Genomic DNA, 56688 nt, shown 5'->3' on the forward strand with positions numbered 1-56688 from the left:
ATCGTCGATGCCGACACCGGCTTTGGCAACGCGCTCAACACCCAGCGCACCGTGCGCGGCTTTGAGCGTGCGGGCGCGGCCATGGTGCAGATCGAAGACCAGGGCTTTCCCAAGCGCTGCGGGCATCTGGATGGCAAGACGGTGGTGCCGGTGGGCGAGATGTGCGGCAAGCTCAAGGCCGCGCTGGACGCACGCCGCAGCGCCCACACCCTGATTCTGGCCCGCACCGACGCGCTGGCCGTGGAGGGCATCGACGCCGCATTCGACCGCGCCGAGGCGTACCTGGAATGTGGTGTGGATGCGCTTTTCATCGAAGCCTTGCGCACCCCCGAGCAGATGGACGCGGCCTGCCAGCGCTTTGCCCACCGCATCCCGCTGCTGGCCAACATGGTCGAAGGCGGCAAGACACCGATCCAGAGCGCGGCCGAGCTGCAGCAGCGCGGCTTTCGCATCGTGATCTTCCCCGGCGGCACCGCCCGCGCCGTGGCGCACACGCTGCAGGGCTACTACGCCAGCCTGCACACGCACCAGACCACGGCGCCCTTCAAGGACCGGATGATGGACTTTGACGGCCTGAATGCGCTGATTGGCACGCCCGAGCTGATGGCGCAGGGTCGCCAGTACGAGTAGCCTGACCCGACGTGTGCCCGGTAAATCCCCTGCCCGGGCTGCGCCGGGCAATGCCGCGTACCATGTCGTGGATCTTTTCGTCTGACTTCACCGCATGGAGACCCACATGGCCCACAACCAACAAACCGTCACCCTGGGCGGCGGCTGCTTCTGGTGCACCGAAGCCGTATTCGACCGCGTGCGCGGCATCACCGATGTGGAAAGCGGCTACACCAACGGCCACACCATCAACCCCACGTACGAGCAGATCTGCCAAGGCGACACCGGCCACGCCGAGGTGGTGCGACTGACCTTCGATGCCGACGAGATCAGCCTGGAAGAGATCCTGGAAATCTTCTTCCACACCCACGATCCGACCACGCTCAACCGCCAGGGCAATGATGTGGGCACGCAATACCGCAGCGGTATTTACTACGACAACCCCGAACACGGCGAAATCGCCAACACCATGATCCGCCAGATGTCGCAAGACAAGCTGTTTGGCGCGCCCATCACCACCGAGGTGAAGCCGCTAACGAACTACAGCACGGCCGAGGCCTACCACCAGGACTACTTTGCCAACCACCCCAACGCGGGCTACTGCGCGTTTGTGGTGGGGCCGAAGGTGGAGAAGTTCAGGAAGACGTTTGCGCGGTATTTGAAGGGCTGACGCTGACGCGCTGGTGGCTGCCAAAGGGGCGGGATCCGGGTCTTGCGCTTCGGGTTCAATGCTTGGAGGGAGCAAATTCGTTCAGAGCGAGGCTGCAGGCAGGCATAATGCAACCCGATTGCGTTATGCGCAGTTCATCCGCACCACCCATGTCTTCCCCGTCCCCTCAACGTCTCCAGCCTTGGTCGCTTCCCCCCGGCATGCGTGCCACCCGTGCCACACGGGCTTTGGCGGCGGTGTACGAAGCCCGGCCGGACGCAGCCCTGTCAGAGCCCGAGGTCGAGGCGGCCCTAGCTGCAGCGGGTGTTGCGGTCAACAAGGTCACGGTCTACCGCATGCTCGACCGTTTTGCCGCCGCCGGCCTGCTGCACAAGCAAGTCGATGCCGCCCGCGTGACGCGGTATGCGCTGGCCCCACAAGGGGAAGAGGGTGCCGCACCGCGCTTTGAATGCGACGACTGCCACCGCCAGTTCCGCCTGTCACAGGGTTCGGCCAAGGTGCAGACCGCCCTCAAGCAGGTGCTGCGGGCGCTGGCCACCGCAGGACACGAGAGCCTGGCGGTGGACATTGCAGTGCACGGGCGCTGTGCCGACTGCGCGCACCCGGCAGAGGGCGCTGCCGCATGATCCGCACCCGGGGGCTTTCCTACACCTATGCCACGGGTGGCGCCGCGCCGCTGCGCTTTCCGGATGTGGACCTGCGCCAGGGCGGCACGCTGCTGCTGCGCGGGCGCTCGGGCACCGGCAAGTCCACCTGGCTGGCGCTGATGGCCGGCCTGCGCGGTGCCAGTGGCGGCGACCTATTTGTGGCGGGCACCCAGCTGGGCACGCAGCGGGGGGCCGAGATCGATGCCTGGCGCGCGCGCAACATCGGCTTTCTGCCGCAAAAGCTGTACCTCAGCAGCGCACTCACCGTGGCGGACAACCTGGCGCTGGCGTACTTTGCAGCCGGGCTGCCGCGTGACGATGCGGCCATTCACCGCGCACTCACCCAAGTGGGCGTGGCCGAACTGGCCGCCCGCAAGCCGCACCAGCTCTCCGGTGGGCAGGCGCAGCGCGTGGCTCTGGCGCGGGCCGTGCTGCTGGCGCCGCAGGTGCTGCTGGCTGACGAGCCCACGGCCAGTCTGGACGACGAGGCGGCGGCCGATGCATTGGCCCTGCTGCAGCACAGCGCCGCTGCCTGCGATGCCAGCCTGGTGATTGCCACGCATGACCAGCGTGTGGTGTCCGCCCTGGCAGGTGTCCAGACCCTCAATTTGAATGAAATCGGTACGGAGCGCTGGTTGAATATGCCTGAGCAGCTATGAATTCAGGAGTATTCAAACTCGCCCGCCTGTCCTGGCGCTACCTGTGGTCCCGCCCGCTGGCCGCCGTGCTCAACCTGCTGGTTCTCACGCTGGGCCTGGCCGCCATCACTTTGGTGCTGCTGGTGGCCACGCAGCTCGACAAGGCGTTCGAGCGCGACCTGAGTGGCATCGACCTGGTGGTGGGCGCCAAGGGCAGCCCGTTGCAGCTGATCCTGGCGGGCGTGTTCCACATCGACGTGCCCACGGGCAACATCCCGCTGCAAGAGGTGCAGGCGCTGCAGAAGAACCCGCTGGTGGCGCGGGTCATCCCGCTCAGCCTGGGCGACAGCTACCAGGGCTTTCGCATCGTGGGCACCACGCCCGACTACGTGGCGCACTATGAGGCCCAGTTGGCCGAAGGCGCGCTGTGGCAGCAGCCCATGGACGCGGTGCTGGGCGCGAGCGTGGCGCGGGGTATTGTCAAAGCCAGCCATCAAGGCGCGCCGCTGGTGGGGGCCACCTTCATTGGCAGCCACGGCCTGGGTGGAGGAGGGCACGCCCATGGCAACCACCCCTACCGTGTGAGCGGGGTGCTGGCGCCCTGCGGCTGTGTTCTGGACCGGCTGATACTGACCAGCACCGAATCCGTCTGGATGGTGCACGAGACCGCCACGGCCAACGATGCCGAGGACCTGGAAATCATGAAGGAAGAGCGTGAGGTGACCGTGGCCCTGGTGCGCTACCGCACGCCCATGGCGGCCATCACGCTGCCACGCCTGATCAACGGCGGCACCTCGATGCAGGCGGCGGCGCCCGCCATCGAGGTCACGCGCCTGCTGCGCCTGCTGGGCGTGGGTGCCGATGTGCTGCGCGCCTTTGGCGGCGTGCTGCTGGCCGTGGCCGCGCTCAGCGTGTTCATCGCGCTGTGGAATGCCGTGCGCGAGCGCCGCGCCGACCTGGCCATGCTGCGCATGCTGGGCGCGCCGCCGGGCCGTGTGGCCGGGCTGGTGCTGTGGGAGGCGCTGTGGCTGGCCGCGCTCGCGTCCATCCTGGGGCTGCTGCTGGGCCACGGCCTGGCGCAGGCCTTGGGCTGGGCATTGCAGGCGCAGGGCTTGCTGCCGGTGACGGGCTGGATCTGGCTGCCCGCCGAAGCCGGGGTGCCGCTGCTGGCCGCAGGCGTGGCGGCCTTGGCGGCGCTGCTGCCGGCCATGCAGGCCTACCGCACCGATGTGGCCGACTTGTTGAGCCAGCCCTGATGCGGCCCCCGAGTTCTGACCTCCATAAACCCTCTAGCCACTCAACCTGAAAGTCTTTCCATGAAAAAACTTTTCGCTGCTCTCGCCCTGGCCCCCATGCTGCTCGCCGGTGCCCTGGCCCACGCGCAAGCCCACAATGACAAGGACACCCAGGAAGACGTCGCCCGCCACCGTGCCATGGCTGCCGCCCACGAGGCCGCCGCCAAGTGCCTGGAGTCCGGCAAGGGCCACGACCAGTGCCAGAAAGACCTGCAGGCGGCGTGCAAGAACCTGGCCATTGGAAAATACTGCGGCATGAAACACGCACATTGAGCGCCTGTTTTTTTGATGCTCGTTCGCCCGGAGTCCCCGCCATGTCCTGCACCTTGAAACCCTTGCCCATCCCCGGCCTGATGGCTCGCGTGGCTTGTCTGGCCGCCACGCTGGTTCTGGCAACCGGTGCGCACGCACAGCAAGGCGGCGCCACCAAGCCCGCGCCGGGCGCTTTTGAGCGTGCCAAGGAAGGCACGGCCGCAGCGCCAGTGCTGTCGTCGCCCCTGCCTGCGGGCGCTGGCACCGTCGTGCCAGCGGGGTCGGGTGCGGGCTACCACAGCCCCAACAGCCCGATTGCCCCGCTGCCCCAGCGCAACGACGTGGTGCCCTGGTCGGTGCTGACCGACCTGAGCAAAAAGACCACCAAGGACGGCATCCTGCCCGTGTTCAACGATGCCCAGAAAGGCATGGACAAGACCACGCAGCGCATTCAGGGCTTCATGGTGCCGCTGGATGCCAAGCCCACGCAGACGCACTTCATCCTCACCTCCGTGCCGCTGACCTGCTCGTTCTGCACACCGGGCGGGCCCGAGAGCATGGTCGAGGTCAAGGCCAAGACACCCGTGCGCTATTCACTGGAGCCCGTGGTGGTGGAAGGCAAGTTCACCGTGCTCCCCAATGATCAATATGGCCTGTACTACCGCGTGGTGGATGCGGTGCCGGTGAAATAATCCACGGCTTTTGCCGCTGCAGCCTCTGCCGCACTCCCTTAACCTTTTGGCCTGACGTGACCCGCGCCTTCCTTCGCCCTTTGCACCTGCCGTCCGCCGCGCTGCGCGGCGCAGCGGTGCGGCGCGTGGCATTGGCGTGGCTGCTGCTGGCATTGGTGGTGGTGCCCACGCTGGGGCGGCTGCACCAGGTGGTGCACGGCGGCGCGCTGGACCAGGCGCATGCCGGGCTGCTGGCCGCGCCCTCTTCGTTACCCGGGCAGCCGGCGTGGGACCCAGCCCCCACTGCGCGCCCCGCTGCCACACCCGGCCACGGTCTGTGGCTGCCCTATTTGCTGGCCCACCACGCGCCGGTGGACTGCCTGTTGCTCGACCAGCTGGCGCTGGGCGACGCATTGCATGCCGCCCCGCTGACGCTGCCTGCGACCGATGCGCCGCTGCCGCCGGCCGTGCATGCGGCAGGGCGGGCGAGCACACCCCACATTGCGCTATTCCACGCGCGCGGCCCACCGGTCGCCTGACGCGCAGCGCACCTCCAGCCCCACCTTCTCAGCCGGCGTACCCGCTGTGTGCCTTGCAGGGCAACGCGGCGGTGTTGTGCCTGCTGGCGCAGGGCGCGGTATGCAAGCCGCTGTATGCAGGCCGATTTGGCAGCTGCCAGCGGCCGTACCACGGCGCGCCGCCCATCATTACTCCTGTTTTCATAGCTGCTAGCGCATATTTCACTAGCGCTTGCAGCGGTTTTTATTCATCAACCCGCGCCCAGGGCGCGGGTCGGCATGCGCAGGCGCGTTGGCACCGCCAGCGCCGCGCATGCCTTGTTGCAGGCCACCACCATGACCCACACCTTTTCTACCCACCGCTTTGCTTCCCGCCGTGCACGCCCGGCGCTCCACCCTGTGGCCCTGGCGACCCTGCTGGCGCTGTCTGGCACCAGCGTTGCCACCCAGGCGCAGACTGCACCCGCGCCGGCTGCGGCGGCTGACGCTGCACCCAGTCTGCCCGCAGTCACCGTGTCGGCCAGCGGCCTGCAGCTGGGCGCCAGCGACATGACCACCCCCGCCACCGTGCTGGAAGGGGATGAACTGGTGCGCCGCCGCGAGGCCACGCTGGGCGAAACGCTGAACAGCGAGCCCGGCATCACCAGCAGCCACTTTGGTGCGGGCGCCAGCCGGCCCATCATCCGCGGCATGGACGGCCCGCGCGTCAAGGTGCTGAGCGACGGCGCCGAGCTGCACGACGCCTCCACCATCAGCCCCGACCACGCCGTGGTGTCCGAGCCGCTGCTGGCCACGCAGATCGAGGTGCTGCGCGGCCCCTCGGCCCTGGTCTATGGCAACGGCGCCGTGGGCGGCGTGGTCAACGTGCTGGACGGCAAGGTGCCCACCGTCATCCCGCAAAAGGGTTACGAAGGCAGCGCCGAGCTGCGCGCCAACTCGGGGGCGGGCGAGGGCGCCGGGGCCTTTTCGCTGACGGGTGGGGCGGGCAACCTGGCCGTGCATGTGGAGGGTGTGGCGCGGGATGCAGGCGACTACCGCGTGGGCAAGGGCTGGTCGGGCGGCAGCAAGGTGCTGGGCAGCTTCAACCGCACGGACACTGGCAGCGTGGGCCTGTCGTGGGTGGGCGACCAGGGCTACCTGGGTGCGGCCTACACCCGCCAGACCGCCAAGTACGGTCTGCCCGGCCACAACCACAGCTTTGACGGCTGCCACACCCATGGCGACCACCTGCACTGCGGCGCCCACGCTGACGACGAAGCCGACGGCCATGACCACGATGCCGCCGCAGGCGATGTGCCGGTGGTGGACCTGCGCAGCGAGCGCTTTGACGTGCGGGGCGAGCTGCGCAACCCGTTTGCGGGCTTCTCGGCATTGCGGCTGCGTGCGGGTGTCACCGACTACAAACACGACGAGGTCGAAGACGGCGCCATCAGCACCACCTTCAAGAACAAGGCCTACGACACGCGCGTCGAGCTGCAGCACGAGCCCATCGGCGGCTTCAAGGGCGTGATCGGCCTGCAGACCTCGCAGCGCAAGTTCAGCGCCGAGGGCGAGGAGGCCTATGTGCAGCCCACTGTGACCCGCAAGACGGGCCTTTTCGTGCTGGAAGAGTACCGCTGGAACGACTGGCGCTTTGAAGCCGCCCTGCGCCATGACCGCCAGACGGCCGAGGCCCAGACCAGCGGCATTGAGCGCAGCCACAACGGCACCTCGGCGTCGCTGGGCGCGGTGTGGAAGTTCACGCCGGGCTACCAGGTGGGCACCTCTTTCACCCGCGCCAGCCGTGCCCCGTCGGCCGAAGAGCTGTACGCCCAGGGCCTGCACATGGCCACCAGCACGTACGAACGGGGCAATGCCGACCTGCGCTCCGAAATCTCGCAGAACATCGATGTGAGTCTGAAGAAGACCAGCGGCGACACCACCTTCGGCGTGAGCGTGTTCCGCAACCGCATCCAGAACTACATCTATGGCCGCACGCTCGACGCGCTGGACGGCCTGCAACTGCTGCAGTACAGCCAGGCCGACGCCACCTTCACCGGCATCGAAGGCCAGGTGCGCCAGCGCCTCACACGCAATCTGGGCATCACCCTGTTTGGCGACACCGTGCGCGCCAAGCTGGACGGCGGTGGATTGCTGCCGCGCATCCCGGCCACCCGCGCCGGTGTGCGGCTGGACGCCAACTGGCAGGCCTGGGAAGGCCAGGTGGAATGGGTGCAGGTGGCCCGCCAGAACCGCGTGGCCGACTTTGAAACCGCCACGCCCGGCTACGGCATGCTAAACCTGGGCGTGAGCTACAACGGCCAGTTCAGCAGCGGCACCCCCTGGCAGGTGTACCTGAAGGCCAACAATCTGACGGACCGCCTGGCGTACGCGCACACCTCGTTCATCAAGAACGCAGCGCCGCTGATGGGGCGCAACCTGACGGTGGGGGTGAAGGTGGCGTTCTGACGGGTGATGCCGTCGTGATGTGAGCGAGCCAGCGGCGGGGGAGGGCGTTGCTGGCTTGCACACCTCCCGGCCCCAAACCACCCAAATCACCGAGTCCAAAGGCGACTTGGATGCATGCCATACTCGCTTTGACGTGGTTGATTTGTCGATCCGTCAAGGCGACGCTGCCTCAGTCCCGGTGATGGCGCGCACCCGATTCGGAAATGGGATTGGCACCGCAGCAGGCCGCCCAACGCCGGGTTGCGCGACGCGCGAAGGACTTGTTCGGCGCGGGCCTGCATGAATCTGACCCATTTGCAATAGCCCTGCATGCCCACCACTCCCACGCCGTCCGCAAACCTGTTGCAACTGCTTCCTGAGGCGGTGGTGCAGACCGATGCGCTGTGGGAGATCACGTACCTGAACCCGGCGTGGCACAAGCTCACCGGCCACTCGGTGGCAGCGGCGCTTGGCAGGTCTTTGCTGGAATTCGTGCATCCCGACGACATCGGCACCATGCGCTCGGGCATGCCGGTGTTCCGCTTGCGCTTTGCCGACGCGGACTACCGCTGGGTGCGTCTGCAGTTCCACCCGGAGACGGATGCGGCAGAGCGGGTGATCAGCCGCCAGGGTGTCCTGATCGAGATCACCGAGGTCACCGAGCAGGTGCTGGTGGAAATTCGCCAGCGCTTTCTGCGCTTGCTGGAAACCATTGACGGCGTGGTGTGGGAGGCTGAAATCGGGGTGGGCAATACCTTTCTGAGCCCACAGGTCGAACGCTTGTTCGGCTACTCCGTCGAGGAGTGGCGGGCTGACCCGGGCTTCTGGAGGGCGCATGTGCATCCCGATGATCTGGAGGAGGCCTTGGTGATCGACGATGCCGCCTACAACGCCACGCACAGCCATGCCTACGAGATGAGCTACCGGCTGATTGCCAAGTCGGGCAAGGTCGTGTGGGTGCGTGACCTGTGCCGCGCGGTGGTCGAGCCGGGTCGGCCGAACCGCATGATCGGCCTGATGATCGATGTCACCCAGCAGAAGAACACCGAACTCGATCTGTTGCGCTCCGAAAACCGCTATTCGCTGGCGACCCGCGGATCCAATGACGGCATCTGGTATTGGGACTTGCGAACGGACGCCCTGCATGTGTCCGGGCGCTTTCTCCAGATCGTCGGGCTGGGTAGCCGCGATCATGTGTACGACGGAGGCTGGCGCTTTCTCGAGCAACTGATTGATCGCGAGGATCGCGCTCGCGTGCAGGAGGCCTACCGCAGACACCTGTCCGGAAACAGCGCGAACTTTTCGGTGGACTTCCGTGCGTTCCACGGGGCGGGGCGGCTGGTGTGGGTCAATTGGCGCGGGCTCGCCGAGTTTGAAGACGGTGTTCCCGTGCGCATGGCGGGATCGTTGAGTGATCTGGCCGAGCGTGGCAGCTCCTACGATGCGCTGACCAACTTGCCCGGTCGGCCGTTGTTCCGCGATCGCCTCGCGCAACTCATCGCACTGCACCAGAACGACGGGGCGAGCGGTGATGGCGAGCCAATACGCGGTGGGGCCACGATGTTTGCCGTGCTGCTGCTGGACCTCAACGGGTTCAAGGCGGTCAATGACTGCTACGGACACCATGTGGGCGACCAGCTACTGCAGCAGGTGGCGCGGCGGCTCGAATCCTGCGTGCGGGCGGTGGATCTGGTCGCCCGCATGAGTGGCGACGAGTTCAATGTGCTGCTGGAGTCCATTGACCCCGCTGAAGCCAGCCAACGGGCAGAGCAGATCGCTGCCGCCCTTGCTGCGCCCTATGTAATCGGCGAACACACCGTGATCAGTGGCGCGAGTGTTGGCTTGGCCACCAGCGCATCCAGGCTGGCGACGGTCGACGACTACCTGCGCGCGGCAGACACCGCCATGTACCAGGCCAAAAGTCAGTCATTGGGCGTGTGCGTGGCCCCATAAGGCGTCGTGGCCACGCCCGGCGAGGGCGTGCGGATCCGGGCTGCAGGGCCGCAGGTGGGCACCTCAAGGAACAATCGCCACCGATTTGACCTGGGCCCACACCGCGCTGCCGGGCACCACACCCAGCGCATGCAGGGACCGGTGGGTGACCCGCGCGAGCAGAAAAGACTCCCCACAGCGCAGCCGCACCAGCGCCTGCGAGGGGTGGGCGTCGGGCGCGACCGAGTCGATCTCGCAGGGCAGGTGGTTCTGGATGCTGGTCTGTATGGGCTCCTGCACCGTCAGGCTCACGTCGCGGGCCAGCACCCGCAGCCGCACCGCCTGGCCCACGGGCAGGCCGCTGTCGCGCAGCCACATGGCGCCACCGGCAAAACCCACGCGCGCCAGGTGCCAGGCCGCGTCCCGCTCCAGCACCTGGCCGCGCAGCAGCGCGCCCGCGTCGTCGCCCAGCACCATGGGCAGGTGCACCGACGACAGCACCTGGTCCACCGGCCCGGCGGCCTTGACCTGGCCGCCCTCCAGCACCACCAGGTGGTCGGCCAGCCGTGCCAGTTCGTCGGCAGAGTGCGTGACATACAGCATGGGGATGTGCAGCTCGTCGCGCAGGCGCTCCAGCCAGGGCATGATCTCCTGGCGCCGCGCCAGGTCGAGTGCGGCCATGGGCTCGTCCAGCAGCAGCAGGCGGGGGGAAGTTGCCAAGGCACGGGCAATGGCCACCCGCTGGCGCTCGCCGCCCGAGAGCTGGCCGGGCCGGCGCTGCAACAGGCGGCCGATGCCCAGCAGTTCGATGGCCGTCTGCAGCGTGGCCTCGGCCTGCGCAGACCGGGCGCGCTTCAGGCCATACCGCAGGTTGCCCAGCACGTCCAGGTGCTCGAACAGGCTGGCCTCCTGGAACACGTAGCCCAGCGCCCGCTGGTGGGTGGGCAGAAACACCTGGGTGACATCGTCCTGCCACACCTCGCCAGCCACCACCACCAGGCCGGGGTGCGCGCGCTCCAGCCCCGCCACGCAGCGCAGCACGCTGGTCTTGCCCGAGCCCGAGGCGCCAAACAGCACCGTGATGCCGCTGCCGGGCAGGTGCAGGTCCACGGCCAGTTCAAAGTCGGCACGCGGCAGCGCAAGCCGGATGCGCAGGTCGCTGGGCGCACTCATGACTGCCCCCGCGAGCCACGGTTCTTGAGCAGCGCCAGGCACAGCAGTACCGCAAACGAGAACAGCACCATGCCGCCCGCCAGCCAGTGCGCCTGGGCGTATTCCATGGCTTCCACATGGCCGTAGATCTGGATGGAGACCACGTGCGTCTTGCCCGGGATGTTGCCGCCAATCATCAGCACCACGCCAAACTCGCCCACCGTGTGGGCAAAACTCAGGATGGCCGCCGTGAGCAGGCCGGTGCGGGCCTGCGGCAAGGCCACCGTGAAAAACGCATCCACCGGGCTGGCCCGCAGGGTGGCGGCCACCTCCATCGGGCGGCGGCCCATCGACTCGAAGGCATGCAGCAGGGGCTGCACTGCAAACGGCATGGAGAACACCACCGACCCAATCACCAAGCCCGTGAAGGTGAACGACAGCAGGCCCCAGCCCATGGCCTGCGTGAACTGACCCAGCGGCCCCGCAGGCCCCATGAGCATCAGCAGGTAAAACCCAAGGACCGTTGGCGGCAACACCACGGGCAATATCACAAGGGCGCTCACCGGCCCCTTCCACCAGGACTGCGTTTGCGAGAGCCACCAGGCCAATGGCGTGGCGATCAGCAACAACACGAGGGTGGTGACGGTGGCGAGCTGCAGGGTCAGCCAGATGGCTTGCAGTGCTTCAGGGCCCAGAGGCATAAAGGAAAAGGGCGGTGGCGTGGATGGGGTGTGAGTATCTCAGTGCTCGTAGCCAAAGCCGCGAATGACCGCACGCGCCTTGTCGCCCTTAAGGTATTGCAGCAATGCCGCCGCTGCCGCGTTGCCCTGGCCCTTGGTCAGCAGCACGGCGTCCTGGCGGAGCGGTGTGTAGAGCGCTGCAGGGACGGCCCACACCGAGCCCTCCACCAGGCGGCCATCGGCCATCACCTGCGACAGGGCGACAAAGCCAAGCTGGGCATTCTGGGTGGCGACGAACTGGTGGGTCTGGGCAATGTTCTCACCCTGCACAAACTTGGGCCGCAGGGTGTTCAGCACGCCGAGTTGGGTCATCACTTCCACGGCGGCGGCTCCGTAAGGGGCGAGCTTGGGGTCGGCCAGCGCGATCTTGTCGAAGGTGCCGGATTGGAGCACCTGGCCCTGTGCATCTACCAGGCTGGGCTGCTTGCTCCAAAGGGCCAGCTTGCCAATGGCATAGGTGAAACGGCTGGCATCGACCGCCAGGCCTTCCTTGGCGAGCCTGGCTGGGGTTTCATCATCGGCTGACAGCAGCAGGTCAAACGGCGCACCGTTCTTGATCTGCGCATAGAACCGCCCGGTGGAGCCAAAAGCCAGCGTGGCTTTGTGGCCGGTGTCCTGCTCGAACAGGCGGGCCATCTTTTGCATCGGGGCTGTGAAGTTGGCGGCCACGGCCACCGACACCTCACCCGCTTGGGCCGAAACCGCCATCGCCAACGAGGCGGCCAGGGACAACAGGAAACGCTTCACGACAATCTCGCTATTCTTCATTGGAATAGCGGGACTGTAGCATGTCAGCCACTGCGCTATTCCATTGATGAACAGCGATGCCTCAAGCGTCTGTACCACCCAGTTAACATGCCCGCATGAGCAATTCTTCACTGCCACTGGCCGAGGTGCTGGGCCACGAGGCCACGGACAAGCGCATCGACATCCTGCGCCGCATTGGCGAGGTGGGCTCCATTTCCGAGGCGGCGCGGGGCGCGGGCGTGAGCTACAAGGCCGCCTGGCAGGCACTGGAGACGCTGACCAACCTGGCCGGGGTGCCGCTGGTGGAGAAGGTGGTGGGCGGCAGCGGCGGCGGCGGGGCCGCGCTCACCCCAGCCGGCCAGCGGGTGCTGCAGGCAGCCCATGCGCTGGCGGATGCACGCCAGCAGGTGCTGGGCCGATTGAAGAGCGACGACGACGCAGCGACCGGCCGCGCCGCACTGGCGCTGCGCACCAGCATGCGCAACCAGTTTCCTTGCTCCGTGGGCAAGGTGCGTGCCGTGGGAGGGCAGGTGCGTGTGCAGCTGCTGCTGGCGGATGGGCAGGCGCTGCATGCGTCCATCACGCGGGTCAGCGCCCAGTTGCTGGGTTTGAAGGCAGGGGTTGGTGTGCTGGCGCTGTGCAAGGCGACGGCGGTTCAGGTGGCCCCGGCCCCTGGCAGTCCCGCAGGCAATGCCATGGCCGGGGTGGTGCGGAGCGTCGCTCGCGGCGCCGCCCCCGAGGTGGTGCTGCAGCTGCCCAGCGGCATCCAGCTGGTGGGCTTTGCCGCTGAGGGAGCCAAGGTCCGAGCGGGCCTTCGAGCGGGCCAGCAAGCCACGGCGGTTGTTGACGAATCCAGCATCGTCATCGCCGCGGCTTCCTGAGGGTTGAGGGCCTTCCAGCGCATTGGACAAGCGGACCAGCGGGCCCCGCTACCTGCTGCGATCGCCGTCGCGCACGGATTCGATCGTGCCGTTGTAGATGCGAACCACCCCCAGGAAGGTGCCCGGCCCCCGGTCGTACGTCCACTCTTCCATGGGCACACACTGGTTGGCCAGCACTGCTGCGGGACTGCCCGGGCGGTAGGGCGTCACCACCCAGCCCAGCTGCAGCATGGAAACGCACACGCCCTGGCGGTAGATGGGGTCACCACATTTTTGCAGCAGCGTCACGGGAGAGTCGCCTTTGCCCACCAGTGATCCATTGCAGCGCAGGGACTGCGAGGCCTGGGCCGGTAGCACCGTGCACAGGGCCAGCGCGGTTGCCACCAGCTGCAAGGTCCTTCGATAAAGGCCTGGCAGCGCTGTCTGGTTCCGGAGGTATCTCATGGAGGCGGTTTCGAAAATACTGCGCGTTACTGTACAGCGACACAGCCGTGGAGGGGCGTGCACCGCCTTTCGCTTCGCTTTCATCGCCTGTCCGTAGAAGCACAGTGGCCCCAGCCCGCCACAGGCGGCATGATCGGGGGATGAAACTGCTGTTGGTCGAAGACGATTTTGATCTGGCCGGGGCCCTGAGCCGCAGTCTGGTGGCCCGTGGGTTTGAGGTGTTGTGCTGCGCCGATGGCAAGGAGGCCCTGGCGGCTGCGCGGCGCACCGCGTTCGACGTGATCACGCTCGACCTGTCGCTGCCGGGCCTGGACGGGCTGGAGGTGCTGCGGCGCCTGCGCGATGGCGGCAGCACCACACCGGTACTGGCGTTGACGGCCCGTGCGGCCGTCACAGACCGGGTGGCGGGGCTGGAGGCCGGGGCTGACGACTACCTGGCCAAGCCATTTGACCTGGACGAACTGGTAGCGCGGCTGCGGGCCCTGACGCGCCGCGTGGGGCGCGACGGGCAGTTGCGCTGCGGGGCGCTGTACCGCGAGCCGGGTAGTGGCGTGTTCTACAACGATGCCTTGCCGCTGGAGCTGTCGCAGCGGGAGTCCGAGCTGCTGCGGCTGCTGATGTCGCGCGTGGACCGGGTGGTGAGCAAGGAAGAGTTGCGCACCCAGGTGTTTGCCAACACGGACGAGCAGGTGCAAGCCGACGCGGTGGAAGTGGTGGTGCACCGGCTGCGCAAGAAGCTGGTGGGCACCAACGCCGAGATCGTGACCTTGCGCGGCGTTGGTTACCTGCTGTGCGATGCCGACAGCATGGCCGCCCACAAGACGGACAAAGCCGACAAGTCCGATAAGGGCGGGGTGGCCCGGTGACGCTGCGGTGGTGGCAGCGGCGGCCCTGGCGGCCGCGGGGCGGCTCATTGCAGCGGGTGCTGCTGGTGGGCTGGCTGGTGCCGCTGTGGGGGCTGGTGGCCGTGATCTGCGTGGTGCAATGGGCCTATCAGGCGCAGCATGACGCTACCGCGCAAGATGAGGCCCTGCGCCAGGCGCTGGCGCACTGGCCCGCAGATCTGTCAGCAGAGCCCGCCGCCTCCCTGCGTGCCCAACCCGTGCCCGGTGTCTGGTACCGCGAGAGCAATCTGGACGGCGAACGCCTGGCTGGCAGCGCCGATCTGCCGCGCGTGCCTCCCACCGAGGTGGTGCGTGACCCCGGTGCCGTGCACTTCTACCTGGCGCAGGTCGGGGACCAACTGGTGCGGGTGGCCGTGACCCTGTACCAGCCCGCCGAGGCGAAGAACGGGCAAACCGTGGCTGCGCCCGTGGTGCGCCAGGCGGCGCGCCCGCTGGGCGAGCGCCTGCCGGGTGCGCGCCGCCTGCTGGGCGGTGGCTCGGGCCTGTGGTGGGTGGTTCTGCTGGCGTTGGCGATGACCTCCGTGGCGGTGCTGCTGGCGCGGGCGGCATCGGGCTGGTTGCGGCATGCAGATGTATCGCTGATGCGGTCGCCCAGCGGCGACGTTGCGGGCACTGCAGAGCGCATCTACGAAGGCCCGTCGGAACTCGCGCCCGCCGTGCAGCATTTTGCCGAGCTGCAACACAGCCAGAGCCGCTGGATCGAGGAGCAGCGGCGCTTTCTGGCCGATGCCACCCACCAGTTGCGCACCCCCATGGCCGTGCTGCGCACCCAGCTGCAGGCCGCCATGGCGGGTGACATGCTGGTGGGCGATGCGCTGCAGCAGATGCTGCACACCGTGGACCGAGCCTCGGGCCTGGCCAACCAGTTGCTAAGCCTGAGCAAGGTGGAACAGCTCAAGCGCATGGGCGAGCTGCCCAGCGTGGACCTGAACGCGATTGCCCGCGAGGCCGTGATGGAGCTGGCACCGCTGATTGCGGCCAAACGGCTCGACTTTGCGCTGGAGGGCCCTGACACGCTGTGGGCACCCGGCGACGCAGCGCTGCTGGGCGAACTGATGCGCAACCTGCTGGCCAACGCCATCCACCACACGCCCACCCATGGGCGGCTGGGTGTGCTGCTGCGCGACAGCACCGGGCGGCGCGAGGTGCTGGTGTGGGACGAGGGCCCCGGCATCGACGACGCCGTGCGGCAGCGACTGTTCCAGCCGTTTTCGGCGGGGAAGGGCGGGGTGGGGCTGGGGTTGTCCATCTGCCGGCAGATTGCCGAGGCGATGGGCGCCCAGGTCACGCTGTTCAACCGCATGGACGCGGGGCTGGTCATCGGCGTGGATGCCGTGGTGGCCTGGGAAAGTTGATATGAAGCCCCCCTGTGTCGCCTGCGGCGCCTTCCCCCCAGGGGGACGCAGCCCTCGCTGCGGGGCTGTCCTTGCTCGGCTGCCCTGGCGCAGGGCGCGCCGGTTTCATGGGGCCAGTTGTCGTTCATTGAGCTTCCCATCGGCCTCAGACATGGCAGTCGCCAAAACGTACACACCATGACGAACTCTGCGGGCCACCACGGCATTGAATTCAGGGACGTGTGCAAGCGGTATGGCTCGTCACCCGGCGCCCCGCTGGTGGTGGACCACATCAGCTTCAGCGTGCCGCGCGGCACGCTCACCACCATCCTTGGGCCGTCGGGCTGCGGCAAGACGACCACGCTGCGTCTGATTGCCGGGCTCGAATCTCCCACATCGGGACGCATCTTCATCGACGGGCAGGACGTGACCCCCCTCGGCCCGGCGCAGCGCAACGTGAGCCTGGTGTTCCAGAACTACGCGCTGTTTCCGCACATGAACGTCATCGACAACGTGGTCTACGGCCTGCATTTGTCGGGCCTGGGCAAACAGCAGGTGCGCGACAAGGCGCGCGCCATGCTCGACACCGTGGGCCTGCACGGCCTGGACCAGCGCAGGCCGCACGAGCTGTCGGGCGGGCAGCAGCAGCGTGTGGCCCTGGCCCGCGCGCTGGCGCTAGAGCCCGCCGTGCTGCTGTTTGACGAACCCCTGTCCAACCTGGACGCCCGCCTGCGCCGTTCCATGCGCGAGGAAATCCGGGCCCTGCAACAACGGCTGAAGCTCACCGTGGCCTACGTCACCCATGACCAGTCCGAGGCCCTGGCCGTCAGCGACCAGATCGTGGTGATGGACCGGGGCGCCATCGCCCAGCGCGGCGCGCCCAGCGCGCTGTACGAGCAACCGACCTCCGAGTTGGTGGCCGGCTTCATGGGCGAGGCCATGCTGTTTGCAGCCCAGAACCACGCGCCCAGCCCGGGCAGCACCACAGACACCGGGTATGCGCAACTCGGCCCGCTGCGTGTACCGTCACCCGCCGCACTGCCCGCAGGCCCGGTCAAGATCGCCGTGCGGCCTGAGGCCTGGGTGATCGGACCGGCCACATCGGCGGGCCTGGCCGCGCGGGTCACCCGCTGCACCTATCTGGGCAGCGTTATGGAATACACCTTTGCCAGCGCCTTGGGCGCCATTTTTGTGGTGTCGCCCCTGGTGGAGTTGCCGCTGGATGTGGGGGCCCCGGTCAGCCTGACGCTGGCAGACCACGGGGTGTCCGTCGTGGCCGGATGAGGCGGGCGGCGTTTGCCCGGCACGCGCCGCGCCGTTCAGTGATACTTTTTTTGATGAGCGATGCCCTTGGACTACACCGTTGCTGTTTTTGATCTGGACAACTGCCTGATGGATGCCCGGGCTGTGGGGCCCTTGTTCGAGCCCGCTTTCGAGGCGGTGCGGCAAGCCAACCAGGGCGCGCTGAGCCCGCAGGCCCTGGACCAAGCGCTGCAGGCCTGCTGGTTCACCGCGTTCGACCTGGTGGCCCAGCGCCACCATTTCACGCCGGCCATGCGTGCGGCTGGATGGCGGCAGTTCAGCCAGATGGAAGCCACAGCACCGCTGCAAGGCTATGCCGACATCGGTCTGCTGCCCTGCATTCCGTTGCGGCGCTACCTGGTCACCAGCGGCTTTCGGCGCCTGCAGGACAGCAAGATCGATGCGCTGGGAATCCGCCCATGGTTTGAACAGGTCTTCATCGACGCGATTGACGCACCACCCACCGGTGCCGGGCACGGCAAGCAGGCCCTCTTTGAACAGATCCTGACCCGTGAGGGTTGCAAGCCCCGCCAGATGCTGGTGGTGGGCGACAACCCCTTGTCCGAGCTGGCGGCCGGGCGCGCGCTGGGGGCCACCACCGTCCAGACCGTGCGGCCGGGTGTCGAGCCCTGGCCTCTGGCAGACCACCGGGTGGAAGGGCTGCAAGGGCTGCTGGCCCTGCTGTCGGCGGACGCACCGCGCGCCGCAGCAGATACGCCCCCAGCGGGCGCAGGCCAGAGGATTTGAAAGGAATCGGCGCCAAGCGCTAGTGGAGTATGCGCTGATAGCTATTAAAAATATAGCGTGGTATCGCTGTACGCCAGACACACTACGCCTGGTCGGCAGAGATGATGGGAGACAATCGGCGCCCACCCTTGCCGACCTGGCGCGCTTTTCTCCGTGAACTCTCCTGTCTTCACCTCGCTGATCCCCGTCATCCTGTTCATTGCCATCGGCTTTTATGTGGGGCGGCGCGGCTGGATACGTGCCGAGTCCGTCAAGGACCTGGCCAACCTCGTGTTCATGGTGCTCACGCCCGCGCTGCTGTTTCGCACCATGAGCACGGTGCACATCGAAGACCTCAACTTCGGCCCCGTGGGCATCTACTTTGTGGCGTTTGGTGTGGTCTATGCCGCCACGCTGGCGGTGCAGGGCTTCAACACGCTGGGCGCCGCGCGGGCGCTGGCCAACACCTTCAGCAACACGCTGATGATCGGCGTGCCGCTGGTGGGCCTGGTGTTTGGCGAGGCAGGGCTGGTTACGCTGTTCACCCTGATCTCGGTGCACTCGCTCATCCTGCTGACTGCGGCCACGGTGGTGTTCGAGCTGGCGGCCGCACGCGAACATGCCGGGCGCCCGGGCGGGGTGCAGCAGCCGATGTGGCGCACCGTGCTGCAGGCCATCCGCAACGGCATCGTGCACCCCGTGCCGCTGCCCATCATTGCGGGCCTGCTGTTTGCGCAGACCGGGCTGGTGGTGCCCGAGGTGGTGGGCAAGCCCCTGCAGCTACTGGGCCAGGCGCTGGGGCCGATTGCGCTGCTGCTGGTGGGGGTGACGCTGGCATTCACCAAGGTCGGCCACCAGTTCAAGGCCGCGCTGCGCATTGCGCTGGTGAAATGTGTGGTGCACCCGCTGGTGCTGGCCAGCATGGGCTGGGCGCTGGGCCTGTCGGGCATGCCGCTGGCCGTGATGATCGTCGCGGCATCGCTGCCCGTCGGGGCCAACGTGTTTTTATTCTCGCAGCGCTATCGCGTGGCAGAAGAAGAGGTGACGGCCAGCGTGGCGGTGTCCACCGCCATGGGGTTGGTGACCATGCCAGTGGTGATTTTGGCGGTCACGCGGTGGGTGGTGGGGTGATATCCGCAGCGGTGCGCAAGTCTTTCGTTCAGCAGCCTGTTTGATCGGCTAGGCATCGCTGTACAACCTGCAAATTCCTTCTTCGCGCGGCTCGTGCGCGATATGCAAAAGCAGCGTTGAGCGTAGCTCTGCAAACGGATGGTCTGCGAAGTGTTTGCAGAAATGCATGACCTCTTGCAACGACTGATCCTCATGCCATGAGGTCAGGACAAAGCTCTCGTCCGGTATATCTCCATGATCAAACTGGCTGATGTTGGCCCAGTCCACAGAGTCGTCCCAGGAACTGCTGCCAAGACCCCAGGCCATCATTTGTAGACATCCTGAACGTACCAGCCAGTCGCTCACAGTGTTCTGCCAGAGCGCAGACACTTCCGACTCAATCACGACGATGGCGCGAAAGCTCCCCAGAGAAAGCTGGGGCAGCTCAGACTCCGGGTTGAGACACAGGTAAACGACTTCGGATGTGGAATCCACTTGGTTACCCATCGCTAAGGCTCACGCAGGGCGGCCAGCAGTGTTCAGGGCGCCAACCGCTCCCGCACCCATTCGCCCGCGTCCAGCCGGTAGCGCAGCCGGTCATGCAGCCGGCTCTTGCGCCCCTGCCAGAACTCCCACTGGTCGGGCTTGAGGCGGTAGCCGCCCCAGTGCGGCGGGCGGGGCGGTTTCAGCATGAATTGCGCACCGTACTTGGCCGCATTGGCCACCAGCACGCTGCGGCCTGAAATGACCTGGCTTTGCGGACTGGCCCAGGCGCCGATGCGGGAGTCGAGCGGGCGGCTGTGGAAGTATTCGTCGCTTTCCTCGTCGCTGACCTTCTCCACCACGCCTTCGATGCGCACCACACGCTCCAGCTCCACCCAGTGGAACTGCAGGGCGGCATAAGGGTTGCCGGCAATCTGCCGGCCCTTGCGGCTGTCGTAGTTAGTAAACCAGACGATGCCGCGCTCGTCATAGCCCTTGATGAGCACGATGCGGGTGCTGGGTCGCAGGTCGCTGCCCACGGTGGCCAGTGTCATGGCGTTGGGCTCGGGCACTTCGGCGCTGATGGCTTCCTTGAGCCACTGGTCAAACTGCTGCAGGGGGGCAGCGTGCGAGGCGTCTTCGTTGAGTTCGGCGCGCTCGTAGCTCTTGCGGAGGTCGGCGATGGAGTTCGTGGTCATGGCCACGATTGTGCATCCCCCGTACGATGTGGCATTGCGCCAGGGCCTGTGCAGTGGGTTTTGATAGTGGTCGAATTTATGTTCGTTTATATTCCTGGTTCCGATGAAACCCAAAGACGACGAGAAACAGCGCGCCATTGCCCAGGCCACCTTTGAACTGGTGGCCCAGCGCGGCTTGAGCGGCCTGACCCTGGCCGACATTGCCCGGGCAGCGGGTGTGGCCACGAGCACGCTGTACGTGTACTACCCGTCCAAGGACGAACTGATCAGCCAGCTGTACCAGGATGCCAAGACCGTGACGGCCGCGCGCATCATGGACGGGATAGAACCTGGCATGCCCTATCGCGCAAGGGTGCGCCGCGCCTGGGGCAACCTACTGCGCCATCGGCTGGACCAATACGCCGAGGTGGTGTTCCAGGAGCAGTACTACAACTCGCCCTGGTTCACCCAGGGCAACCGCGAATTTTCGACCCGGCTGATGGCGGGCTTTTTTGCGCTGATGGAAGAAGGCCAGCAGCAGGAGATCCTCAAGGCCGTGCCCATTCCGCTGCTCACGGCCAGCCTGGTGGGCTCGGTGCGGGAGACCGGCAACCTGATCCGCACCCAGGTGCTGCCCGATGACGAGGCTGTGCACCAAATGGCGTTTGGCCTGTGCTGGGACGCCATCAAGGCGTAAATCGTGCCGCTGCAGAAACTCGAATTTTGCGGTTTAATCGAATAGTTATTCTCTTAAAACAACAAAGCGGCTTGATGTCTGCCCGCGCCGCCCTACCGATTGCGCTGTGCTTTTGAGCGCTGACCTTCATCCCAAGGAGTCCCACGATGCCCACCCTCAATATCAACGGCAAAGACACGGCCGTGGATGCCGACGAATCCACTCCCATCCTCTGGGCCCTGCGCGACACGCTGGGCATGACCGGCACCAAGTTTGGCTGCGGCCAGGCGCTGTGCGGTGCGTGCACCGTGCACCTGAACGGCGCGCCGGTGCGGTCCTGCATCACGCCCATCTCGGCGGCGGCAGGCCAGAAGATCACCACCATTGAAGCCATTGCCGCCGACGACAAGGTGGGCAAGGCCGTGCATGCCGCCTGGGTCAAGCACGACGTGGCCCAGTGCGGCTACTGCCAGAGCGGCCAGATCATGAGCGCCACCGCGCTGCTCAAGGGCAAGAAGAAGCCCTCCGACGCCGACATCGACGCTGCCATGGCCGGCAACGTGTGCCGCTGCGGCACCTACGTGCGCATCCGCGCCGCCATCCACGACGCTGCCAAGACCCTGGCCTGATTGAAGGAGACCACCATGCACTTTGAACCCCATGCCCTGCAGGGCCAGGCACAACATTTCATGCCAAAACACCTCCAAGCGTTAGTGGATAAAGCGCAGGGCGCTATGAATTCAGGAGCTTTTGATGCATCGGAAGGTGTGGCTCGCCGCACCTTCCTCAAGGTGTCGGCTGCCTCGGGCTTTGCGCTGGGCGCGTTTCCCCTGGTGTCTGCTGCACAGGGCGCAGCCGCTGCGGCCCCCTCTGGCCTCAAGCCGCACGAACAGCCCTCGGCCTTTGTGCGCATCGATGCCGATGGCACCGTCACCGTCACCATCAATCGCCTGGACTTTGGCCAGGGCGTGCAAACCGGCCTGCCCATGATCCTGGCCGAGGAGCTGGATGCCGACTGGAGCAAGGTGCGCAGCGTGCACGGCGACGCCAACCCGGCCTACGCCGACCCCGCATTTGGAATGCACCTCACCGGCGGCTCCAACTCCATCAAGAACTCGTATACCCAGTACCGCGAGCTGGGCGCTCGCACCCGGGCCATGCTGGTTTCGGCGGCGGCCGCCCAGTGGGGAGTGGACGCGTCGGCCCTGCGCACCAGCAACGGCTTTGTGGTCGGCCCCGGTGGCAAGAAGCTGGGCTACGGTGCGCTGGCAGAAGCCGCCATGAAGCAGCCCGTGCCTGAAAAGGTCGCACTCAAGGACCCCAAGCAATTCCGTCTCATCGGCAAACCCACCGGGCGGCTGGATGCCAAGGCCAAGTCGAGCGGCCAGCAGGACTACGGCATTGACGTGCGCCTGCCCGGCATGCTGACGGCCGTGGTGGCCCGCCCGCCCGTGTTTGGCGCCAAGGTGAAGTCCCTGGACGACAGCGCCGCCAAAGCCATCAAGGGCGTGAAGGCCGTGCTGCGCGTGCCCACCGACCGGGGCGGGGAGGGCGTGGCCATCATCGCCGACGGCTACTGGCCTGCCAAACAGGGCCGCGACGCGCTCAAGGTGGAATGGGACACCAGCGCGGTCACCAAGCCCGACACCACTGCGCTGCTGGCGCAGTACCGCGAACTGGCCGCCAAGCCAGGCAATGTGGCCATGCAGGCCGACATGGCGCCGCTGGCGGGTGCACCCCACAAAATCAGTGCCGAGTTCGTCTTCCCGTACCTGGCGCACGCGCCCATGGAGCCGCTGAACTGCACCGTGAAGCTGGAGGGGGACAAGGCAGAACTCTGGATGGGCACCCAAATGCCTGGCCTGGACGCTATGGCCGCCGCCAAGACGCTGGGCCTGCAGCCACAGAACGTGAAGGTCAACACGCAGATGGCCGGTGGCGGCTTTGGCCGCCGCGCCATCCCCACCAGCGACTACGTGGTGGAGGCCTGCGGCGTGGCCAAGGCCGCGCGCACTGCCGGCATCACCGCGCCCGTGCGTACGTTGTGGAGCCGCGAAGACGACATCAAGGGCGGCTATTACCGCCCCATGCACGTGCACCGCGCCGAGATCGGCTTTGACGCTAAGGGCAAGATCCTGGCGTGGGACCACACCATCGTCGGCCAGTCCATCACCAAGGGCTCGCCGTTCGAGGCCTTCATGATCAAGAACGGCATTGACGCCACGGCCATCGAGGGCATGAAAGAGCCGTACGACGTACCCATGAAGCTGTCGGTGCACCACCCGGATGTGAACGTGCCGGTGCTGTGGTGGCGCAGCGTGGGCTCCACCCACACGGCCTACGCCATGGAGACCCTGATCGACGAAGTGGCCCGCACCACCAAGCAGGACCCCGTGGCCTACCGCCTGGCCCTGATGGGCGACAAGCACCCGCGCCACAAGGCGGCGCTGCAGCTGGCCGTCGCCCAGTCGGGCTACGGCAAGAAGAAGCTGGCCGCAGGCCGTGCCTGGGGCGTGGCGGTGCACGAGTCGTTCGAGTCGGTGGTGGCGTATGTGGTCGAGGCCTCCGTCAAAGACGGCACGCCCAAGCTGCACAGCATCACGGCCGGCGTGCATTGCAACCTGGTGGTCAACCCCAAAAGCGTGGAAGCCCAGGTACAAGGCGCCGCGCTGATGGGCCTGGGCACCTGCCTGCCCGGCGCAGCCATCACGCTCAAAGACGGTGTGGTGGAGCAGAGCAACTTCGGCGACTACGCCGTGCCCCGCATCACCGACATGCCGCAGGTGACGGTGCACATCGTGCCCAGCGCCGATCCACCGAAGGGCATGGGCGAACCGGGCCTGCCACCGCTGGCACCGGCGTTTGCCAATGCCATCGCGCAGATCACGGGCAAGACGCCACGCGAGCTGCCGTTCAAGCTGGCTTGATAAAGCTAGTTGGAATGAGAGCGCCGGGTTTGGAAGAGCCCGGCGCCTTTTTTATGACTCATCCATCTGCTTCAGTTCGGTGTCCACCATAGCATTGCTCTGGCTGTGTTTTGGCGCGCAGCTTTCGGCCTAGCTCAAGCGGCAGAGAAATGACTGCAATGCAGCGATTGCAGGCTCTCATCTATGCCGGTCGTACTTACGTTGTCCTATGTCGAGCGGTCATCCGGTCAGCGCATTGAGTTCGAACTCGAATGGCTCCTCCGCGACGTTCTGCAGCCACAACACTACCAGTTTCGGGTCGGCGTTACCCTGCGACCTCATGCCACCCTATCCGAACTGGAGGCTCTAGGAAACGGGCGCTCCTGATGTCGCGCTCGCAGGACGCGCAGCATGCGCCGTGATTGCTTGTACGGCATTTCTATCGTCTAAGCCGGCAGCCCCCTGGAACTGCCCTGCGGATCTTGTTACATTGAGCCGCATACAAAACTGGGGGAGTTGCGTGTACGACCAGTCCTTTAACAAGAAAACACTTGCGCGAGTTTTTCAAAAATTAGACTTTGTTGGAATAAAAACTTCTGAGGAGCTGGAGGCATTCCGCGAGACCATGCTCAACAAGGCTCTGGCAGTTGCTGCTTCTGGGTTCTCGAAAGCTGCGAATCCTCTGGTGAGCTTTCCGCTGCATGGACGGCAGGTTTTCATGCTTCCCAGCCTCTGGGATGAACTTGTTGCTCGACAACTCTGCTCAAACATCAAGAGAACATCAAAAACCGCTTCACGTGGGCGGGCACAGATCGTGTCGAATCTGCGCCTGCTAATCGAGGAGGGTGTGCCATTTCGCGTATACCGCCTAGACGTGAAGAGCTTCTACGAGTCTTTCAAGGTTTCTCACGTAATAGCGAAAGTTGGCGAGCTTCCTGTGCTCAGCCCTCTAAGCAAGAGATTGCTGCATGATTTACTTGGGTGCCATGCAGCGCTCGGCGGAACTGGATTACCTCGCGGACTTGCATTGAGTGCGGCTTTGTCAGAGTATTTGATGCGAGACTTCGATCATAAAGTGAGCGGGCATGATGATGTGTTCTTCTTTTCCAGGTATGTAGATGACATCATCGTCGTTACTTCAGCAAGGGAGGATGCAGTAGTATTTGTCCGGCAGATTGAGAATATGCTCCCATCCGGGCTTCGTTTAAATCCAGCAAAGAGACAGATTGAGGAAGCAATAGATCGAGTAAACCCAACAAAGCCGACTGATGCGACTGTGCATCTATTTAAGTTTGACTACCTCGGCTATTCATTTCGAATCAGTGAGCCTGTACGGGATAAAAATAAGGGCAAGCAACCGGGAGATCAACATCGCTCAGTGGCGGTGGACATTGCCGCGAAGAAGATAACTCGATTTAAAACAAGAATATCCAGATCTTTCCTTGATTTTTCAAATACAGGGGACTGGCTTTTGCTGAGGGACAGAATTAAGTTTCTCACAAATAACTTTAGTGTCTACAACGCAAAGGCCGGAGGAAAGAAGATTGCCGGAATATTTTACAGCTACCCTCTAGCCTCAAGTGGTGCGGAAGGAATTGCGTCTCTTGATAAGTTTTTGAGGAATGCGATTCTTTCAAAAAATGGGCGCATCGCCTCGTTGTCATCCGCAAAATTAACCGGAATGCAAAAAAGACAATTGCTTTCTAATAGTTTTGCAGAAGGGCATGCCAAAGCAAGCTTTGTGCATTTTTCCGGATCGAGACTTAAACAGATCCAAGAGTGCTGGAAAAATTGAGGATGAGATGAAAAAGAAAAATAGAATCAAACGCGGCGACTACAACCGCGTACTCATTACTGAAACACTGCCCTTTGAAACTCCAATTATTTTTTCCAATGACGGGCTGTACAATCATGTTGCGTCAATTGGCACCGCAAGCGGCATTCAAAAAACTATTGTCGATGCTCTTGTACTGGGAGAGGGGCATCCTAAGGCGGTTAATTCTACAAACCCGTACCTATACAAGGTAAGAAAAAACTCTAAGGAGTTTAGGCGGTTGGCGCTTCTTCATCCACTCTCGCAGTGGCGGCTTAAGTGCTTCTACCAGAAGTACGAACAATTAATCCTGCACTATTGCGCACAGAGTCCTGCTTCAATTCGTTCTCCTCGCAAAGTGGCAGGAAGTTTCTATAGCAAAAGCTCTTGGGAAAACATTAATCAGTATAAAAAGGATGCCATAACTTTGGCAAGCCTTGACCGGTACGTCAAACATACGCCCTCGTTCTTCTCGTATTTTGGTTACGACCGTTTGTACAAGTTCTTCAATTCGCGAGACTACTTCTCGCTTGAGAAGCAGTTTTCCGTACTAACGACCCTAGATGTCTCCAAATGCTTTGATAGCATTTATACACACAGTCTTTCGTGGTCAGTTAAGGACAAAGAATTCACGAAAGCCAACATCTCCGTCTCATCCACGTTTGCGCAAGACTTCGATCAAACCATCCGACACGGTAACCATAACGAGACAAATGGCATTCCAATTGGCCCCGAAGCCAGCCGAATATTTGCCGAAATCCTCTTTCAAGAGATAGATCGCCGAGCCATTGCAAAACTATCCAACATGAAGTTCGGCAATGATTACGTTTTTCGCAGATATGTAGATGATGTATTTATATTTGCGACCAGCGAATATGTTGCTCAGCACGTATATGAGATCTATGCTGATGTGCTGATTTCATTTAATCTTCACGCAAATACAGCCAAGTCCTCCACTATCCAGCGACCATTTCTAACAACCAAATCTAGGTTGATTTTTGAGGCAGGCATTAAGACGAATGAGTTCTTATCGAAATTCCTGGACGAACCAGCTTCGGGAACGCTGACCCCTAAGCGGGTATTTTCTAAGTGGAAGCTCACGAAGAGTTATATCGACTCAATAAAAGCCCTCTGCTCTGCGAACTCTGCAAGCTATGACGAGGTCGCATCCTTCTTGATGTCGGTTGTTGCCGAGCGGATTAAAAAGCTGGTCAACAGAGATCTGGCGAATTGCGAAGTTGATGTTCAGGATGACTACTTGGCCGCCATCGATGTTTTGGTGGATGTGCTGTTCTTCTTGTATAGCGTTGCTCCATCGGTCGGCGCCTCATATAAATTCAGTACGTCGCTAATTCTTATATTCCGATTTTCTGAAAAGCATCTCCCACTTCACGCGAAAACCATCTCACACCAGCTGTATACGCTGGCATCAACGCTACTCCTCGAGCAATGTGAGAAGCCGCACGCCGAAGGTGTTGACGGATTTGTCAATCTGGAGTACTTGAATATTGTTTTGGCAATTCGGGAGCTCGGAGATCACCATCTTCTGCCCTCCCGGGTATTGGATGAGCTTTTTATCGGAAAACGGAGATTATCTTACTTCACGATTGTCTCGTGCCTTTTCTATATACGAGATGAAGATCAGTACAAGGCAATCAGAAAGAAGATTCTTCGCTCCGCCACATCGAGACTAGGGGATATGTCAGATATCCTAATGAATAGCGAAAAGGCTTATCTTCTGCTTGACTTATTGAGCTGCCCGTTTGTTCCGAATACCAATAAATCTCTGTGGTTGAAGTCAATTTATTCGGTATTGCAGAAAACCCAGCCAAGCAATGCAGATATCAATGCATTTTTAGCAGTCGTGTGTGATGGGCACTGGCAGGTTGATTGGCAAGATGTTGATTTACTTAACTCATTGGAGAAAAAGGAGTTGAAGCAGGCGTACTAGTGTTACCATATATGTCGAAGAGTGAGATGGCCTCTCCTCGATCAATGGGCAACCGTTGGTCGCAATGGGCCTCCCTAAAAAGAGGCTTTTCTGCGTCTGGTCGCACGTGTCTGCCAGCAATGGGGGCGTGGACGCTTAGACGCTTGAGCGGTGACTTGTCATCCACACACTCAGGGGCCACTCATTCTTCACCCTTGGCTAGCCACGCAGGCATCAGCGCAAGTTTGGATGCATGTTTTGGCCGATTAGAAGATCGTCACTGTGTGTCGATTGCAGGTCGCCTGATGGCTTCATGCCAACGCTGAATTGATGGGAAAGAATCGAGGGGCAAAGCTGCCGCTCGATTGTGTCGGCATCGAATGACGGTTGTCCACGAAAGCCGCGTCTCAAGCGAACGAAACGAACGACTCAGATCAGCCTATAGCGGTATCCGACCTCTCTCAACATCTTTGTAATCCGGAAAATGAAGACGCTTCAATTGCCGTGCTTGGAAAGCATGCAAATCGGGGCAGGACCCGTGGCCGATTCTGTTTTTAGATTGCGGAGATTGTTTTGACGATCATCGCCTGTTGTGCGCGGTCGCCAATGGTGGGTGTTGCGCTATGTGCTTGGCGGCGTTCAATACTTTAGGTCCACCCCCAGATCGCCCAGATTTTTCGCAAAAGAGTCCCTGCGTTTTGCCGCCTTTGCCGCTGTTTCTGTGGCGGCTTGTATTGCCTTGGGGCCCTTATTCGCAGCCGCTTGGATCAGTCCGAACTTGTGGGCGGCATCTGCCTCGGCCCGCTTGAATGTGGCAATCAGTTCAGCATGCGCAATGGTTGGGCTCACAGTGGCTCCTGTATCGATCAGCGCCGTCACGCTTAAATTTGGACGTTGGCGCGAAGCAAGGCTGTTCTCAATTCGCGCGTGGCCGGTTTGGAAATATCCACCTTTTGCACTGCCAGATCGAACGAAGAGCCTGGCTTGATGCTGGTGGGCAGTATCTTTTTGGCTGGAAGCTTGGCAGGGTAGGTGCCTTTACCCGGACACATGCGAACGGAAAACCCGAATTCTTCGAGCAGGCCTTTTGCATACAGCTCCGCCAATTGGTGAAACGATACGAAGGTGGAGCGTTTCACGTCTTTGAGTCCGGGCTGGCTGACGTCGCGGACGAGCTCGAATTTGCCCAGTGAATCGCGCTGTGTATCAGTGAAAGGATGCAGCAAGAAAGTCTGACGAACGCCATCCTTTTTGGACACCAAAGTGTGCTCGACGGCAATATCGATTAACAGCATATTTTTTTATCTCCGCGAGTTGCAGTTTGCTTGGCCGAATCAGCTGGGGATCCTCTGCATGAATCGAGCGGTAAGTGTGCGCTGTGGATCGGGATGGGCTGCAAGGTGCAAAGCGCAGCAATAGCTGTAGCTATTGCGAGCATTTGCAACGCGGCAGACCGCCCGAGTCCGCAGATGCGCACGGCGCGGTGATTTGTTCAGAGGATCCCTGGTGCCACCCAAAGTCGCAGATTTTGTTTTCAAACCCAGTCACGGGGGTGCACGAAGCGGCCAAAAATCACCCGCGGGGCGAGGACTTTAACTGAAGGGCCACCCATGGCAGTTCCATAGTGCGCGGCAAACGGGACTGTTCGGGTCAAAAACTGCCTGCTAATGGTGGTCGAGTGAAAGTTCGAAATCAGCCTGAGGCCGTCCGTGGCGCTGCAGACCAACCCTATTGAAAGAAAAGTGCCATTAGCGCTTTCCAGGTAAGCGCTGACAGCTATCAATATTGAAGTGATCGACAGGGGAGCGTCGGCGGCGCTGCCATCACTTCATTTCAAACTGGGCTGATTGCACTTTGCTCCCCAGCTTGATCAGGCACCCGCCAAGAAGCGTGCGCCGCAGTCCTCTACGGTGCTCGGCGGTCCATGAGATGCTCTGGCCCCAGCGCTGCGCAGGAGGTGGCGCCCAGCATTGCCAGATTGCGGTCCACCTCGGCGCGCAATAGATCGATGGCCGCTGTAACGCCTGCCTCGCCGTCCACTGCTGCTGCGTAGTTGAAGGGCCGCCCCACAAACACTGCCTGCGCGCCCAGCGCCAGGGCCTTGATCACGTCGGTGCCCCGGCGGATGCCGCCGTCCAGCATCACCGTCATACCGCTGCCAGCCTGCTCGGCAATGGCGGGCAGCACTCGCAGCGGGGCCACGGCGCCATCGAGCTGGCGACCGCCGTGGTTGCTGACGATGATCCCGTCCACCCCGTGCTGGCGGGCGAGGGCGGCATCCTGCGGGCTGAGGATGCCCTTGACGACCAGCGGGCCGCGCCACTGGCGGCGGATGTGGGCGATGTGGCTCCAGTCAAAGTGGTCACGCGCGGCAAAGTCGCGCTGTACACGTGAAGACAGGATGGGCGCGCCGCGCTCGGCAAACGAGTTTTCAAAATGCGGCATGCCGTGGTGTGCCAGCGTGCGCAGCAGTGTGCCTGCCAGCCAGCGCGGGCGCACCATGCCGTCCCACGCCAGGCGAAGGCTGGGGCGCAGCGGGGTGGAGAAGCCCGCGCGGATGTTGTTCTCGCGGTTGCCCGCCACGGGGATGTCCACCGTCACTACGAGGGTCTGTACGCCTGCCGCAATCACGCGCCACAGCAAGGCGTCGATGCGCTCGGGGGTGCCGGGCAGGTAGGCCTGGAACCAAGTGCCGGGGGCGGCGGCCATCACTTCTTCCAGCCGGATGAGGGAACTGCCGCTTTGCACGGCCGGAATGCCCGCCGCTGCCGCCGCACGGGCCAGCACGATGTCGCCCCGGTAGGCCGATAGCGCCGCGATACCCATGGGCGCGATCCCGAAGGGGCTGGCGTAGCGCTGGCCGAACAGGGTCACGCCCTGATCACGCTCAGCCACGTTGCGCAGCACGCGGGGAACGAGTGCGATCTCGCGGAACGCCTGGCGGTTGTCGTCCAATGCCAAGTTGTCCTCGGCCGCGCCGGCCACGTAGCCAAAGATGGGGCGTGGCAGCACGCGGCGGGCGGCGGCTTCAAAGTCGTCCAGCGACAGCAGATCGGCCGTGCGGCCGCTCCGGCGCGTGCCGTTGAAAGCGCCCCAGGCGTTGGTGGCGGGCTGTTGGGGCGTGGTGGAGCGGGTGGACATGGCGTGATTCCAGGCAAGAGCAAACGAGGGCTGGAAAGCAGTGTCCTGAAACCACAATAATCAAGAAAGCGAATTTATTGCGAATGATTTGTTCGCCAAATTGAAAATATATTCACAACATGACCCTCAAGCAGCTCGAAGCCTTCTACTGGGCCGCCACCTGCAGCAGTTTTGCCATGGCGGCCGAGCGGGTGCACTTGTCGGTGTCGTCCCTGTCTAAGCGGATCGCCGAACTGGAGGCATCGCTGGGTCAGGTGCTCTTTGACCGCGCCGGGCACCGCGCGGCTTTGACGGAGTCGGGCACGCGACTGCTGCCCCTGGCGGGCGCGTTGCTGCAGCAGGCAGACCGTTTGCAGCAGGACATGGGTAGCACCACCGGCCTGCGCGGCCCCTGCCGCCTGGGGGTGGGCGAGCTGACGGCGATCACCTGGCTGCCGCGCCTGGTGGAAGCCCTGGCGGCGGCGCACCCGGCACTGGAGGTGTCGGTGCACGTGGATGTGGGCGCTGCCCTGGCAGAGCGGTTGGACAAGGGCGAGCTGGATGTGGCCGTGATCGCCGGCCCCGCCAGCCGCAGTGCGCTGACCTCGGTGCCGCTGGCGCATGCGCGCTTTGCCTGGTGCGCTGGCCCTGGCGTGGCGCACGGCCTGCGCCAGATGGATGCCGATGCGATGCAGTCGCAACCGCTGGTAACGCTGCCGCAAGGCTCGGGGGTGACCCACCTCATCGACGACTGGCTGCGGCAGGCCGATGCACGCCCCGCGCGCCGACTGGTGTGCAACCACTGGGGCGCCATCGTGGGCTTGCTCGCACAGGGCAGCGGCATTGGCGTGCTGCCCGAGGGCTGGGCGCAAGCCCTGCGCGCCAGGGATGTGTTGCAGGTGTTGCCAAGCCCTGTGCCGCTGGGGTCGCTCGGCTATGCGTTGCACAGTCGGCGTGATGACCTGCGGCCGCTGGTGAGCATGCTGCACGGGCTGGCAGCGCAGCATGCGGATTTCACGGTGGCGAGTGGCGCGTTCTGAAGACTGCTGGCCCGGCATCGCAGCACTAGAATCGCGCCCGCTGCACGCCACAGTTGATGGCCCAGCAACCTGTTCAAGCGGAACCCCATGCTCGTATCGCCTTTGCTCCCCGTCGTTCTGGTGCTGGCCTCGGGCCGGGGAGAGCGTTTTGCCGCGTCCGGCGGTGCGGTGCACAAGCTGCGCGCGCCCCTGGGAGCAAAGACCGTGCTGGAACACACCCTCGATGCCGTGCGCGCCAGCGGCCTGCCCTGGCACCTCGAAGACGCAGGCCACCCCGGCATGGGGGATTCGATCGCCGCAGCTGTGCGCGCCACGACCCAGGCGCCCGGTTGGCTGGTGTTGCCGGGGGATTTGCCGCTGATCCGTCCCGACACCTTGCGCACCATCGCCGCCGCGCTGGCGGACCCGGACTGCGCCGTGGTCACGCCGCTGTACCAGGGCACGCGCGGTCACCCGGTGGGGTTTGCGGCCGCATGCTTGTCCAGCCTGCGGGCACTGACTGGCGAGCAGGGCGCCGCCAGCGTGGTGCGCACGCAGGCGCAGCAGGGCGGGGTACGGCAGGTGGAGGTGGATGACGAGGGCACGGTGACCGACATAGACACCGTGCAAGACCTGGAACGCGCCGCGCAGTTGCTGGCGGCGCGCGAGTAGCAGCGGCTAAGGCCGCTTCCGCTTTATTTGGAAGCAATCACCGCGCAAGCCAGGCGCGGGCCTGCGTTGCCGGTGGGTTGGGTCTTGTAGTCGTCGGGGTCGCGGTGAACGATCAGGCCCTTGCCGACGATGTCGGTGGTGGGGCCGCCCACGCTGATGGACCGCGACACAAAGCTGAATGCGGCGACGCCGTATTTGTCGGCCTTGAGGCTGGGCAGATCACCGGTGTGGTGTTCTCCCGCGCCGTGGGATCCGTGCGGTTTGGCCGTGGGGTTGAAATGTCCACCGGTGCTCATGCCGTCGCCGCTCGAGCAGTCGCCCTTTTCATGCACATGAAAGCCGTGTTCTGCGTCAGGTTTGAGTCCACGAATTTCACCCGACACCTGCACACCATCGCCGGTCTGTACAAACGTCACCGTACCAGTGGCTGTGTTGCCCCGGGTGGGCTCCAGCTTGGCGGTAGCGCGGTTGCCAGACAGGTGGGAGGCACAGCCCGCCAGCGCCACAACAGCCAGGGAAGACAGGGCAAAAGCAAAACGAATCTTCATGACTCAAACTCCTCGGTGCGAATGAATGAACGCGGGATTGAACCCGATACAAAGGCGCAGTCTGGCAAGCCACCACGCAAGAGTCCAGAAAAATGTGCACTATGCCTCTTTTTGGGCCAACGCGATTAACCGAGCCAAAGCCCTGTCGTGAATGCCGTGCTTGCGCAACTCGTCATAGGTGGCCTGGGCGTAGTCGCGGGTGGTGCCGTAGCGTCCACAGGCCTGCTCGAAAATGCGGCAGTATTCGTGGTCGGGCAGCTCGCCCGTGTGATTGGGACTTTTGCGCGACAGGGTAAAGGCCAGCGCCCGCACCGGGCCATGGGGCGTGTGGCACACCAGCCAGCGCGGGTCGTAGACAGCGGTGACCATCTCGCGTTGCCACAGGTTGATCATCACCTGCCGCGCATGCACCTTGTCCACGCGGAACACCATGCCCCGGCAGCTTCCGCCCGACAGCATGCCGAACACCAGCCCCGGACACTCGGGCGTGCCGCGATTGATACGGCTCCACATCTTGAGCGCCCGGTGCCAGCCGTGGACCTTGGCCGGGCGCCGCTCGGCATAGTCAAAATCCGGCCGCCAGATGAGCGACCCATAGCCAAAAATCCACAGGTCCTGATGGCCACCCCATTCCTGGAGGGCACGCTCCAGCATCGGCGCCGGGTCTCGCAGTGGGGCGGGCAGATTCGTCATGCCTTCACTCTACAATCGAAAGCTTTGCTGCAAGCGGCCGGGGCCTTGTTTTCGCAACGCCTGCATTGGCCGCCCAACCACTTTATTCATCACTACAGGGATCTTCCATGTCCAGCTCTGACGACGATAGCCAACAACGTTTTGCCCTCGGTTTTCTGTTTGCACTTATTGCGTTGGTGATCTCCGTAGTGGTGGGCACCGTGGTGGTCAAGCGTCTGGGCGCCAAAGCACCGGTCCGGCCTGCCGCCGTTGCAGCCAGCAACACGCCCGCAGCACCCGCCGTAGCCGTGGAAGAAGATATTGCCAGCGTGCGCGTGGAAAACGGCGTGGTGAAGTTCTACTTTGCCACCGCCAAGGCCGAACTGGCCGCAGGTGCCAACGAAGCCCTGGCCGACGTGGTCAAGGGTGTGGCTGAGGGCAAGAAGGCCGTCATTTCCGGCTTCCACGATGCCACGGGCGACGCCGCACTGAATGCAGAACTGGCCAAGCAGCGCGCAATGGCCGTGGCCGAAGCGCTCAAGGCCCTGGGCGTGGCCGAAGCCAAGGTGGAGCTGAAGAAGCCCGAAGAAACCACCGCGACCGGCAGCAACGCCGAAGCCCGCCGTGTGGAAGTGACGCTGGGTGCCCTGTAAGCGCCGCCTGCTTCTCCAACAAAAAACCCGGCGCTGCCGGGTTTTTTTGGCCAAATGGCCGCATGCGCTAGTGGAATATGCGCCAGCAGCTATCTATTTGATAGTAAATATCACCGCAGACCCTGGCCGCCTGCGCCTTCGGCGCGCTGGATCAACTCGATCTTGTAGCCATCGGGGTCGGTCACAAACGCGATCACCGTGGTGCCGCCCTTGACCGGACCTGCTTCGCGCGTCACGTTGCCGCCCGAGGCCTTGATCTTTTCGCACGCGGCATACGCATCGGGCACGCCCAGCGCGATGTGGCCGTAGGCCGTGCCCATGTCGTAGCTTTCCACGCCCCAGTTGTAGGTCAACTCGATCTCGGCCTGGCTGGGGTTGCCGCCCTCGAAGCCCAAAAAGGCCAGCGAGTATTTGTACTCGGGGTTCTCGGACTGGCGCAGCAGTTGCATACCCAGCACCTGGGTGTAGAAATCAATCGAGCGTTGAAGGTTGCCAACGCGCAGCATCGTGTGGAGGAATTTCATCCCTTCGATTGTGCAGGCAGATCGAAAACCAGGCAGGTGGTGGTGGCGTGGGCATACAGCGTGCCGTCCGGCCCCACCAGGCGCGCCTCGGCCGTGGCCAGCTGGCGCCCGCTGTGGATCACCCGGCCCTCGGCGCGCACGCGCTGTACCTTGGGCGTGATGGCCTTGACCAGGTTGATGCCCAGCTCGGCCGTGGTATATCCGCGCCCGGGCTCCATGTGCGTGTGGATGGAGCAGCCCAGGGCGGAGTCGAGCAAGGTGGCAAACCAGCCGCCATGCACCGTGCCCATGGGGTTCAGGTGCTCTGCGCGGGGTGTTCCCTGGAAGATGGCCGTGCCTTCGCCCACTTCCACGATCAGGAAGTCCAGCGTCTTGGCAATGGCCGCGTAGGGCAGCTCGCCGCGCAGCATGGCCTGCATCTGCTGCAGGCCGTTCAGGTGGGCGATCTGCTCGCGGCGGGCCACTCCCGGGCCGGGGCCTGCATCCAGCGTGGCCAGGATGTCGCGCTCCTGTGCCAGCCAGTGTTCAAGGTGGTTTTGCTGTGTCATGGGTTGTCCTGGTTGGTGGCGTGGTTGAAATGCATGAGTTGCATATGCAATTATTGCAGATACAATCAAATCCATGCAAGCCAACCCATCCACCCTGGCCCCTGTGCTGCCGCAGGGCTGCACCAACTTCAAGCTGCGCCAGCTGATGCGCCGCGTGGCCAACCACTACGACGCCGAAATGGCGAAATGCGGACTCAAGACCACGCAGTACTCGCTGCTGTCGCATGTGCTCAAGCTGGGCCCGATTCGCCCCGGTGATCTGGCCACGGAGATGAAGATGGATGCGTCCACGCTGACCCGCAACCTGCGCCCGTTGGTGGATGCGGGCTGGGTCACGCTGAAGGCGGGTACGGACGCACGCAGCCGCCTGGTGCACATCACCGACGCAGGCCGCGACAAGCGCGCGGAAGCGCAACGCCACTGGAAGGCCGCACAACTGGCGCTGAACGAGGCACTGGGCGTGGAACGCGTGATGGCCTTGCACGCGTTGGTGGACGACTCGCTCGATCTGCTGGCTGCAATGCCAGTGCAGGAGACTGCGCATGACGAATAACCACACCCCGCAGGCGACGGCAACCAAGCCCGCCGCACCGCTGGCCCTGTGGCTGGTGCTGCTGGCGGCCGCAGGCGCCTTTGCACTGACCATGGGCACGCGCCAGACCATGGGCCTGTTCCTGTCCGCACTCAACACCTCCACGGGCCTGGGCATCGGCAGCATCAGCCTGGCGTTTGCGTTTGGCCAACTGTGGTGGGGGCTGACCCAGCCGTTTGCCGGGGCTGCGGCCGACCGCATCGGCACGGGTCGTGTGATCCTGATCGGTGTGGCGCTGGTGGCGCTGGGCACCTTCATCACGCCGTATATGACCACCACGGCCGGGTTGATTTTTGCGATTGGCGTGTTGGCCGCAGGCGGCGCAGGCATGGCTGGGCCGTCTGTGCTGATGGCGGCCACTGCCCGGCTGGTGCCTGTTCAAAAGCGCGGGCTGGCCAGCGGCATCGTCAACGCGGGCGGCTCGTTCGGACAGTTTTTGATGGCGCCCATCGCCATCAGCCTGACCGCCGCCGTGGGCTGGGCCAGTGCGATGCAGTGGCTGGGCGTGCTGGTGCTGCTGGCGCTGCCGGCGGTGTGGGTGCTCAAGGGCAACTCCAACGCGCTGGCGGCACAGGCTGCAGCGGTATCCGGCCAGAAGGCATTGACCGCGCGCGAGGCCATTGCCCAGGCCCTGGCCACACCGAGCTACCGGTATCTGGCGGCAGGCTTTCTGGTGTGCGGCTTTCACGTGGCGTTCCTGGCCACGCACTTGCCCGGCGTGATCGCAGCGTGCGGGTTGGCGCCCGAAGTAGGGGGCTGGTCGCTGGCGGTGATCGGGCTGTTCAACATTGTGGGCAGCCTGGCCATGGGGTGGGCGGTAGGGCGCTGGCGCATGAAGTCGCTGCTGTCGCTGCTGTACGCCACGCGAGGTCTTGCGGTGCTGATTTTCCTGTTTGCTCCCAAGACGCCGGCCGTGGTGCTGGTCTTCGCCGCCGTCATGGGCATCACCTTCTTGTCCACCGTACCACCCACGGCCGGACTGGTCGCCAAGATGTTTGGCACGGCCAACATGGCAATGCTGTTCGGCATCGTGATGCTGTCGCACCAGATTGGCGGATTCCTGGGTGCCTACCTGGGCGGCAGCGTGTTCCAGGCCACCGGCAGCTATGACTGGGTCTGGTACATCGACATCGTGCTGGCCGTAGGCGCAGCGCTGGTCAACCTGCCGATCCGAGAAGCGCGCGTGGCGCGCCCCGCCGCCACGGCGGCCTGACTAACTACCTTCTCTCCACGAAAGCCATCGACATGACGCAGCCCCCCGCCAGCAACGTTTCGACAGCCCCCACTTCCCCGATCTACCTGGACGACCTGTCTGTCGGCGACCAGTTCCAAAGCGGCGAACACGCCATGGACGAAGCGCAGATCACCACCTTTGCCGCGCAGTTCGACCCGCAGCCCTTTCACCTGGACGACGCCGCTGCGCGCGAGACGCTGTTTGGCGGTCTGGCCGCCAGCGGCTGGCACACGGCGGCCGTGACCATGCGTCTGCAAGTGACCAGTGGGCTGCCGATTGCGGGCGGCATCATCGGTGCGGGGGGCGAACTGAGCTGGCCCCGGCCCACACGCGCCACCGATGTGCTGCATGTGGTGAGCGAGGTGGTGCAGATCCAGCCCTCCAAGTCCAAGCCCGACCGGGGCATGGTCACGGTGCGCAGCGAAACCCGCAACCAGCACGGCGATGTGCTTCAGTTGTCTACCGTGCGCATCGTGGTGCCACGCCGGCCTGCAGCCGGTGGGGCAGGGGCCTGATGTGACTGAGGCCCTGAACCCGCGCACCCGCATGCTGCTGGAGGCGCCCATTGCGCCCACCTTGCTGCGGCTGGCCGCGCCCAACGTGCTGGTGATGCTGGCGCAGGCGGGCGTCGGGCTGATCGAGACCTATTTTGTCGGCCAGCTGGGCACCGATGCACTGGCCGGCATGGCGCTGGTGTTTCCGGTCGTCATGCTGATGCAGATGACCTCGGCGGGCGCCATGGGCGGCGGCATTGCTTCGGCCATTGCACGCGCCCTGGGCGCAAGGCGGCGGGACGATGCCGACGCGCTGGTACTGCATGCGCTGGCCATTGCGGCGGTGTTTTCGCTGCTCTTTACCGTTGGCGTGGTGGGAGGAGGGCGCTGGCTCTACACCCGCATGGGTGGCACGGGCGGCGCGCTGAATGCGGCATTGGTCTATTCCAACTGGGTCTTTGCGGGGGCGTTTCTGGTGTGGCTGTTCAACACGCTGTCGGCCGTGATCCGGGGCACGGGCAACATGGCCGTGCCAGCCTACGTCACGGTGCTGGGCGCGTTTGTACTGGTGCCGCTTTCGCCACTGTTCATCTTTGGCTGGGGCCCCATGCCGGGCCTGGGCATTGCCGGTGGCGCCATTGCGCTGATGGCGTATTACCTGATCGGCAGCGCAGTGCTGGCCGCATACCTGTGGTCGCCGCGCAGCCTGCTGCGGCCGTCGCTGGCGCACATCCGGTTTCGTTGGGTGCTGTTCAAAGACATCCTGCGGGTGGGTCTGGTGGGCACGGTGTCTACCGTCGCCACCAATCTGGCGATTGGCGTCACGACCGCATTGGTGGGTGGTTTTGGCACAGCGGCCATCGCGGGCTACGGCACCGCATCGCGGCTGGAATACCTGCTGGTTCCGTTGGTGTTTGGCCTGGGCGCGCCGCTGGTGGCCATGGTCGGCACATGCATCGGCGCTGGCCAGCGCGAGCGCGCCTTGCGCGCCACCTGGATTGGCGCGGCCATGGCGTTTGTGATGGCCGAGGCGATTGGCCTGTGGGCGGCAGCCTTTCCCAACGCGTGGCTGTCCCTGTTCAACAGCGACCCCGCCATGCTGGAAGCGGGTGCGCTGTATCTGCGCACCGTCGGCCCCGTGTACGGCTTCTTCGGCCTGGGCCTGGTGCTGTACTTTGCCTCGCAAGGGGCAGGGCGCCTGCTCTGGCCGGTGATCGGCAACATCGTTCGCCTGGCGGTGGCCGTCACCGGCGGCTGGCTGGCGCTGCGCTGGGGCGGTGGACTGGCTGCCGTGTTTGCGGCACAAGGGGCGGCGCTGGTGCTTTACGGCTTGGTCAACGCCTGGGCGATTGCTGGCGGCGCCTGGTTCGGTCCGGTGGGCTGGCCGCGCAGTACCAGCCGGCTGCTGCAGCGCGTGCCACAGGTCTGAAAGTGATGAAAACAGCTGCTAGCGCTAGTGAATCATACGCTGGCAGCTATCAAAACAGGAGTGGCCAGAAGTGCGTCAGACCGGCACGGTGTAGTTGAGCGTCATGCGCCCACCGTCCACAGTCACAATTTCGCCGGTCACATAGCTGGCCGCATCGCTGACCAGCCAGGCCACCACATCGGCAATCTCGGACGGCTCGCCCAGCCGCTTCATGGGCGTGCGGCTCATGATCTTGTTCTTGGCCTCATCGCTGGTCAGCACGGCCTTGGCGGCCAGCTCGGTGGCGATGGTGCCCGGCGCCACCGCGTTCACGCGGATGTTCTTGTCGGCCAATGCCAGCGCCATCACCCGCGTGAGCTGGTTCACGCCGCCTTTGCTCACGTTGTAGCTGGAGATATTGGGAATGGTCAGCACACCGTTGACCGAGCTCATGTTCACGATCGAACCGCCTCCCGATACCACCATGGCCCGCGCCACCGCCTGGCCGACCAGGAACGAGCCCTTGAGGTTGACCCGCAGCACCGCGTCAAAGTCGGCCTCGGTTACCTCCAGAAAGTCTGCCGCGCGAAAGATGCCCGCGTTGTTCACCAAAACGTCGATGCGCCCATGGGCCGCCAGGGTCTGGGCCACCAGTGCATCCACCTGCGATTTATCGCCCACATCGCAGCGCACATACAGCGCGCCCAGCTCCTGCGCCAGCGCCTGGCCACGCGCATCGTCCACGTCGACGATCACCGGCTTGGCGCCTTCGGCCGCAAAGCGGCGGACACAGGCCTCGCCAATGCCTTGGGCGCCACCCGTGACGATGCAGACGCGGCCCTGATGACCGAAGTGGATGGACGATGTAGAAGGTGCTTGGGTGGGAAGGTTCATGGACGGTGATGGTAGCGGCTTGAGCAAGAGGCAGCGCCGACGGCGCATGTCACTCCCACAGAAAATTAGTAACGGTGGCCATTCGAAGTCAATGTGTTATTCAGCACTAGAAACGAATCAGTCGCCTTCCATCAACTTCGAAAAATTCCTTTGATAACAACACGTTAGGAAAAGACAAGGGAAAATTTTGAAGTTTACTAAGAAATTTTGGTAACCGCGGCAGAAGCGGCACTGACTTTAGACTCCCGAATACATTTAAGATTCTCAATGCTTCGATTTTCAATCGATTAGAACCTGTTGTTTTATAATCTGTTTGATGGTGGAATGGGGAGATGAATACACCATTCAAATCCAGTGCTAACAAAATTGAACCCCAGAGCCCGACGGTCAATTCAATAGAGTTCACCCCTTACTCACGCCAGGGGGCGGCATGAACGGAAAAAGCGGTCACATCCTTTATCTTGACTATGACGGCGTCCTTCACCATGAGAATTGTTGGTGGCATCCCCGACGCGGCCCCTACCTTGTTGCACCTCCCGAATACAAGCTCTTTCAACACGCCGCGCTGTTGCAAGAACTCCTAACGCCGTATCAGACGGTGAGGATTGTGCTTAGCACTTCTTGGGTGCGTCGTTACGGATACTCGCGAACTGCCAAGTACCTGCCATCCGCTCTGCGTGCGCGAGTAATCGGGGCAACTTTCCATAGTCGTATGAATGAGCTCCATTTCACGCAGATGTCGCGGGGAATGCAGGTGCTAGAGGATGTGGCGCGGCGTGAGCCTGCTCGATGGCTAGCGCTTGACGATGACCCCGAGGGTTGGAACGAAAACGGCCTTTCAAATTTTGTTCGTACCGATGAATGCGAAGGTATTAGTAACTCCAATACTAAAGCCGAACTTGTCGCGAAACTCACCCGATTTGGAGATGCACCGTGACCATACCGTCCGATTTTCCTTGGCAATCTGACCCTATTGCACTGGCAGGTGCACAGCCAAAAATCTCAGTCCGTCTCATCGATGGGAACTATGTCAGCGGCTACTCCGCCGAGGAGCGCATGACACGCTACGAAATTTGCGCAGACCTAGTGACTCAACTCATAGCCTATTACCACAGAAAAATGACGCAACCCCCAAATCGCTCCCGGGAAGAGCTTTTATCGCGTATCAAAGAGGCACTGGAACAGAAAGGGTGGGGGCTCTCGACGGCCGAAATCGCGTGGTGTATGGGGCGGGTGGCTGACGCCGGTATATCTGAATGACGCCTGCGACGCAGAGGGAAGGGAAGTGTAGGGCTAGCCTTAGTCCGCATCGGCTAACATCGCCGAGTAGCTGATTTGAGGTCGGTAAAGGCCTAGAGTGTCGCTGTGCAGGTATTTTGCAATGTTCAGTTCTTCATGCGACAAACTGAAACGAGTATTTGCGCTCAGTCGTTCCAGTCGGTCCGCCAGCTTTCGCGGCTTGCTTTAATCCTTAGCTTTGCGCGCATATACACGCGCCTTGCATTCAATCCCCCTCCCGCCTGCTGTCCACTCGCAAAGCAGGAGCGCGGATTTTCATGTTTCGTCAGGGTCAAACAATGACGACGAGTTGCCTCCAAAGTCGGCACCCCATGGAGGAACAAAAACTGTTGGGAGCCTGCCTTCGCTTGGGCTGAGGTCAACTGGAAGCCAATCAATCAGTGTTGGCGGTGGTCCGTAGAACGGCATCTCTCGCCAGTTCCTGCTCCAGCACTCAAGCCTAGCGCTCCAGCCCGACGGCTCTGAGAAGAATTTTGACATGTCCTTAGCCTCATGGAATAACGCCTTTCCATTCGGAAGGATTGACATCGAATCAACAAGATGTATCGGACCAACCCCGTCGAGGAATGCGCTAACTGGCTGAAAAGCCTTTGCAACGGCCTTGGTCTCCTGAACTTTTATTGCTTTCGCAGGCCTTTCCAGCAATGTCGAAGCGGGTGGGAAGCCGCCGTTTTTTGGGGTATACGCCTCAATTAGACGCTGCTCGTCCAGCATTTCAACGACAGGTAGGTGTGCAACGAGTTGGACCGGCGTTGGCAAGGCTTGGGGACGTGGTTTTCCTTCGTTCATGTAGATTGGGTCGATGTCGACAATCACTACCGCCTGCTCCTTGCGCGTCAGAACGTCCTCTGGACGGTTGTAATAAATGCCCCGCGACCAACCCGAATATGGTGTTGCGGCAAGAAGGTGCCCTGGCGTTTCGCGAGCCGTGGACCAACTGCTCTTCGCGATGACACAACTCCCGCCCCCCTTTAAGCCAGTCTTTGAATCTGCAAAGACTGCAGCGCAGAACACCGTGGTCAAACCGGCAGCAAGCAAAGCAGATTGACCATAAATCCAGTAGTCTGCAGAGCGGGTGGTACATGCTGGAACGACCAAAATGGTTCTACGGTCAGGCTGCCCATCATGCCTAAGCGCCGCCGTCAATTTCGAGATGTCTGAGAACACAGGGTCGTTTTTCACAATTCCTGAGTCGTATTTCGCTTCTCCAGGGTCATATCCGAACCGCTGGCGGAGCGCTCGATACTCGCTGCGAATTGTCTCGTGGTTCACCGGATGGGTTGAGGCGAACAGTTCGGAGCAAATGAGCTCCGCCATTCGCTCCACGGGCCTAATTTGCTTAGCCATTGACGTCACAGCTGTGACATCCAATGGCGGCGAACCTGCGGCCGCACGCGCTTTGTCGATGGCCGATACGAGGCCCTCAAGGCTTGCCAGTGGAGCCCAGTCCTCTCCGGAGGGATTGATGAACTCGCCCATCGCCATCGAATGGAACTTCTTTCTTCGGCTAAAGACGCCAACTGCCCCCGACTCGTTCTGAATTGATTGGAGAAGCGTTATGTATGCCGACTTTTCCATAGAGTGGCCGGATGGCGCGAACACCTTTTGTTTATCCACCGTCCCAAAGATATTCTCGAAGCTCTTTGTGAAATGCAGGTCTCTTGGGGTTCCGTGAAGTCGATATGTACCAGCGACGATAGATAATTTGGCGTTCGGAAGTTGTGTGAGCCGGTCGCGTAACCACTCTACGGTGTCTGGCCTGACGCTGTATTCCGGAAGAACCAGGACGTCTACGCCAAACTTGTGACATGCCCGGATAGCCTCGTCAATCAGCCGACGTCTCCTATGTTCGTTCCAGCTAGGCACCAACTCGGAGCGGTCCCATTGGTTCTCTAAGGCCTCCTTGGACAAAACTACCCTTGCGCGCTGTGCATTTGTTGTTGTTGGTTGCGTTGGCGTATCTCCATCTCGCTCGCTAGCCATTTCCGACAAAGCAGTTCCACAGGTTGAGGCGATGTCTAAATCGCTGCAGAACGCGCGGTCAATGCTGTCTGGAAACCCTGCATCAACGATTGGGTGATAGTAGGAGTCGTCAATTCGAAACTGGAAAACTGCGAATCGAACATGACCAGCACTCTTAGCGGTTCTTCGAGTGTTCCATTCGCGGTCTTGCACCTCCCGTAAGAGCTGAAAGAACTTTTCAGCTGGCATGGCTGGTTCAGCTGGCATGGCTGGTTCAGCTGGCATGGCTGGTTCAGCTGGCATGGCTGGTTCAGCTGGCATGGCTGGTTCAGCTGGCATGGCTGGTTCAGCTGGCATGGCTGGTTCAGCTAGCATGGCTGGTTCAGCTGGCATGGCTGGTTCAGCTAGCATGGCTGGTTCAGCTGGCACGGCCGGCACGTCACCGTTAAAGCGGTCTTCCGCACCACCACTGGCAACTGTCGGCTGCAAAGGCTTCTCTGACGAGAACACGTCCTTGGCCGTTGCTAAGTTGCTTTCTCCGTCGACTTTCGTCTTTGCTCGCCTCTCGACGTCCACTTGAAGGGAAATAGGCGCACGAAGTTCGGTCCCATTGTATGAAGCCGCATTCGATGGTCGCCCTTCGCTATCCAAGAGAGAACGCTTACCCTGCGTCCCCGCCGTCCTCGCAAATGTCTCACCCAAAACAGAAACGCCAATCAATCTGCCTTCACGATTGGTCGTCTGCGTCCACACACGCTGACCGGTGTAATTTTCGTCAATCTCGACATGCCTGTCACGCCCAACTTGTTCAATAAGACCACGAGAGTGGGGCCACTGCCGCCCGCTTTCGTCCGTAAACGATTTGGACTGTGGCTGCAGACCCCAAATGTGCGATTTACAATTTCGGACGGTATAGTCGAGTGCAGATTGAATCTCTGCGAGGAGGTCTAGGCCGTACTCGAACGAGCGTTCATCGAGCACTGCTTCAATATGGGAGTCTGCCCCGAATGGCCATTTTTCCGGCACAAGCTCTTCATCAGGACATGCACTTGCAAGTTGCTTGGCCAGTGAGGTCATTGCAGCCCTCATTTTTTCGGCCTGTTTCTCCGGCAAAACTGCTCTGCCAACTGTCCCATAGAGGTTTAATTGCGCTGTCAGCAAAGCAAGCCAGCCTAGCGGCGTAATCTTCGCAACGATGCCAAGTCGCCCTTTTGGGGCCAGCGCGTCACGGAAGAGCGCTCCTATGTTGATGCCTACGGTGTCAATCGCGAGTACGGGGTCATCCAGTTCCCATTCTGGTGGGATTTCTACGTTCGTCGAAGCTGTAGCATCCCCGGCGAGATTCATCTCAAACACAAGCGAACGCGCCCAGGCAGACACTGCGGCCACACGAACCGAACGACGGAGCGCCGTCCAAGCAGACTGTGCCTGGACAGGAATTCCACGCACTAGGCAAGACTCCAATTTGCCAAGACGGGAGTCAATGAGCCGCCAAGCGGCCACAACTCTCCGTTCTGGGCCTTGGGGTCCGTCAATCACCGAGCACTCAGGCAAAGCCCCCAGTTGCTTCGCAGTGAGACGCGAAAAAACTGCGGGAGCGAGGTCTGCCAGCATTGAGGTCAGGATGCCTGGCCGAGCGCTCTCGCCATGCCCGTCGACCTGCAGCCGCATTGCAGCCGTCTCAGCCTCAACCGCCAATAGAAACTGAACCTCCTCCACTGCATCACCGCTGGTAGGAAAGGCTCGTAGCAGCTGAACCACGCGATGAGTAGACCCAGTGAGATGGAGGGATACTGGATGCGGCAGCCCTGGCGTTGAAGGATGTCCTTCACCACGCAGGCGGCCGAGCAGCCGCGAGAGCACATATTGCGCGGTGTTGATGTCAACGGATTTGCCGTCCTGCTCAAGAGCTTGGAAGCGCTCCAGTTCGTCGCCCATGCCAAGGGCATCGGTCACGGCATAGCCGATGCGCCACAACCATGCATCCGCAAGCGGAACTTCGTGAGCGCGCAGCCTCCCCCTGCCGTCTCTTGCAAATGCGAAGTTAGCGAGATGCGAACGAGGGACGACCGGACCGAAGAGACTAAATGTCGCTTGCCCATGCTCGACGTCCTCCACCCAATGTGATGTGCTTATAAATGGCCAAGCTGGCACAAACTCTATTGGCTCATTAGCCCCACTGTCCTCCATCTCATGCTCAAGTTCATGATTCAAGCGCGCCAGTGCTTCAAAGCAATCTGCTGCCCATTGGAGTTCCTGATAGCCGAGAGCCGCGGCCTTGCTCGGTTGATTCTTTTTAATTTTGTTGGCGCTTCCGCTCCAAACAGCGTGACGACCTTCCAAGCGCGCTGTTTTGATAGGAAGGTCTATATTTTTCCATGTGAGCTGAATTGGCGCTGTGTCGTTAGCAGTAGCTATCCGATATGCAACTGAAGCCGGCACAGCACCCTCGGGGAATATCTGAGTTATGGCCTTGAGTTTGGCGCCATCCTCGTCGGGGTTCTTGAGCACAAGATGGCCGACACGAATACCAGGCAGCGCAGGCACTGGGTCGCCAATATCTATGAGCAGATGCTTCCGACGTTGTAAGCAGTGCACAAGGCCTTCAACATGGCAGACAGCCAGTAGCGCAGCGAGCGCGTCGAGCCGCAGTCCAAGCATCACTAGCTCGTGCTCGGCAAGGTCAGGCTTCCAAAGATTCAGAAGCCCGAAGAACTCCGAGCTGCCAGTACTTGTCCCCGATATGACAGGTTCCGTCAACTTTCCTCGAATGCTGCTGAGCGGGTCGTGGCCCAGGCCCGAATCGCGTCCGAGCAGAACAATTGCTTCGTGTAGCCAGAGGAATAGGGGGCGCAACGGAGATGTATGGTCCAACCGAGTACCAACATTGGCCTTAATTTCTAAGGCCGAATTTGCGCTGTCGGCATCTGTCAGCCACGCTCTCGCCAGTGATGAACTCAACTCATCCGAGGCAAGTCCAAGTAGTAGCCCCAACTCTGCGGACAAAGTACCGCTTGACGGACCAATCCGCAACTGTCTAGCAATCCAACGAACACTCACGCTTCGTTGGACGAACATTCGTCGAAGCTTTAGGACTCCCTTCCCAGCTCCGAGCGGGGGGGTGGCTTTGGGGGCCGCTAACTCGGTAAAGAACCCTTCAAGGACAACCAGGTTAGAGAGCGCAGCGATGGCTCTTTTCCGCTGGGAGTCAGCCGCAAAAGATAGATTTCGGTCGTAAGAATTTGCACTCCGAAGGAGTTGCTCAAGTCCATCCAGCGCGTAAAGGCTGGGGTCGAGCCAGGGACACACTTCCACCTTCATACGTGGTGCTAATCGTTCGGTGACTTCGCTCCACTTGGCCCAATACGCCCGCCATAAGTCCTCGGAGGTTTGATGTCCCTCCTTTGCGACGGAGTACCAAGTCCACCGCGCCGCTTTAGAAAGTTCGGCAGGCCGCAAGTCGTGCGCATTTAGAGCGGTGAATACCTGGCGCTGGATGGAGTCGGTATCGGCCTCGTACAGCCGACGGTCGCTGAGAAGCACGAGTGCGCTTGCTCTTTGTATTGGGTCTTGCCAAGTTTCAAATCCAGCTTCGCCGTCACCGAGTTCCAGCAAACCAATTTCGCGAGCTGGCCCATAACCTATCAGCGCTTTGCCTTCCGTAAGAAGTTCAGTGAACTCTTCTGGGGTCATGCGCGGAGCCAATTCACCCTTGGGAACAGCTTCCAAGCGCAGGCGGGTGCAAGCATCTTCAACAGCTGTGCGCAGCTCTTCCAAAATTTGCGGGGAATCAGCAACGAGGAAAATGTCGTCGACGTACCGAGCATAGCCAGCATGAGGCAGTGCATCTCCTGAATTGAATCTCTCCAATACCTTCCTCAATTCAGCGTCCAAGGGGAAGAGGGCCACCGTTGCAAGCCACGCAGAGAGCACCGGCCCCTGCGGAATCCCCATCGACTGCTCGCACTTGGTGATTCGTCCAGTGTCAGGGTGGTAATACTGGTACCCAAAACTCTGCTCGCAGAACCAGTCGACCACCGAGTCCGATAGATTTTGTCGACCTTTGCTGAAGGATGGCGCGAACTCTTCGCTCCGCTCGGCCAGTTCCAAGCGCTCAAATGCTGCCCTCAAGGGCTCTTTAAGAGCGTCCTTCACCGTTGACCGATACAGACGGTCGTAGTAACGCTTTAGGTCTAGACGCAGTGCATACACTTCGTCGAACGCATTCGCAGTGGTTCGCAAACTTCCGATGAACTCCCTCCAGCACTCAATATACGGGCGAAACATTCCTTGATTGGCAGCTTTAGACCGGCCCTCAAGAACGTCCATATCAATTTGGTACGCAAAGCTGAGGGTCTGTTCATTTGTCCCCGGCACCCCATTTTCTGCGGTGGTAACCGTCGCTCTCCGTCCGCGATAAAAGCGGACCGCCGGAATGCTGCGGCTAAAGCAGGCCTCTTCTTCCAGCACGTCGAATCGCTCGGTCAAAGTTTCGGAGAGCATGTACTGCTGAAGCACCAAGTCTTCTGGACAAGGCATCGTTTTCAGCCGTGGCTCTTGCTTGTCAAAGTCACGCGCTACAAACACCGCGTCGAATGGTTCCAACGGCTCAAAAGTGGCCTCTTGCAGGCGCTCCCGCAGCCCCACGTTGAACGCTGTCGCCCCAGATTCAAGCCTGCGCCAGGCTGCCTCGTCAGTCGGGACCTCGCCACGGTCCGCACCAGATTTCGCCAAAACACGCGCATTGTTCAGTCGCGAAATTTCGTCGGCAATAAACTCTGCGTTGAGACCCTCATCCTGCAATGCTCGGCCAGCACTAGTGTTCGAACTACTTCGCAGAGTTTCAACGTCGGAAAGCCAAGCGCGCTCATACGCCCCATTTCGACGTAAATTGAAATTTAAAAGAAAACGGGCCTCTGCAACATTCCGTGTGAGACCTATCGCGGCCCGGTATCGCACACCAAGCGACATGGCGTTCCAAGAGTCATCGTCAAGCACTGCGTCTAAGCTATAGATGCTTCCAAGCTTGGTAGCAATGACCGGCAACGCAGTTGGATGAGTTGACTCTTGAATAAACGCTTCGGTCCACCCGTTACCCAGCGCCGAAATGAGCGAGTCCGGGTCTTTTTCTGCACCAGACGGGATACCAAACTCAGTCAGCTTGGTCTTACTTGGCCAAATGAAATCGGCATCAAATCCGGCCTCGGCTAGCGCCAGGGCAAGCTTGGCACTGCCACGCACGCCGGCCTTGTCCCGGTCTAGGAAGATATGTACAAGCAAGTCGCCAGCCGGTGCTGCGGAATCTACAATTTGGCGCAACTGGCCAATTTGCTCCTTGGAAGCTTGCGCACCAAGGATGGAGACCGCCGGATGACCTAGCGACTCCAGTCGCAGCGCATCGACTAGCCCCTCACATATGAAAAGTTCTTTGTGCTCTTTTGCCTTTGCGCGCGCCTTCAACATTTCGAGAGCAGCGTGTCCGCGATATAAGAGCGAACTCTTCGCGAACCCAGGGCTGTAGAGGTACTTAGGAAAATCCTTTTTTACCTCCGTGACAGCTCGACCCGCGAAGCCGACCACATTCCCCTCTAGATTGTGGATTGGGAAAATAACCCGAGCATCGAAAAAGAAATCTCGATAACGGGGCAGCGTTGCTGCGAATAGTTGGTCGGATTCCGTTATTCGCCTGACGCGCCGGAGGAGCCCGATATCTTCCAACATTGCTTCTTCGATACGACCGTCACCGAGATTTACGGAAGCACGTTTAACCTCCTCGGTCAAGGTGTTAGGCCGAGCAAATGTGAGGTTTGCCTTCCTGGCGATACCCTCGGGCAAGTTCCGCGATGCCAACCAACCACTGAGTTCGAACTCAGCACTTGTCCTTTGATAGACACTTACAGCATATTCGAATGCTGACTGTGACGTTCCATCCCACGTAGGCTGGTCCCCAATCTGCCGACGGCTTCTGCTAGTTGCTACGCGGGTCTTCCGCTGAGGAAGACCAAACGTACTTCTCAGCCACTCAGCGGCCTCTCCGAACGACGCGTTCCGCACATGGCGGACCATGTCGAAAATGTCACCATCCGCGCCACATACAAAGCAATGATGGTGTGGCGGCCGACTGTCCCACTTTTCATACAGAACCATCGAAGGGTCGTGGTCGTCATGAAATGGGCAAAGGCAACGCAGATTCGCCCCGCGACGGACGACCGCTATGCCCAGCGCCTCTGCGACTTTGGAAGGCGTTAGCGAGCGTAACAACTCGTCGACTGAGCTGCGGTCCACTTCTCGTACCATCAGAAACCCTTCAATGTGCTCTTGTTACTGCTCAAGCGCTTCCTACGCGGACGGAGTTCCGAACCAACGGTCTAGCGGAGTAGGTAAATGCTGGTGAGCGTCCTTAGTGTGAGCAAGGGTACCAGCATTGGTGGGTATCAAGAATGAGAAGAGGTGGGACAAGTGTGCCTGTGATTCGAGATGTAGAGAGAGGCAGTGGGTCATGGGCAAAAAATCGACATCGTCGGCAGCGGTAATTGTTGGTCTGAACGAAGCTCGCTATCTATCCACTGCCTGCTCAATTGCTGAACGGTATGTTCAGGATGAACACAGGTACACATTGCCGCACAACTCTACTGACAGCTTGTGGTGGCCGCCGCCGTCCCCAGCTCATTGTTAAAATCAGAATAGATGAATATATTTGACCATATTCAGGTCCATCTAGCACCTGCGATTATTGAAGGGACAGCAGCCTCATCAATTTGAAGGTCTGACCATCGATACGGTGCGGCCCAAATGAATTGAGCAATAGTTCCATTTAGTATTAACATTACACCTCGGACCACCGTAGAAGATGGGTGAGCCGTGAGGGCTGCAATACTTCCCAATGAAACTGTCGTATCAATTTTTTTTGACTCATCGAACTTGCTGGCAAGTTGCAATTGCATATGCAGAAAGATTTGCACCTCCACTCGTTTATCCGCACCATTTAGTCGATTCCAAGGTTCAATAAACCATTCCTGCACAATTTCACCAAATTGAATTGGTACGCCAATGATAGCGTACTGCTCTGGCAAAGTAAGTAGTCCATCTTGCAGATATCTCTGAGCATTCAATACATCGTCAATATCAAATGACTCGTCGGCGAAGGGTAAATGAAGATTTTGCGAACGAAGTAGGCCGCTCAATGTCGCATTGTCTACTCCAAGAAATTTTTCTACCGCAACCAAATTAGACAGGGCGGGAGGGTGAGCATGGAAAATTTCGTACCCCTTGGCGATTCGTTCAACCGGAGTTGTGGAAATCATTGCTGTAGCAATACTCCACGGTAGGCCCACCTCCCCGTATAGCAGAAGAAGTGCCTTTTTTTCGAGCACAAGTGGTTTTGGAATTACGGTCAACGGCGCCAGCATTCGCCGCAGTCGTGTCGCCAATGCACTCAGTTCGTATGCTCCTTCATTGCGTGCAGTCGCGAGAAGTCTCGCAACCGAATGTCTGCACTCAAGTGAAAGGTTCCGAAGATACACATTGGGAAATTCAGTGGCGGTCCAATGTCTACGGGCAAGTGCGAGACATTTGAAGATTCGGAAGGCGGCGTCCCAGACCGTGACCTCAACCGCATTCCCGTGAACAATGAAACGGAACGGCGCAATGGCAGCGAAATCAGCGGACACCTCCGCTTCCTCTAGCGACGCCGGGGTTGGAGTGGCGCCCCGAAAGTCTGCGCCACATCGGTCACACCTCATTAGCGATGAACGGCTCCAAACGATGGGTGCTCCGCAGCATTGGCAGGAGTCGAGGAGGACCGCCTTGTGTCGTAGGCAGACTGTGACGCTTGCGAGGTCCCAGTCCTCGTGAATCACCTGATTTTCATTTAGGCATGATGGGCAAATCTGGGCCGGCTCATCGAGATAAGCATCGTCGTCCATGCGGCGCCCCTGAACGAGCAGTGCTCCATCTTCTATCGGCGACGCGTAGTGCTTCAGTAAGTGTTCGGGGTCACCTATCGCCATACGGCCCACAGAGGCCAAAGCATCTTTTGAAACCAATAGCTCTCGCCAGCGCAATCCCAAGCGACGGTTTTTCCAGCCGGTAGCCGCACAAATTAGAGATGAAATACCGGAATATCCGTTTGCCTCGGCCAGCCGTAAAAGATACCCTCTCAACGACTCTTCGGGTTCTTGCGGAAAATTCCGGTAGCAACCGGGAAGATAGTCGGAAGTGACTCTCATACTTAAATCATCATTTTTTTATTCAGCAGCTGCATTCGGCGACTAACATGCTTTGTGATATCTGCCGCATCCAAAAGAAATGGGTTTTCACCGACAGCTCCGCCAAACTGCTCAAAAGATTTTGCCAATATGGATTTCATGGAGTGCTGGGCATACTCCCTGCGCTGCCTTAGGGTTGCGGTGCGTTGAAGCAGTTTTTCTAGCCTGCGTAAATGCGCGTTACAGGCTAATAGCATCCTCGCTGCCAATTCATCATCGTTCGGGTCAACAAAGTCTCCGAGAGCTTCGAGTTCCGCCATGTTTTTTAATAGACCGCGAAATGCTTTGAAAGAATCTGGCGGACTGAAGTCCAAAGTGGACGCCTGAACGACCGTACTGAAACGAGACCCAAGTTCTTTGTCTATTTCAAAAACTTTCAATAGGTCTTCAGTGCCAGAAACAAGAATGACAAGCCGCATGTCTCCTCGACCGGGCTCGGGTCTTGACCATGACAGACTGTTTTGCCCCGGGGACATGTTCCATATGTTCTTGAGCAGGCGAGCTGTTTGGCCACGCAGCTGTGGCGTCCCTGAAAGCATTGCGTTGTTAAATTCTTCGAACACCAGTAGCCTCACACGACGCGCGTTGAGCGCCGCCAGTAGGTCTGCCTCCATATGCTGGACGGTGGTACGGCCGCCACTTCGTATTGGCTTGCCGAGCTGACTGAGCAACCCCGACGCAGTGCTAGACGCATCAGCCTTAGCCCCCGCGGAGTAGCGACACACCGGGCTGGTGGGTTGATATGGGGAAATAGAATTCTCCCGAGGGCGCGCCTGGACTCGTTCACAAACGACATCTATGGAATGCGTTTTACCTGTACCAGACGGGCCCACAAGCAAAATTCCGTGTGAATTCTTGCCAGCTTCCACCTCATCGAGCGCAATGTCTACTTGGTCGATGAGGGTCTGCTGAAACGCCAGCAAAAACCTACTTCTCATTACTCAATCTCGTTCCAGCAAGCAATGATGCGAGGTCCTGCGCCATAGTGTTTGTTGGTTGTGCTGCAGGCATGGCTGCAGCATGAGTAGCAGCCTGAATCTGTTTGTGTTTTACAGTTCCTTGAGAACTTGGCATAGCAGAGTGCTGTACTTCCTGCAGTTTCGAATCAAAAGCAAAAGGAATGTTTTCGGGCTGAGTACTGGCTGCTTTTGCTTCTGCGTCGTGGATATTCCTGATGTGCTGATAGAGCTCAAGGCTCACAGCATCTACGTACGTGAAAGTAGTCAGTGTGGCCTCAATAGGTTTCCATATTTGAGGAATCAGAACGAGCACGGTGCGGACGTCATCTGGGTCGAGCTTTACATACACGTTTCCTGAGTAGGTCAAATACGCATCGTGTAGCTCGGCGCTGTTGAATTTAAGGGTTTCAACTTCAACCCCTTCTCGCGTCAACTTGACGTAGTAAGTCAGCCCGAATGTCAGGCGCTGCTGTACGGTGTCCGTCAGCAACAGCAGCGGTGCCATTTCTTGACCGTCACGAAATACATCAATCCGGCGCTTTTTCAGGCGAGGATGGAATTCTTCGTTGTACTCCACAGCATGTGAAGCGCGGAGTGCCTCGTATTCGGCCAGTGTCATGGTCGCCGCAGCTTTTGCGCGTTCTCTTACTTTGGTGTACTTCGGGTTGAGGCCAACATGTTGCCTCGCAACATAGCCCGGCAAATGACTGATATATCTGGTTTCCATCGTGCCTTGGGCACGCTCGACAGAACCTTTCAGGTCACCTCGGCGCGGCGGAATTCGAAGCATGATGCAACCAGCAAACAAGAACATCGAAATGGCGTTGTTGGAAACGAAATCAGCGCCGTTGTCCACGGCAACCAAGCACGGAATACCAAAGACGTCCCAACGCTGTGCAAGGCTTTGCTGCGAACTGGGGAGCCATGTGCTCTTGGGCATGACGTACCGTCGAAACAAGCGAACCACGTCTCGGGAAGTAGAACTCATGGCCGTGGTCAGACTCCCGATAGCGCGGGAGGCATGGTCACAGCCGATGCCGTCAACATAAAGAACAGGCTCGTTCCATTTCGAATTTGGATATAAGAAAATGCCGTTCTTCGTGAAATCGAACTCTGCGCGCTGTCCAGGAAACGTAGTGTGAAGTCGACGAATTTCCCGAACATCCTGAATAGCGAATAGTTTCCCAAGAAGCTCTTTCTTCTGCTCGAATTTATCAGCCTTGCTAAGAACCTGCCGAATGAATTCGGCAGAAACCGAACGCTCACGCGGTATCTTGGAGTTTTTCATTGAATTCTCCACCGAGAACAGATTTTTTCCTTGCCATTCGCTGGTTTGTGCGTCGATGGACGCCTAATGCGGACAAATTCGGCTGTCGCTGTTTTATCTCGGTAGCAATTTCAATGGCTACCTCATATAGAGCACTTCGCGTTGTCCACGGTCGATACTCCACACCCTTGCTTTGCAGCGCAGATATCTCAAATCTCGCCGCTCGCCAATTCAGCATGTCGTGGTAAAGAGTCCACGGGGACCAACCGCTTCCGACATCCATCCCCATGGAGCGGTACCAGTCATTCAATTCCTCAAGGGCCCCATCAAATGCACTTCGAAAAACTCTCGACTTTGGGGAGCGACCTGCGTAAGGCAGCATGGCCCGCAGCAGAAAGAGCTTGGCCTGCCAATCAAGCATGCGCTGGACAGTCAGATGCGAAATGTCGCTGAATTGCCTGCTGGGGTCATGTTCTGGGTCATCTAGTTCGTCGAGGAACTCCGCCCGTTCGGTTACCACCAGCGTGGCTAGTTCATTGCGAGTGGTTTGGAGTTCAATGCCGGAGCCGTCAGCGCGAACAAGAACGATGATGGGAGAAGAGGGCGCGACCTTCGAAATCCGGTGGGGGACACCGTCAACGTCAATACGTTGTCCGCTTTGTAATGAAAACGGGACTAGGCGTGCCATTTGTCCATCTCCAGAAACTGCAGCGGTCGGTAAACGAGGGGCAAACGCTGCGTGTAGAGCAGTTTGTAAAGCAACCCTACAGAAACTTTCGCGTCGACGGCACGGACTCGCCAGGTTGCAAGGTCGGCCGCATCGAAGTCAGAAAGTCTTCTCTCCGCGTCTGACAAGATGCTCGCAAGGGTTGGCCGGAGTCCAAACTGACGGAGCAAAAAAATGGTGTCAGCAAATCCGTTGACCTCTAGGTCTTGTCTGTAGACGACCTCATAGCGCCGACCTTCGACAGCAAAGTGTTGGGTTGTGAGTGCAATCTTCTCCCTCTCAGCGTCGCGCAAGTTGTCTCGCGAGTACTTGGCCTCGACAAGGACGATTTCACCCGTGGTCAGCACTACCTCAAAGTCCGGGATGCATCGAAGAGTTGGCAATGAGTCTGTCGCGTCGAAACCATAGCTTCGAGGCTCAAAAGCGAACGATTCGACGTCCTGGCGCCACTCTAGATATAGAGCGCAAATCATGGCGCTCATGGAGTCATAGGGCACCACACCTTGGGCATCGTCGACGTACCAATTGGTCAGGCCGCCACTGGCTTTCGGCGAAGTGAGCAACCCGACGAAGCGAGGGTGCTCCCCCTTGTTCGAAATGGTTCGTGTGGGTGTTTTGAACGTCCTTGGCATGCGTTCTAGCCTAGCACAGAAACGAACAATGTTCAAAAAATTGTCTTATAAATCAACAACTTACATGAACTTCCAGCTCACTTTTCTATACAGACAGTTCATGTTTACTGTGCCCTAGGCACAGCTGTCCAAGGTCCGTACAAGCTGTGGTGGCTGTCCCCTGGTATGCCGACATAATGGGGCGCAGTGCTGTTACATTTTTGGCCACAGCTTATTCATGCTCGACGACATCAAAAAAACACTCTGGGCCACGGCCGACAAGCTGCGCGCCAACATGGACGCCGCCGAATACAAGCACCTGGTGCTGGGCCTCATCTTCCTGAAGTACGTTTCTGACACCCTCAAGAAAATTGCCCACGAGCTCACAGAGAACCTGAAAAAGAACATTGCCGTGGATTGGGCGCAGCGCGAAAGTGTCCGCGCCACACTGCGGCTGATGGTCAAGCGCATCTTGCGCAAGTACAAGTACCCGCCCGACCAGACGGACGCGGCCATTGAACTTGTGCTGCAGCAGTCCGAGACGATTGGTGAGAGCTGGGTCTGATGAATACTTTTGGCAATTAGCATGACAAAAGTGCCAGAAATGGTGTCAAGCCTTGTTGGCCGCTCAGTTCAACTGCACGAAGTCATCCACGACCATGTGGAAACGCTGATTCCTTTTGGTGAATTGCGCTTTGAAATTGCGTTTGATTCTGGAGTCCTAGCGCTTGAGCATGGAACCGCGGCTCTTCATCTCATTGAAGCTGGATGGACGAGTTCGGCTTTTGCATTGATGCGGCCCCAGTTCGAAAGCTTGGTTCGAGGAATCTGGTTGGCCTGTGCTGCCAGCGACTTGTGGATAGAAAAGCTTTCACAGCCGCTGACCATTGGTGCCCAAAAGCAAGCCAACGAAGGCCCCATGGTTGCAGAGATGCTGAAACAGTTGGAGGCCGCTACCAATGCGCCCGCTGGTATTGTTGGTCAGCTCAAGGAGTACCGTGACGTTTCCTGGAAGGCGCTGAACAGCTTCAACCACGGTGGCATACACGCCCTGAGCAAAACCGTCACCGGTTACTCGCCAAAGCTCGTCCACGACGCGCTGAGGAACTCAAATGCCGTCATGGCACTGACAGCCCAGTTGTTGTCCATCATGACTGGAGATGGGACAAACATGGACACAGTGCGGCGAATCCATGTGGACTATGCGGATTGCTTGCCCATCGTGCACGGCCCGTCTCTACACTAAATTCACGACCGTGCTTCGACCGTGACCCGACTTTGGGGGACGGTTACCAGAATTTCGGTCTGGGTTACCAAGATTCTGTTGGGCCGACAGCGCATTGGCGCTTCGTTGGGATGACATCACTAGCACTAGATACGATGTATAGAAAGGTTAAATCGGCACACAGATTTCGATTAATAAAAATCATAGCTTAGGCCCCGACTTCGGGGCTTTTTTTTCGCCCGGAAGTTCACCGTACAGAACGAACCAGTCTTTCCACTTCGACAGTCGCTCAAGCACAACAGAGTGCACATCGAGAAGGCATGAATAGGCAGCACCCCAGGCAGCGAGAGGCGAGGGGAAATGCCCGAGGTGGACGGGCTTGGGCATGTCTGGCGAGCCAAAGGCGGTGTATCGGTTGGAGAAGGCCTCACCCTCACGGAAGGCCTTGACGATGTACTTAGCGATGTAGGCTGCTATCTGGGCAGGGCTACGCTTGCTGGAGGCCTTG

The 56688-nt window shown here is 60.9% G+C and carries 52 protein-coding genes and 1 pseudogene (2 of these 53 cut by a window edge); 32 read left to right on the forward strand and 21 right to left on the reverse strand.

Features of this window, described 5'->3' with window-relative positions:
- From ACTJKQ_RS03820 to ACTJKQ_RS03865, 10 genes are all read left to right on the forward strand, one after another.
- A protein-coding gene (locus ACTJKQ_RS03820; RefSeq protein WP_146870872.1) for an isocitrate lyase/PEP mutase family protein crosses the window boundary here: on the forward strand, positions 1-630 show its 3' portion. Its footprint begins 234 nt before the window's first position; only the last 630 of its 864 coding nucleotides appear in the window; the start codon falls outside the window, past its left edge; its stop codon occupies positions 628-630.
- A 106-nt stretch (positions 631-736) separates the two neighbouring features.
- Positions 737-1279, forward strand: a complete 543-nt coding sequence (gene msrA / locus ACTJKQ_RS03825) for a peptide-methionine (S)-S-oxide reductase MsrA (RefSeq protein ID WP_440596054.1) — start codon at positions 737-739, stop codon at positions 1277-1279.
- 200 nt (positions 1280-1479) lie between these two features.
- Positions 1480-1905, forward strand: coding sequence for a Fur family transcriptional regulator (locus tag ACTJKQ_RS03830; RefSeq protein ID WP_440596055.1), 426 nt, complete (start codon positions 1480-1482; stop codon positions 1903-1905).
- Positions 1902-2585 carry an ABC transporter ATP-binding protein gene (locus tag ACTJKQ_RS03835; protein ID WP_056062842.1) on the forward strand — a complete coding sequence of 228 codons (684 nt, stop codon included), beginning with the start codon at positions 1902-1904 and terminating at the stop codon, positions 2583-2585. Before ACTJKQ_RS03830 ends, ACTJKQ_RS03835 begins: the two co-directional genes overlap by 4 nt.
- Positions 2582-3820 (forward strand): FtsX-like permease family protein, encoded by a 1239-nt coding sequence (locus ACTJKQ_RS03840; RefSeq protein ID WP_440596056.1) that lies wholly within the window; start codon positions 2582-2584, stop codon positions 3818-3820. Before ACTJKQ_RS03835 ends, ACTJKQ_RS03840 begins: the two co-directional genes overlap by 4 nt.
- 60 nt (positions 3821-3880) lie before the next feature.
- Positions 3881-4132 (forward strand): hypothetical protein, encoded by a 252-nt coding sequence (locus ACTJKQ_RS03845; RefSeq protein WP_056062836.1) that lies wholly within the window; start codon positions 3881-3883, stop codon positions 4130-4132.
- A 41-nt stretch (positions 4133-4173) separates the two neighbouring features.
- Positions 4174-4803: a DUF3299 domain-containing protein gene (locus tag ACTJKQ_RS03850; RefSeq protein WP_440596057.1), complete on the forward strand. Its 630-nt coding sequence runs from the start codon at positions 4174-4176 to the stop codon at positions 4801-4803.
- Between the two features lie 80 nt (positions 4804-4883).
- Positions 4884-5321, forward strand: coding sequence for a hypothetical protein (locus ACTJKQ_RS03855; RefSeq protein WP_440596058.1), 438 nt, complete (start codon positions 4884-4886; stop codon positions 5319-5321).
- Positions 5322-5636: 315 nt separating this feature from the next.
- On the forward strand, positions 5637-7748 hold the full coding sequence (locus ACTJKQ_RS03860; RefSeq protein WP_440596059.1) for a TonB-dependent receptor domain-containing protein: 2112 nt from the start codon (positions 5637-5639) through the stop codon (positions 7746-7748).
- 309 nt (positions 7749-8057) lie between these two features.
- On the forward strand, positions 8058-9680 hold the full coding sequence (locus ACTJKQ_RS03865; RefSeq protein WP_440596060.1) for a PAS domain-containing protein: 1623 nt from the start codon (positions 8058-8060) through the stop codon (positions 9678-9680).
- A gap of 63 nt (positions 9681-9743) precedes the next feature.
- Here the strand turns inward: ACTJKQ_RS03865 and modC are convergent, their stop codons facing one another.
- The 3 genes from modC to modA are packed head-to-tail and all read right to left on the reverse strand — an operon-like array spanning position 9744 to position 12319.
- Complete coding sequence (gene modC, locus ACTJKQ_RS03870; protein ID WP_440596061.1) at positions 9744-10832, reverse strand: molybdenum ABC transporter ATP-binding protein; 1089 nt, start codon at positions 10830-10832, stop codon at positions 9744-9746.
- A complete protein-coding gene (modB, locus tag ACTJKQ_RS03875; protein WP_440596062.1) occupies positions 10829-11512 on the reverse strand; it encodes a molybdate ABC transporter permease subunit in 684 nt (227 codons plus the stop codon). Before modB ends, modC begins: the two co-directional genes overlap by 4 nt.
- 39 nt (positions 11513-11551) lie before the next feature.
- Positions 11552-12319, reverse strand: coding sequence for a molybdate ABC transporter substrate-binding protein (modA, locus tag ACTJKQ_RS03880; protein ID WP_440596063.1), 768 nt, complete (start codon positions 12317-12319; stop codon positions 11552-11554).
- A 95-nt stretch (positions 12320-12414) separates the two neighbouring features.
- On the opposite strand from modA, the gene ACTJKQ_RS03885 reads away from it, so the two are divergent.
- Complete coding sequence (locus tag ACTJKQ_RS03885) at positions 12415-13179, forward strand: TOBE domain-containing protein (RefSeq protein ID WP_440596064.1); 765 nt, start codon at positions 12415-12417, stop codon at positions 13177-13179.
- A 48-nt stretch (positions 13180-13227) separates the two neighbouring features.
- Here the strand turns inward: ACTJKQ_RS03885 and ACTJKQ_RS03890 are convergent, their stop codons facing one another.
- Entirely contained in the window at positions 13228-13623 is a 396-nt protein-coding gene (locus tag ACTJKQ_RS03890) for a DUF2845 domain-containing protein (RefSeq protein ID WP_440596065.1), read from the reverse strand.
- Positions 13624-13763: 140 nt separating this feature from the next.
- Between ACTJKQ_RS03890 and ACTJKQ_RS03895 the strand changes: the two genes are divergently transcribed.
- The 5 genes from ACTJKQ_RS03895 (at position 13764) to ACTJKQ_RS03915 (ending at position 19021) form a co-directional block, all read left to right on the forward strand.
- On the forward strand, positions 13764-14489 hold the full coding sequence (locus ACTJKQ_RS03895) for a response regulator transcription factor (RefSeq protein WP_056744825.1): 726 nt from the start codon (positions 13764-13766) through the stop codon (positions 14487-14489).
- A gap of 56 nt (positions 14490-14545) precedes the next feature.
- Positions 14546-15883 (forward strand): ATP-binding protein, encoded by a 1338-nt coding sequence (locus ACTJKQ_RS03900; protein ID WP_440596157.1) that lies wholly within the window; start codon positions 14546-14548, stop codon positions 15881-15883.
- Between the two features lie 177 nt (positions 15884-16060).
- A complete protein-coding gene (locus ACTJKQ_RS03905; RefSeq protein ID WP_440596066.1) occupies positions 16061-17146 on the forward strand; it encodes an ABC transporter ATP-binding protein in 1086 nt (361 codons plus the stop codon).
- A 60-nt stretch (positions 17147-17206) separates the two neighbouring features.
- The gene (locus ACTJKQ_RS03910) at positions 17207-17911 is read left to right on the forward strand and encodes an HAD family hydrolase (protein WP_056062805.1); all 705 of its coding nucleotides are present in this window, start codon (positions 17207-17209) and stop codon (positions 17909-17911) included.
- 153 nt (positions 17912-18064) lie between these two features.
- On the forward strand, positions 18065-19021 hold the full coding sequence (locus tag ACTJKQ_RS03915; RefSeq protein WP_291443019.1) for an AEC family transporter: 957 nt from the start codon (positions 18065-18067) through the stop codon (positions 19019-19021).
- Positions 19022-19069: 48 nt separating this feature from the next.
- On the opposite strand, the gene ACTJKQ_RS03920 is transcribed toward ACTJKQ_RS03915, so the two are convergent.
- Positions 19070-19495, reverse strand: coding sequence for a DUF7684 family protein (locus tag ACTJKQ_RS03920; protein WP_440596067.1), 426 nt, complete (start codon positions 19493-19495; stop codon positions 19070-19072).
- A 44-nt stretch (positions 19496-19539) separates the two neighbouring features.
- Complete coding sequence (pdxH, locus tag ACTJKQ_RS03925; RefSeq protein ID WP_209819643.1) at positions 19540-20181, reverse strand: pyridoxamine 5'-phosphate oxidase; 642 nt, start codon at positions 20179-20181, stop codon at positions 19540-19542.
- A 103-nt stretch (positions 20182-20284) separates the two neighbouring features.
- Between pdxH and ACTJKQ_RS03930 the strand changes: the two genes are divergently transcribed.
- The 5 genes from ACTJKQ_RS03930 (at position 20285) to drt3b (ending at position 27506) form a co-directional block, all read left to right on the forward strand.
- Positions 20285-20857: a TetR/AcrR family transcriptional regulator gene (locus ACTJKQ_RS03930; protein ID WP_015014099.1), complete on the forward strand. Its 573-nt coding sequence runs from the start codon at positions 20285-20287 to the stop codon at positions 20855-20857.
- A gap of 146 nt (positions 20858-21003) precedes the next feature.
- The gene (locus ACTJKQ_RS03935; RefSeq protein WP_056744839.1) at positions 21004-21465 is read left to right on the forward strand and encodes a (2Fe-2S)-binding protein; all 462 of its coding nucleotides are present in this window, start codon (positions 21004-21006) and stop codon (positions 21463-21465) included.
- A gap of 15 nt (positions 21466-21480) precedes the next feature.
- On the forward strand, positions 21481-23763 hold the full coding sequence (locus tag ACTJKQ_RS03940; RefSeq protein ID WP_440596068.1) for a molybdopterin cofactor-binding domain-containing protein: 2283 nt from the start codon (positions 21481-21483) through the stop codon (positions 23761-23763).
- A 499-nt stretch (positions 23764-24262) separates the two neighbouring features.
- Positions 24263-25537: an antiviral reverse transcriptase Drt3a gene (drt3a, locus tag ACTJKQ_RS03945; protein WP_440596069.1), complete on the forward strand. Its 1275-nt coding sequence runs from the start codon at positions 24263-24265 to the stop codon at positions 25535-25537.
- Positions 25467-27506 (forward strand): antiviral reverse transcriptase Drt3b, encoded by a 2040-nt coding sequence (gene drt3b / locus ACTJKQ_RS03950; protein WP_440596070.1) that lies wholly within the window; start codon positions 25467-25469, stop codon positions 27504-27506. Before drt3a ends, drt3b begins: the two co-directional genes overlap by 71 nt.
- 618 nt (positions 27507-28124) lie before the next feature.
- On the opposite strand, the gene ACTJKQ_RS03955 is transcribed toward drt3b, so the two are convergent.
- The 3 genes from ACTJKQ_RS03955 to ACTJKQ_RS03965 all read right to left on the reverse strand — a co-directional run bounded on the left by ACTJKQ_RS03955 (position 28125) and on the right by ACTJKQ_RS03965 (position 30626).
- Positions 28125-28334: a hypothetical protein gene (locus tag ACTJKQ_RS03955; protein WP_440596071.1), complete on the reverse strand. Its 210-nt coding sequence runs from the start codon at positions 28332-28334 to the stop codon at positions 28125-28127.
- 32 nt (positions 28335-28366) lie between these two features.
- Positions 28367-28780, reverse strand: a complete 414-nt coding sequence (locus ACTJKQ_RS03960; protein WP_440596072.1) for a hypothetical protein — start codon at positions 28778-28780, stop codon at positions 28367-28369.
- Positions 28781-29390: 610 nt separating this feature from the next.
- Positions 29391-30626: an alpha-hydroxy acid oxidase gene (locus ACTJKQ_RS03965; RefSeq protein WP_440596073.1), complete on the reverse strand. Its 1236-nt coding sequence runs from the start codon at positions 30624-30626 to the stop codon at positions 29391-29393.
- 119 nt (positions 30627-30745) lie between these two features.
- On the opposite strand from ACTJKQ_RS03965, the gene ACTJKQ_RS03970 reads away from it, so the two are divergent.
- Positions 30746-31645, forward strand: coding sequence for a LysR family transcriptional regulator (locus ACTJKQ_RS03970; protein WP_440596074.1), 900 nt, complete (start codon positions 30746-30748; stop codon positions 31643-31645).
- Positions 31646-31732: 87 nt separating this feature from the next.
- Complete coding sequence (locus tag ACTJKQ_RS03975; protein WP_440596075.1) at positions 31733-32296, forward strand: nucleotidyltransferase family protein; 564 nt, start codon at positions 31733-31735, stop codon at positions 32294-32296.
- A gap of 23 nt (positions 32297-32319) precedes the next feature.
- Here the strand turns inward: ACTJKQ_RS03975 and ACTJKQ_RS03980 are convergent, their stop codons facing one another.
- Together ACTJKQ_RS03980 and ACTJKQ_RS03985 are read right to left on the reverse strand one after the other, a co-directional pair.
- Positions 32320-32844 (reverse strand): superoxide dismutase family protein, encoded by a 525-nt coding sequence (locus ACTJKQ_RS03980; RefSeq protein ID WP_056062780.1) that lies wholly within the window; start codon positions 32842-32844, stop codon positions 32320-32322.
- Between the two features lie 99 nt (positions 32845-32943).
- Positions 32944-33537 carry a gamma-glutamylcyclotransferase gene (locus tag ACTJKQ_RS03985; RefSeq protein WP_099730270.1) on the reverse strand — a complete coding sequence of 198 codons (594 nt, stop codon included), beginning with the start codon at positions 33535-33537 and terminating at the stop codon, positions 32944-32946.
- A 107-nt stretch (positions 33538-33644) separates the two neighbouring features.
- Between ACTJKQ_RS03985 and ACTJKQ_RS03990 the strand changes: the two genes are divergently transcribed.
- A complete protein-coding gene (locus ACTJKQ_RS03990; RefSeq protein ID WP_440596076.1) occupies positions 33645-34169 on the forward strand; it encodes an OmpA family protein in 525 nt (174 codons plus the stop codon).
- Between the two features lie 110 nt (positions 34170-34279).
- Here ACTJKQ_RS03990 and gloA read toward each other — a convergent pair whose 3' ends face one another.
- Both gloA and ACTJKQ_RS04000 read right to left on the reverse strand, forming a co-directional pair.
- Entirely contained in the window at positions 34280-34693 is a 414-nt protein-coding gene (gene gloA / locus ACTJKQ_RS03995; protein WP_260667293.1) for a lactoylglutathione lyase, read from the reverse strand.
- The gene (locus ACTJKQ_RS04000; RefSeq protein WP_440596077.1) at positions 34690-35241 is read right to left on the reverse strand and encodes a PaaI family thioesterase; all 552 of its coding nucleotides are present in this window, start codon (positions 35239-35241) and stop codon (positions 34690-34692) included. Before ACTJKQ_RS04000 ends, gloA begins: the two co-directional genes overlap by 4 nt.
- Before the next feature lie 73 nt (positions 35242-35314).
- On the opposite strand from ACTJKQ_RS04000, the gene ACTJKQ_RS04005 reads away from it, so the two are divergent.
- The 4 genes from ACTJKQ_RS04005 to ACTJKQ_RS04020 are packed head-to-tail and all read left to right on the forward strand — an operon-like array spanning position 35315 to position 38990.
- A complete protein-coding gene (locus ACTJKQ_RS04005; RefSeq protein ID WP_440596078.1) occupies positions 35315-35794 on the forward strand; it encodes a MarR family winged helix-turn-helix transcriptional regulator in 480 nt (159 codons plus the stop codon).
- The gene (locus tag ACTJKQ_RS04010; RefSeq protein WP_440596079.1) at positions 35784-37046 is read left to right on the forward strand and encodes an MFS transporter; all 1263 of its coding nucleotides are present in this window, start codon (positions 35784-35786) and stop codon (positions 37044-37046) included. The genes ACTJKQ_RS04005 and ACTJKQ_RS04010 overlap by 11 nt, the downstream gene beginning before the upstream one ends.
- Before the next feature lie 32 nt (positions 37047-37078).
- On the forward strand, positions 37079-37582 hold the full coding sequence (locus ACTJKQ_RS04015; RefSeq protein ID WP_440596080.1) for a MaoC family dehydratase: 504 nt from the start codon (positions 37079-37081) through the stop codon (positions 37580-37582).
- Between the two features lie 31 nt (positions 37583-37613).
- Positions 37614-38990 carry an MATE family efflux transporter gene (locus ACTJKQ_RS04020; RefSeq protein WP_440596158.1) on the forward strand — a complete coding sequence of 459 codons (1377 nt, stop codon included), beginning with the start codon at positions 37614-37616 and terminating at the stop codon, positions 38988-38990.
- A gap of 75 nt (positions 38991-39065) precedes the next feature.
- Here the strand turns inward: ACTJKQ_RS04020 and ACTJKQ_RS04025 are convergent, their stop codons facing one another.
- Positions 39066-39863, reverse strand: a complete 798-nt coding sequence (locus ACTJKQ_RS04025; protein ID WP_440596081.1) for an SDR family NAD(P)-dependent oxidoreductase — start codon at positions 39861-39863, stop codon at positions 39066-39068.
- A 430-nt stretch (positions 39864-40293) separates the two neighbouring features.
- Between ACTJKQ_RS04025 and ACTJKQ_RS04030 the strand changes: the two genes are divergently transcribed.
- Positions 40294-40800 carry an HAD domain-containing protein gene (locus tag ACTJKQ_RS04030; protein WP_440596082.1) on the forward strand — a complete coding sequence of 169 codons (507 nt, stop codon included), beginning with the start codon at positions 40294-40296 and terminating at the stop codon, positions 40798-40800.
- A complete protein-coding gene (locus tag ACTJKQ_RS04035) occupies positions 40797-41123 on the forward strand; it encodes a hypothetical protein (protein WP_440596083.1) in 327 nt (108 codons plus the stop codon). Before ACTJKQ_RS04030 ends, ACTJKQ_RS04035 begins: the two co-directional genes overlap by 4 nt.
- Before the next feature lie 294 nt (positions 41124-41417).
- Here the strand turns inward: ACTJKQ_RS04035 and ACTJKQ_RS04040 are convergent, their stop codons facing one another.
- From ACTJKQ_RS04040 to ACTJKQ_RS04065, 6 genes are all read right to left on the reverse strand, one after another.
- Positions 41418-49421, reverse strand: coding sequence for a CHC2 zinc finger domain-containing protein (locus ACTJKQ_RS04040; protein WP_440596084.1), 8004 nt, complete (start codon positions 49419-49421; stop codon positions 41418-41420).
- Between the two features lie 410 nt (positions 49422-49831).
- A complete protein-coding gene (locus ACTJKQ_RS04045) occupies positions 49832-51352 on the reverse strand; it encodes a TniQ family protein (protein ID WP_440596085.1) in 1521 nt (506 codons plus the stop codon).
- Positions 51353-51354: 2 nt separating this feature from the next.
- Positions 51355-52329: a TniB family NTP-binding protein gene (locus ACTJKQ_RS04050; protein WP_440596086.1), complete on the reverse strand. Its 975-nt coding sequence runs from the start codon at positions 52327-52329 to the stop codon at positions 51355-51357.
- Positions 52319-53638, reverse strand: coding sequence for a hypothetical protein (locus tag ACTJKQ_RS04055; protein WP_440596087.1), 1320 nt, complete (start codon positions 53636-53638; stop codon positions 52319-52321). The genes ACTJKQ_RS04050 and ACTJKQ_RS04055 overlap by 11 nt, the downstream gene beginning before the upstream one ends.
- Positions 53613-54305 carry a hypothetical protein gene (locus tag ACTJKQ_RS04060; protein ID WP_440596088.1) on the reverse strand — a complete coding sequence of 231 codons (693 nt, stop codon included), beginning with the start codon at positions 54303-54305 and terminating at the stop codon, positions 53613-53615. The genes ACTJKQ_RS04055 and ACTJKQ_RS04060 overlap by 26 nt, the downstream gene beginning before the upstream one ends.
- Positions 54293-55012: a hypothetical protein gene (locus ACTJKQ_RS04065; protein ID WP_440596089.1), complete on the reverse strand. Its 720-nt coding sequence runs from the start codon at positions 55010-55012 to the stop codon at positions 54293-54295. Before ACTJKQ_RS04065 ends, ACTJKQ_RS04060 begins: the two co-directional genes overlap by 13 nt.
- Positions 55013-55217: 205 nt before the next feature.
- Here ACTJKQ_RS04065 and ACTJKQ_RS04070 point away from each other — a divergent pair.
- Positions 55218-55520, forward strand: a pseudogene (locus ACTJKQ_RS04070) (type I restriction enzyme endonuclease domain-containing protein); the annotation flags it as partial.
- A 21-nt stretch (positions 55521-55541) separates the two neighbouring features.
- Complete coding sequence (locus tag ACTJKQ_RS04075) at positions 55542-56201, forward strand: DUF6988 family protein (protein WP_440596090.1); 660 nt, start codon at positions 55542-55544, stop codon at positions 56199-56201.
- Between the two features lie 180 nt (positions 56202-56381).
- Here the strand turns inward: ACTJKQ_RS04075 and ACTJKQ_RS04080 are convergent, their stop codons facing one another.
- On the reverse strand, positions 56382-56688 hold the 3' end of the coding sequence (locus tag ACTJKQ_RS04080; protein WP_440596091.1) for a rolling circle replication-associated protein. It continues 647 nt past the right edge of the window; the window shows 307 of its 954 coding nt (coding positions 648-954); its start codon lies off the right edge, out of view — the gene reads right to left on this strand; its stop codon occupies positions 56382-56384.

The organism is Acidovorax sp. 22279 (assembly GCF_052045435.1).
In the GTDB taxonomy this organism is placed as follows: Bacteria; Pseudomonadota; Gammaproteobacteria; order Burkholderiales; family Burkholderiaceae_C; genus Acidovorax; species Acidovorax delafieldii.

Excerpts from the sequence above, each read along its gene's own strand:
- gloA (WP_260667293.1), bottom strand. The coding sequence starts at position 34,693 with ATGAAATTCCTCCACACGATGCTGCGCGTTGGCAACCTTCAACGCTCG.
- ACTJKQ_RS03980 (WP_056062780.1), bottom strand. The coding sequence starts at position 32,844 with ATGAAGATTCGTTTTGCTTTTGCCCTGTCTTCCCTGGCTGTTGTGGCG.
- ACTJKQ_RS04055 (WP_440596087.1), bottom strand. The coding sequence starts at position 53,638 with ATGAAAAACTCCAAGATACCGCGTGAGCGTTCGGTTTCTGCCGAATTC.
- ACTJKQ_RS03935 (WP_056744839.1), top strand. The coding sequence starts at position 21,004 with ATGCCCACCCTCAATATCAACGGCAAAGACACGGCCGTGGATGCCGAC.
- modC (WP_440596061.1), bottom strand. The coding sequence starts at position 10,832 with ATGAGTGCGCCCAGCGACCTGCGCATCCGGCTTGCGCTGCCGCGTGCC.
- ACTJKQ_RS03930 (WP_015014099.1), top strand. The coding sequence starts at position 20,285 with ATGAAACCCAAAGACGACGAGAAACAGCGCGCCATTGCCCAGGCCACC.
- ACTJKQ_RS03985 (WP_099730270.1), bottom strand. The coding sequence starts at position 33,537 with ATGACGAATCTGCCCGCCCCACTGCGAGACCCGGCGCCGATGCTGGAG.
- ACTJKQ_RS04005 (WP_440596078.1), top strand. The coding sequence starts at position 35,315 with ATGCAAGCCAACCCATCCACCCTGGCCCCTGTGCTGCCGCAGGGCTGC.
- ACTJKQ_RS03910 (WP_056062805.1), top strand. The coding sequence starts at position 17,207 with ATGCCCTTGGACTACACCGTTGCTGTTTTTGATCTGGACAACTGCCTG.
- ACTJKQ_RS03865 (WP_440596060.1), top strand. The coding sequence starts at position 8,058 with ATGCCCACCACTCCCACGCCGTCCGCAAACCTGTTGCAACTGCTTCCT.
- ACTJKQ_RS04000 (WP_440596077.1), bottom strand. The coding sequence starts at position 35,241 with ATGACACAGCAAAACCACCTTGAACACTGGCTGGCACAGGAGCGCGAC.
- ACTJKQ_RS03850 (WP_440596057.1), top strand. The coding sequence starts at position 4,174 with ATGTCCTGCACCTTGAAACCCTTGCCCATCCCCGGCCTGATGGCTCGC.
- ACTJKQ_RS04050 (WP_440596086.1), bottom strand. The coding sequence starts at position 52,329 with ATGAGAAGTAGGTTTTTGCTGGCGTTTCAGCAGACCCTCATCGACCAA.
- ACTJKQ_RS03890 (WP_440596065.1), bottom strand. The coding sequence starts at position 13,623 with ATGAGATACCTCCGGAACCAGACAGCGCTGCCAGGCCTTTATCGAAGG.
- ACTJKQ_RS03895 (WP_056744825.1), top strand. The coding sequence starts at position 13,764 with ATGAAACTGCTGTTGGTCGAAGACGATTTTGATCTGGCCGGGGCCCTG.
- ACTJKQ_RS03905 (WP_440596066.1), top strand. The coding sequence starts at position 16,061 with ATGACGAACTCTGCGGGCCACCACGGCATTGAATTCAGGGACGTGTGC.
- ACTJKQ_RS03845 (WP_056062836.1), top strand. The coding sequence starts at position 3,881 with ATGAAAAAACTTTTCGCTGCTCTCGCCCTGGCCCCCATGCTGCTCGCC.
- ACTJKQ_RS03965 (WP_440596073.1), bottom strand. The coding sequence starts at position 30,626 with ATGTCCACCCGCTCCACCACGCCCCAACAGCCCGCCACCAACGCCTGG.
- ACTJKQ_RS03975 (WP_440596075.1), top strand. The coding sequence starts at position 31,733 with ATGCTCGTATCGCCTTTGCTCCCCGTCGTTCTGGTGCTGGCCTCGGGC.
- ACTJKQ_RS03840 (WP_440596056.1), top strand. The coding sequence starts at position 2,582 with ATGAATTCAGGAGTATTCAAACTCGCCCGCCTGTCCTGGCGCTACCTG.
- ACTJKQ_RS04030 (WP_440596082.1), top strand. The coding sequence starts at position 40,294 with ATGAACGGAAAAAGCGGTCACATCCTTTATCTTGACTATGACGGCGTC.
- ACTJKQ_RS04010 (WP_440596079.1), top strand. The coding sequence starts at position 35,784 with ATGACGAATAACCACACCCCGCAGGCGACGGCAACCAAGCCCGCCGCA.
- ACTJKQ_RS04060 (WP_440596088.1), bottom strand. The coding sequence starts at position 54,305 with ATGGCACGCCTAGTCCCGTTTTCATTACAAAGCGGACAACGTATTGAC.
- ACTJKQ_RS03970 (WP_440596074.1), top strand. The coding sequence starts at position 30,746 with ATGACCCTCAAGCAGCTCGAAGCCTTCTACTGGGCCGCCACCTGCAGC.
- ACTJKQ_RS03860 (WP_440596059.1), top strand. The coding sequence starts at position 5,637 with ATGACCCACACCTTTTCTACCCACCGCTTTGCTTCCCGCCGTGCACGC.
- ACTJKQ_RS04025 (WP_440596081.1), bottom strand. The coding sequence starts at position 39,863 with ATGAACCTTCCCACCCAAGCACCTTCTACATCGTCCATCCACTTCGGT.
- ACTJKQ_RS03960 (WP_440596072.1), bottom strand. The coding sequence starts at position 28,780 with ATGCTGTTAATCGATATTGCCGTCGAGCACACTTTGGTGTCCAAAAAG.
- ACTJKQ_RS03835 (WP_056062842.1), top strand. The coding sequence starts at position 1,902 with ATGATCCGCACCCGGGGGCTTTCCTACACCTATGCCACGGGTGGCGCC.
- modB (WP_440596062.1), bottom strand. The coding sequence starts at position 11,512 with ATGCCTCTGGGCCCTGAAGCACTGCAAGCCATCTGGCTGACCCTGCAG.
- msrA (WP_440596054.1), top strand. The coding sequence starts at position 737 with ATGGCCCACAACCAACAAACCGTCACCCTGGGCGGCGGCTGCTTCTGG.
- drt3b (WP_440596070.1), top strand. The coding sequence starts at position 25,467 with ATGCCAAAGCAAGCTTTGTGCATTTTTCCGGATCGAGACTTAAACAGA.
- ACTJKQ_RS03990 (WP_440596076.1), top strand. The coding sequence starts at position 33,645 with ATGTCCAGCTCTGACGACGATAGCCAACAACGTTTTGCCCTCGGTTTT.
- ACTJKQ_RS03830 (WP_440596055.1), top strand. The coding sequence starts at position 1,480 with ATGCGTGCCACCCGTGCCACACGGGCTTTGGCGGCGGTGTACGAAGCC.
- ACTJKQ_RS04015 (WP_440596080.1), top strand. The coding sequence starts at position 37,079 with ATGACGCAGCCCCCCGCCAGCAACGTTTCGACAGCCCCCACTTCCCCG.
- ACTJKQ_RS04075 (WP_440596090.1), top strand. The coding sequence starts at position 55,542 with ATGACAAAAGTGCCAGAAATGGTGTCAAGCCTTGTTGGCCGCTCAGTT.
- modA (WP_440596063.1), bottom strand. The coding sequence starts at position 12,319 with ATGAAGAATAGCGAGATTGTCGTGAAGCGTTTCCTGTTGTCCCTGGCC.
- ACTJKQ_RS03885 (WP_440596064.1), top strand. The coding sequence starts at position 12,415 with ATGAGCAATTCTTCACTGCCACTGGCCGAGGTGCTGGGCCACGAGGCC.
- ACTJKQ_RS04020 (WP_440596158.1), top strand. The coding sequence starts at position 37,614 with ATGCTGCTGGAGGCGCCCATTGCGCCCACCTTGCTGCGGCTGGCCGCG.
- ACTJKQ_RS04040 (WP_440596084.1), bottom strand. The coding sequence starts at position 49,421 with ATGGTACGAGAAGTGGACCGCAGCTCAGTCGACGAGTTGTTACGCTCG.
- pdxH (WP_209819643.1), bottom strand. The coding sequence starts at position 20,181 with ATGACCACGAACTCCATCGCCGACCTCCGCAAGAGCTACGAGCGCGCC.
- ACTJKQ_RS04045 (WP_440596085.1), bottom strand. The coding sequence starts at position 51,352 with ATGAGAGTCACTTCCGACTATCTTCCCGGTTGCTACCGGAATTTTCCG.
- ACTJKQ_RS03940 (WP_440596068.1), top strand. The coding sequence starts at position 21,481 with ATGCACTTTGAACCCCATGCCCTGCAGGGCCAGGCACAACATTTCATG.